The sequence below is a fragment of the Microbacterium sp. MYb45 genome (assembly GCF_002979655.1).
Lineage (GTDB): Bacteria > Actinomycetota > Actinomycetes > Actinomycetales > Microbacteriaceae > Microbacterium.
In genome coordinates this window covers 55,973-101,124 of sequence record NZ_PCPG01000012.1, presented here as the reverse complement: position 1 = coordinate 101,124, position 45,152 = coordinate 55,973, and the positions used below count along the sequence as shown (strand labels likewise).

Sequence of the window (45,152 nt, the reverse complement as noted above, 5' to 3'; positions counted from 1 at the left end):
CTGCCCGTCGTACGCTCGACCCATGGCCCCACTCACCCAGCCCACCGGCGACGAAGAGGCGCTGCGCGCCCTCCCCCGAGACGACGGGTCGGCGCCGCGCGCGCTCGTGCTCGGCGCGACCGGATACGTCGGCGGGCGACTCACCCCGCGGCTGCTCAACGCCGGATATCGCGTGCGGGTGCTGGCACGCGATGCCGCGCGCGCGGCATCCTTCCCCTGGGGTCCCGACTGCGAGATCGTCGAAGGGTCGGCCGACGACGCGGATGCTGTCGCCGCAGCCATGGACGACGTCGACGTCGTGTACTACCTGATCCACTCGATGACCGCCGGCAAGGGGTTCGAGGAGAGCGACGAGCGCGCGGCGACGACGGTGGCCGAGGCCGCGGCCCACGCGGGTGTGCGGCGCATCGTGTACCTCGGCGGGCTGCATCCGGACGACGTGAAGCTGTCACCCCATCTGCGCTCGCGCGTGCGGGTGGGCGAGATCTTCCTGCAGTCGGGCGTGCCGACGCTCGTGCTGCAGGCGGGCGTCGTGATCGGGTCGGGGTCGGCGTCGTTCGAGATGATCCGGCACCTCACCGACGTGCTGCCGTACATGCCGGCGCCGAAGTGGGTGCGCAACCGCATCCAGCCGATCGCCGTACGCGACGTGCTGCACTATCTGCTCGGCGCCGCCCGGGTCGACGCCGACGTGAACCGCGCGGTCGACATCGGCGGACCCGACGTGCTGCGCTACGGACAGATGATGAACGGCTACGCGGTCGAGGCCGGTCTGCCCCAGCGTGCGATCGCCGCGCTGCCCGTGCTGACTCCCGGTCTCGCCTCGCACTGGGTCAACCTCGTGACGCCGGTTCCCCGCTCGATCGCCCGCCCGCTCGTGGCGTCGCTGCAGAACGAGTGCATCATGAAGGACCACGCGGTCGACGAGCTGATCCCGCAGCCGGAGGGCGGCCTGACGCCGTATCGACGAGCCGTCGACCTCGCTCTCGGCCGGGTCGACGCCGACGCGATCGAGACGAGCTGGCAGGATTCCGAGGTCTCGGGCGCCCCCAGCGATCCGCTGCCGAGCGACCCGGACTGGGCGGGCCGTACCGTCTTCACCGACGCGCGCACGCTCGTCACGTCGGCCTCCGTCGACCGGCTGTGGTCGGTGGTGCTGGGCATCGGTGGAACGAACGGGTGGTACTCCTCGCGGTTCCTCTGGGCGGTGCGCGGGCTGATGGACCGTGTGGTCGGCGGGGTCGGTCTGCGCCGCGGTCGCCGCAGTCAGACGGTCGCCCGCGTGGGGGATGCGATCGACTTCTGGCGCGTCGAGGCCGTCGAGGAGCCGGGCGCGGCGACCGAGTCGTCGGCGGCGAGCGGTGGACTGCTGCGCCTGCGCGCCGAGATGAAGGTGCCCGGCGAGGCCTGGCTCGAGCTGCGCGCGGTCCCCGATGTCGCCGGCGCCCGCTACGAGCAGCGAGCGATCTTCTTCCCGCGCGGGCTCAGCGGGCGCCTGTACTGGCTCGCGGTGCTGCCCTTCCACGGGCTGATCTTCGCCAGCATGGCCTCGCGGATCACCGCCGCGGCCGAGAACTCCTAGCGCCGGGGATGCCGGGGAATCACGACTCCCGCGGTCGCTCCCCGTCCGGCGCTGCATCCGCCGCCGCATCCGGCGCCGCATCGTTCGCCGCATCGTCGAGCGCGGCGTCGACCACGGCATCCACCTCGGCGGGCGGGATGATGTCGATGGCCTCGGTCGCTGCCTCGTATACCTCGGCCAGCGTCTCGTCGACGGTCGACTCGTCGATCCAGGCGAGATCGTCCTCCGAGTGGTCGTACTCGACGGGGACGAGCGCGAAGTCGTCGCCGTACTCCTCCAGCCCGGCCATGACGCTGTGCCGCACGGCAGCACGGGCGTAGCGCTCGCGCAGGATCAGCGGATCGCGCCGCAGATCCTTCATGAACGCGATCATCATGAACGCCATGATGATCGCGAAGGGCAGGGCGGCGATGATCGTCACGTTCTGCAGCGACTTCAGCCCGCTCCCCTCCTCACCGGAGACGAGGAGCACGGCGGCGATGACGCCGACGAGCGAACCCCAGACGATCGTCACCCAGCGGGTCGGCTCCGGCCGTCCCTGCTGCGACAGCGTGCCCATCACCAGCGACGAGGAGTCGGCACCCGTGATGAAGAAGATCGAGATCAGCAGGATGAGCAGGACGCTGGTGATCAGCGGGAACGGCAGGTTCTCCAGGACGCCGAAGAGAACGTCCTCCGGTGGATTCACCACGAGCCCCGCACCGTCCATCTGCTGCTGGATCGCCGTGGAGCCGAAGATCGCGAACCAGACGAGGGAGATCGCCGACGGGACCAGGATGACGACCGACACGAACTGACGCAGCGTCCGGCCGCGCGAGATCTTCGCGATGAACATGCCCACGAACGGGGACCACGAGATCCACCACGCCCAGTAGAAGATCGTCCAGCCCGAAAGGAATGCCTGAGCTTCTTCGCCCTGTGAGGCCGAGCGCGCGACCATCTCCGGCAGGTCGCCGACGAACTGCACGGCCACGGAGGGGATCACGTTGAGGATCAGGAGCGTCGGTCCGACGAAGAACACGAAGAAGGCGAGCACGAGGGCCATGACAGCGTTGATGTTCGACAGCGCCCGGATGCCCTTGGAGACGCCCGAGACCGCCGAGGCGATGAAGCACGCGGTGAGCACGGCGATGACCGCGATGAGCACGCCGTTGCCGAGCGGGCCTGCGCCGCTGACGATCTCGACGCCGTGCCCGATCTGCAGGGCGCCCAGGCCGAGGGATGCCGCGGTTCCGAAGAGCGTGACGATGATGGCGAACACGTCGATGGTGCGGCCGAGCGGTCCGGCCGTGCGCCCCTCGCCGAGCAGCGGGGCGAAGATCGAGGAGATCAGCGGCGTGCGTCCGCGGCGGAAGGCGCCGTAGGCGATGGCCCCGCCGACGAGTGCGTAGAACGACCACGCCTGTGGGCCCCAGTGGTAGAGCACCTGAGCCTGCGCGGTGTGCATCGCCTCGAGCGTGTTCGCCTCGACGGTTCCGGGCGGCGGGCTCTCGAAGAACGTCAGCGGTTCGGCGGCGCCCCAGAACACGAGCCCGATGCCCATGCCGGCGGCGAACAGCATCGAGATCCAGGAGAACATCGAGAACTGCGGCTCTTCGTCATCGCGGCCGAGCGGGATGCGCCCGTAGCGGCTGAAGCCGACGAACAGCATGAACACCAGGACGATCGTGGCGATGGTCGTGAAGAAGAATCCGAAGTACTCCACCACCCAGCCGAGCACGGCCGTGGTCGTTCCGGAGAGATTGTCTCCGGCGAAGACGCCCCACGCGATGAAGGCGACGACCAGCGTCAGCGCGACGCCGAACACGAGCGGGTCGGTGCGGTAGGTGCGTCCGGTCTCCTCGACCGAGACGCCGGGCACGAGGGCCGGATGCACGCTGCGCGGCGGGACGGCCGCGATGTCGCGGACGATCTTCTTCGCGGCCTCGGTGGCCTTGGCCGGGAGGCGGTTCACGCCCGTGCCGACGGCATCCGTGCGGGGGCGCTGCGGGGTGCTTCCTGCGGAGCGTGCGGGCGGCTTCTCGTCAGGGGTCTCCATGGCACACCATCCTGTCACGCGATATGCCGATGCGTGGATGCGAAAACCCAGGCCAGCTGTACGATCCGCGGCGCGTCGGGGCTCGACGCGCCGCGCGGATACCGGATGGTCCGGGTTTCCCGGGCGTGCCGCGGCTACCGCGGGCCGCGGCGACCGCGGGCCCCGGCTACCTCGGGCCGCGACGACCGACGCCGGCGAACACCGAGTGCAGCAGCGGGAGGGCCGAGACGCAGATCAGGGTGATGCCCAGCGGAGGCAGCGAGGGGACGAGCAGGGCACCGCCCACGAGCAGCGCCGCGAACAGCACACCCGAGGCGATGCGGCGCGCAATGCCCTCGAGCCGATCGAGGCGACGCTCGAGCCGCGAGGTGTCGAACGACACGTTGCCGTCGTCGATGCGGGTGATGATCCGGTCGATGCGGCCGGGCAGCTGCCAGGTCGTCGCCATCGTGTCCATCGCCTGGCCCGCGAAAGCCTGCACGATGTTGCCGCTCTCGTCGCGCAGCAGGCGTGCGGCGTAGGGCTCGGCGGCATCCCACACGTTGAACGCCGGATCGAGTCCGCTGCACATGCCCGACGTCAGCGAGACCGCGCGGATGAGCAGCAGCATGTTCTCGGGGAGCTGCAGCGGGAGCGAGCGCACCATGTCGCCGAACTCCTCCGCGAAGTCGCGGAACTCCCGGGGGTCGACCTTGCTGAGCTCGGCGAAACCCATGCCGCCGAAGCGGGCGAACAGCGCGCTCAGAGCACGTTCGAGCTCGTTGGTGTCGGCCGACGGCAGCAGGACGCCGATCTCCTGGGCGGCGGCGACGAGGCCGCGGCTGTCACGCCCGGCGACCGCGATGAGGAGCGTGCGCAGCCCGTCGCGGAGACTGTCGGGAACCTCGGCCATCATCCCGAAGTCGATGAACGTGAGCTGGAAGTTCCGCCCCGACTCGTCTGCGCCCGCGTGGACCGGCGTCACGAAGATGTTGCCGGGGTGCGGGTCGGCGTGCACGAAGCTGTGCGTGAACACCTGGTCGAACATGACCTCGGCGAACACCGCGGCGACCGCGGACGGGTCGATGCCGGCGGCACGCAGCGCATCCGTGTCGTTGATCTTGATCGCGGTGACGTCGGACAGCGTGAGCACGCGACGGGTCGACCGCTCCCACACGATCTCGGGAGCGGCGACGCGCGGGTCGTCGGCGAAGTTCTCGCGGAACCGCTCGGCGCTCGCGGCTTCGTGCAGGTAGTCGATCTCCTCGAGGCTGGTCGCGGCGAACTCCTCGACCAACGCGGGAGCATCGACCCGGTCGGCGACGAGGCGCACGCGGGTCAACCAGCGCGCGACCCGGCGGAGCGCGGCGAGGTCGACCGCGACGATGCCGTCGATGCCCGGCCGCTGCACCTTGACGACGACGTGGCCGAGTCCGGTGTCGGCCGCGTCGAGTGCCGAGAGCCGGGCCCGGTGCACCTGACCGAGGGAGGCCGCCGCGAGCGGAGTGTCGTCGAACCACGCGTAGGCACGCTCGAGCGGGACGCCGAGTTCGGCCTCGGCGAGCGCGCGGATGGCCGCGGTGGGCACGGCCGGCACCTCGTCCTGCAGCCCCTCGAGCTCTTTCGTGATCTCGGGCGGCAGCACGTCGAGGCGCGACGACATGAACTGTCCGACCTTGATCATGAGACCGCCGAGTTCGACCGCGAGCACATGGAAGCGACGCGCGAACGTCTGCATCCGCTGCCCTCGTGTGCGCTCGGCGACCCGGCTCATGCCGAGGCGCGGGAGCACCAGCTCGAACCACCAGATCTTCAGGAACTCCCGGCCCGCGAACGACACGATGCGGCGGTACCTGGCGCGGTGGGCGCCCTGTGCCGCGGCATCCGTCATCGCGTAGTCCTCTCGCAGGCCCTCACCCGATGCCGCACTGCGCGGTCAGTCCTGCGCGAGGATCGAGTACAGCCTACGGCGGGCTTCGTCGAGGATCTCGATGGTCTGCTGCACCTGCTCGGGCGAACCGCTGCGACCGACCTGCGCTGCGGCGGCGGCGAGGTCGACGCCCGCCTTGGGCAGTGCACTGAAGCGGGCGCTGTCACGGTGGCCGTCCTTGCCGGACGACTCCCACGGGGCCGGAGTCTCGGAGCTCTCGTCTGCGACGGCGCGGCCGGCCTCGGTGAGCGAGTAGGTCTTGCGGCCGTTCTGCTCCTCAGCCTCGATGAGTCCTTCATCGGCGAGCAGCTGCAGCGTGGGGTACACGGAGCCGGCACTCGGCTTCCAGGTGCCGCCGCTGCGCTCGGCGATCTCGTTGATGATCTGGTAGCCGTGCATCGGCTTCTCGGCGAGCAGGGAGAGCACAGCCGTGCGGACATCACCGCGGGCCATGCGCGAGCCGCCGGACGGGCGGGGCTCGAACGACTTGCGGAGCTGGTCCATCGCCTCGAAGATCGCGGATGCCGGACCGCCGGGGCCCGTGCCGAAGCCGGCGCCGCCGAAGAGGCCGCCGGGGCCGCCGTTGTTCCCGGAGCCGCTGGTGCCGCCGAACGGGTTGGAGGGGAATGCGTTGTTCATGATGACCTCCTGATGGGGTGAACGATACTCAACGATATGTCGTTCACCCTGAGGATGGGGTGGGAGTTTCAGGAGGGAGGGCGGCGCTCCCGATTCAGTCCGAGCCCTCGACCAGGCGCGCCCCGAGGAGCGCGGCACCGGTGAGAGCCGCATCGACTCCGAGCTCCGCCGGGACCACACGAGCCTCAGAGGGTCCGGCCATCGCCGCCGCGCGATAGGCCCGTCGCACCTCGGTCAGATAGGTCTCGCCGATCTCGGCGACCCCGCCGCCGACGACCACCACCTCGACGTCGAGGGCCGCGTTGGCGCTCGCGAGGGCGCGCCCGAGATGGTGCGCACCGTCGCGGATCACCCGTTCCGCCCGGGCGTCTCCGCGCAGAGCCGACGCGTGCACCTCGCGCAGGGGAAGGCGCACCCCGGTCTCCTCGAAGAACGTCTGCTCCAGAGCGGGGCCGGAGGCCACGGCCTCCACGTGGCCGAAGCCACCGCAGGGGCAGCGGCGCTCGGCGAGGTTCGGGGGCAGCGAGATCTCCATGTGTCCGATCGACCCCGCGGTGCCGGTGACCCCGCGACGCAGTCCGTCCGCGAGAACGACGGCGCCCCCGATCCCGGTGCCGACCGCGACCATCAGCATCGCGTCCGCGCCCGCTCCGGCGCCCCGCTCGGCCTCGGCCACCGCGGCGGCATGCACGTCGTTGACCACCGCGACCGGGGCGCCGACCGCATCTGCGAGGGCACTCCGCAGCGGGAATCCGACCCAGCCGCTGATCGCATCCGTGGCCGAGGTGATCGTGCCGTCCGGCCCGACCACACCCGCGGTGCCGACTCCGACCGCCTCCACCGGATCGCCACCGCGCACCGCGCGCACGGCATCCGCCACCGCCTGCACGATGGCCGGACCACCCGCGCGAGACGGTGTCGCGAGGGTGCGCACCTCGGTGGCCCTCTCGAGCCGATCGCCGTCGCGCGCGAACCCGGCGACCGCGATCTTCGTGCCGCCGATGTCGACGCCGATGATCATGCCGGGCTCCGCACCGCCGGCGTCACCGCGACGAAGCGCCGAGTGATCGCGATCGGGTCGGTGATCGCCCCGCCGACCACCACGGCGAGTGCGCCGGCATCGAACGCCTGGCGCACCTGCTCGGTCGTCTGGTACCGCCCCTCGGCGATGGTGGGGATGCCGGCGGCGACGAGATCCGCGACCAGCTGCAGATCCGGCCCCTCGCCCCGCGCCGAGTGCGGCGTGTATCCCGAGAGGGTCGTACCGACCACGGCCGCTCCGGCTTCCCGGGCGCGCATCCCCTCGTCGAGGGTGGAGACGTCGGCCATCACCGGACGCCCGGTCGCCTCCGTGATCTCGCGCAGCAGGTCGAACCTGTCGCCCAGCTGCTCCACGGTGGCATCCACCGCGATGATGTCGGCTCCCGCCTCCGCGAGGCCGAGCGCCAGCGCGACGTCGGGGGTGATCACGTTCCGGACCCCGTTGTGCACCTTGTGCAGGCCGATGATCGGAGCATCCGTCGCCGCCCGCATCCGGCGGATGTCGTCGGGGCCGTTCAGGCGCAGGCCGCTCGCGCCTCCGAGCAGCGCGGATTCGGCGAGCGCGGCGATCACCTCCGTGTCGCGCACCGGGCTTCCCGACTGCGCCTGCACCGAGGCGATCAGGCGTCCGGTGAGGAGTTCGAGGGGGTCGTTGGTCATTTGAGAGCTCCTGCGCTGGCGCCACCGATGAAGAACTTCTGACCGATGAGGAAGATCACCACGGCCGGAAGGGTGAACATGACGCAGGCGGCCATCAGCGGCCCCCACGCCACGTCGTTCTCACCGAAGAAGGCGTACAGACCGATCGAAAGCGTATAGGTGGACTCGTCGTTCAGATAGATGAGCGGGTTGAGGAAGTCGGTCCACGCCCACACGAACTGGAAGATCGCCGCCGTCACGATGGCGGGCCGCGCCAACGGCAGCACGATCGTCGCGTAGGTGCGGAACTCGGAGGCGCCGTCCAAGCGGGCGGCCTCGATCAGCTCGTCCGGCACCGCGAGCAGGAACTGCCGGATCATGAAGATGAAGAACGGCGTGCCGAGGAACGCGGGGACGATCAGCGGCAGATACGTGTTGGTCGCCTCGAGCCCGTTCCACACCAGGAACAGGGGGATGAGGGTCACCTGCGGCGGGAGCATCATGGTGGCCAGCACCAGGATGAGCAGTGGGCGGGAGCCGCGCCAGCGCACCTTGGCCAGCGCGTAGGCCACGAGCGGGCATGAGATGACCGTGCCGAGGATGCTCATCCCCGACACGAACAGGGTGTTCCCGAGATAGCGCCACACCGGGATCTGCTCGAACGCCTCGGCGAAGTTGTCCATCGTCCAGTCGGTCGGCAGCAACGACGGCGGCGAGGAGAACACGTCGCCCGGCGTCTTGAACGCGGTCGACAGCATCACGAGCAGCGGAAAAAGGAACAGCAGCGCGAGCAGCGCGACCGAGACCTGCTGCCGGACACGGCGCATCGTCCGGCGTACCCGCCGGGGACGCTTGCGGATGACGGCGACGTCAGCGTGTGCCATCGTGCACCCACTTCCTCGAGGTCGCGAGCACGATCAGGCTCACGACCAGCGTGATGATGAACAGGGTCCAGGCCATGGCCGACGCGTAGCCCATCTTCAGGAACACGAACGCGTTCTGATACAGGTACATCGCGTACGACAGCATCGACTGTCCCGGCCCGGAGCCGGCCTGGTTCAGCCGTTCCTGGGAGAGGATGTACGGCTGCGTGAAGATCTGCAGGAATCCGATGATGCTCACGATCACCTGGAACAAGGTCACCGGCGAGACGGTGGGCCAGGTCACACTGGTGAAGCGGCGCCACATGCCCGCGCCATCCAGTTCGGCCGCCTCGTACAGCTCCTTCGGGACCTCCTGGAGGGCGGCGAGGTAGATGATCATCGTTCCGCCGACGGTCCACAGCGACATCAGGATGATGGCGGGCTTGGTCCATTCGGGCTCCTGCAACCAGGCCGGCCCCTCGATGCCGAACCAGGACAGGAAGTAGTTCACGAAGCCGTACTGGGCGTTGAGCAGCCAGCGCCACAGGTAGCCGCCGACGACGACGGGCACGATCGAGGGCAGGTAGACGAGCGCGCGGTAGAGCGGCTGACCCCGCACCGGGGTGTTCAGCAGGTGCGCACCCGCGAGGGCGATGCCGATCGCGAGCGGAACACCGAAGACGGTGAGGACGGCGGTGTTCGCGAGCGACTTCCAGAAGACGCCGTCGTTGAACATCTGCACGTAGTTCGCCAGCCCCACCCACTCCGGGGACTGGAACAGGTTGAAGTCGGTGAAGCTGTAGTACGCGGACGCGGCGATCGGGTAGGCGAAGAGGAACAGGAATCCGACGATGAACGGCGACGCGAACGCGAGGCCGATCAGGGTCGACCGGCGGGTGCGACGCCGCCGCGGGGCACGCCCGCCGGGCCCGGCAGGGGCATTCTCCTGCCGGACCCGGCGTGCTGTTGCAGTGGTCACGGAGCCTCGATCACTTCGTGGAGTAGTTGGCCATGCGCTCCTCGACCGTCGCGATCGCCTCTTCGGGGGTCGCCGTGAGACGGACGACCTCATCGAAGGCGGTGGCGAGGTCGGTGGCGTACTCGGCGCTGTACGGAAGGCTCGCGAGCGCCTTCGCGTTCGGAGAGGATGCAGCATCGGCCCACACGCCGAAGTCCTGCAGGCTGTCGAAGGCGGCGCTGCCGGCGAGCGACGTGCGTCCGGGCAGGTTGCCGAGCGCGACGGCGAACTTCTCCATCGGCTCCTCGCTGACGAGGTAGGCGAGGAACGTGGCCGCTTCCTCCTTGTGCTTCGAGTTCGCGGGGATGAAGAGCGTGCTGGCGGTCACCTGCGTGCTGTTCTCGAGCTCGGGCGAGGCGGCCGGGATCGCCGTGACACCCCACTCGAAGTCCGGGGCGATCTTGGCCGCGGAGGCCGAGCGCCATTCACCGTCGATGATCATCGCGACCTTGCCGCTGAAGAACGGGTCCTGCGCCGAGAGGTACTCTCCCTGGCCCGAGACGAAGGTCGCCATGGCCTGGGCGCCGACCGGCTCGATCACGTTGTCCTGGTACCACTGCAGGGCTTCGAGGTTGCCGTCTTCGGCGGGGGTGGGGCCGTCCTCGCCGTCCCAGCTGCCGCCGAACGCGTAGCCGAGGGTGGTCAGGGTCGTGCTGTCGTTGGCCGAACCGAGGCCGAGCTGCGTGATCTTCCCGGATCCGTCGACCACGGTGAGCTTCTCGATCGCGGCCGCGAGCTCGTCCATGGTGGTCGGCGGGGTGACGCCGGCTTCCTCCAGCAGCTGCGTGTTGTAGAGCAGCTGGAAGCTGTGGGTGGCGATCGGCAGCGAGTAGATCTTGCCGTCGTAGGTCATCTGCTCCATGGCGCTGGGGATGAAGTCGTCGATCTCGATGCCCTCGGCCGCGATCGCGTCGTCCAGAGGGGCGAGGATGCCCTTCGAGGCCCAGGCGCCGACCGTGTTGCCGAAGTTGTCGGAGATGTCGAACGATCCGTTCGATGACGACATCGAGGTCAACTGCTTCTGGGTGTCGGGGCTGGAGACGCCCTTGACCACGATCTCGTCCTGGCTGCCGTTGAAGTCGGCGATGATCTCTTCGAGCGCCTTCGCCTCTTCACCGCCCCAGAGGTACGAGAACGTGATCTCGGTCGGGCCGTCGGCGCCGCCGCCTCCCGCACCGCATCCGGCGAGGGCGACGACCGTGGCTGTGGTCAGGGCACCGGCGATCAGGGCGCGCCGGCGCATGTGCTGCTTCGTGTGCATGGGAGTTCTCCGCTCATCATTGACCTTACAAAAGGATTGGAATAGACCAATTCGGAACCGCTGAGAACAGACATTGACACATCCAGGGGTGATCGTCAAGATTGGGTTAGTCCAAATGGGCAGACCGGAGGGGTGGCATGTCGTCGATCGAAGGCGTGACGAAGCACGAGCGGGTGCGACGGCATCTGGAAGAGGTCATCCAGCAGGGGCTCGCCCCGCACGAGAAGCTGCCGACCGAGCGCGACCTCGCCGAGTCGCTCGAGGTGAACCGGCAGACCGTGCGGCGCGCCCTCGACGAGTTGGAGCGCGACGGGCTGGTCTACCGCCTGCAGGGGGCAGGCACGTTCGTGAGCGCCTCGCGCATCAGCAAGACCTTCGAGCTCACCTCGTTCTCGGAAGACATGCACACGCGCAACATGCGGCCCGGTTCGCTGTCGGTCGACGTCGGCACGGCATCCGCAGGGCAGACCGCCGGGTACGCGCTGAACCTCAGCCCTCAGTCACCCGTCGTCCGCATCCGCCGGGTGCGCACGGCCGACGACATCCCGATCTGCCTCGAGGTCTGCTCGATCGCCGCCGACGCGGTGCCGGGCCTCGAAGACGGCATCGTCGGAGACTCGCTGTACGAGGATCTGCGCTCGCGGTTCGGTATCTCCGCGGTCCGCGCCGACCAGGAGATCCATGCGGTCGTGCTCGACGAGGAGCAGGCCGACGCGCTGCAGACGCCGCCGTTCTCGCCCGCCTTCCTGGTCAAGCGCACCACCTACGACGCGCGCAGCCGCCCGATCGAGTACGCCGAATCGGTGTACCGGGGCGACCGCTACTCGTACCTGGTCTCGATCTCGCGCCCCTGACCCCCGTTTCCGAATCGCCACCCGAACTCCCCGAAGTCCCCTGACGAAAGGCACTCCCCCGTGTCCGACACGACTCTGCGCCCGCGCATCGCTCTGCTCCCGCTCGACGACCGGCCGGTGAACGTGCGGCTTCCCGGCGACGTCGCCGCGGTGGCCGGAGTGATCCTCGACGTGCCACCGGCCGAGATCCTGCCCTCATACCGTGTCGCCGGAGACGCGATCGCGCTCGGCGCCTGGCTGCTCGACCGCGTCGCCGACCCGGCCACGGTTCATGTGGTGGTGTCGGTCGACATGCTGCTCTACGGCGGGCTGATCGCCAGCCGCACGAGCGCCGACACGACGCGCGAGGTGCTGGAGCGGCTCGACGTGCTGCGCGAGGTGCGCCGCCGTCGGCCGGAGCTGCCCATCTCGGCCGTCTCGCTCGTGACACGGGCGAGCAACTCGTACTCGGCGGCCGAGGAGCCGGAGTACTGGCGGGAGCACGGCAAGGAGATCCATGCGCTCGGCGGCGACGCGCACCGGCTGCTCGACGAGGCCGACGTGCTTCCCCTGTCGGAGCTGACCCCGGTGCCGGCCGAGATCGTGTCCGACTATTCGGCACGGCGGCTGCGCAATCACATCGTGAACCTGTCGACGCTCGCGCTCGTCGAGGATGCGACGCTCGACTTCCTGGCGATCACCGCCGATGACACCGCGCCGTTCGCCGCGGGCAGCGCCGAACAGGTGTGGCTGCGGCACTGGATGCGGATGCTGCCGTCGGGCCGCGATGTGCTGATGTACCCGGGTGCCGACGAGGTGGGCGCGGCGCTGGTCGCCAGGGCGCTGGCCGCGAACGCCGGTGTGACCGCTTCGTTCTCGGTCGCGTGTGCGGACGCCGAGGGCATGACCCGCATCCCGCCGTACGAGAACATGTCGCTCGCGGCATCCGCGAGTCGGCAGATCCGCGCGGCCGGGGCCGTGGAGGTCTCCGAAGGCGGCGACGTGACCCTGGTGCTGCACGCCCCCGACCCCGACCGGCACGACATGTTCCGCGGCCGGCCGGATCGGGTGGATGCGGATGCCGTGGCCGGCACGGTCGCGCTGATCACGGAGCGGCTGGACGCGGGCGAGCACGTGGCCCTCGCCGACGTCCGCTACCCGAACGGCGCCGACGAGGCGCTCGTGCGGGCGCTCGCCGAGGCGGGGCTGCTCGGGCGACTCGAGGCTTTCGGCGGGTGGAACACGGCCGGCAACACGCTCGGCAGCGTGGTCGCGGTCGCGGCGGCCGGAGTGGTCGGCCGGGCGACGGGCACGTTCGATGCCCGCGCCGCCCGCATCGCCCTGCTCACGCGACTGCTCGACGACTTCGCGTACCAGGCGGTCGTGCGCACCGACTCCGGGCCCGCGCTGTTCCCCGACGTCTACCCGATGGCCGACGACGGCCGGGTCGCGACGGCGGAGCGGGTCATCCGTGAGGAGTTGACGGCGCTGCTGGAGTCGACGCTCCCCGCGGAGGACGTGCGCATCCAGGAACTGACCCTGCCGTGGCGGCGATCGTTCGAGATCGGGCTCGTACTGAGCTAGCCCGGCGGGTCATGCGGCGCGATCCTTCGGCAACGTCACGATCTCGGCAGGGTCAGGATCTCCGCCCCGTCCGCGGTGATCGCGATGGTGTGCTCGGTGTGCGCGGTGCGGCATCCGGTCGCGCTCCGCAGAGTCCAGCCGTCGTCGTCGGTGCGCAGCACGTCGGTGTCGGCCATGACCCAGGGCTCGAGCGCGAGCAGCAGTCCGGGGCGCAGCGTGTAGCCGCGGCCGGGCCGCCCGTCGTTCGCGATATGAGGATCCTGGTGCATGGTCGAGCCGATGCCGTGGCCGCCGAATTCGAGGTTGATGGGGTAGCCGGCGTCGTGCAGCACCGTGCCGATCGCGTGCGACAGGTCGCCGATGCGGGCCCCGGGGCGAGCGGCGGCGATGCCCGCGGCGAGCGCCCGCTCGGTCGCCTCGATCATGGCGAGGTCTTCCGCCGCCGGGGTGCCGCCGACCACGAAACTGATGGCCGCATCGGCCGAGATGCCGCGCAGGGTGACGGCCAGGTCGAGCGTGAGCAGGTCTCCCGGCCGGAGCGCATAGTCGTGGGGCATGCCGTGCAGCACGGCATCGTTCACGGCTGTGCAGACGTAGTGGCCGAACGGGCCGCGGCCGAACGAGGGGGCGTAGTCGACGTAGCAGGACTCGGCCCCGGCATCCTCGATCAGCTGCTTCGCCCACCGGTCGAGGTCGAGCAGATTCACACCGACCGCGGCGCGGGCTTTCAACGCCTGCAGGATGTCGCCGACGAGCGCGCCGGTCGCCCGCGCCCGCGCGAGCTCGTCGGCGTTCAGGATCTCGATCATGGGTCCTCTTCCGTCGTGACCAATAACTATCCCGGTAATACTATCCCGGTATTAGTATGGGCATCATGATGGTCCGGCTGCCGCTCACCCCCGCCGAGGTAGAACGCGGCGAGCGCCTCGGCGCCCTGCTGCGTCGCGCGCGCGGGGAACGGTCGATGCTGAGCGTCGCGCTGGACGCCGGCATCTCCCCCGAGACCCTGCGCAAGATCGAGTCGGGACGCGTCGCCACCCCCGCGTTCTCGACGATCGCGGCGATCGCCGGCGTGCTCGAGCTCTCGCTGGACGCGGTGTGGGCCGAGGTCGACCCGCGAACGGCCGAGACCACGGCTCGACGCATCGCCTCCTGAATTCGAGGAGTCTCTCGCCCCGCTCTGCCTGCGCGCCGTGCGAACTTCTGCACACGCCCGGCCGAAACGCAAGCCTGGTGACCCCCACAGGAAGGCGTGTTTAGCTCGAGGAACAGTCGACGTGGGGGAGACGTTTTGTCGCAGAGCATTCAGCCGGAGAGCAGCAGCAGCGGGAACAGCATCCGCGTGAGCGTGGTGGTTCCGGTGTTCCGGCCGGGCGCATCGTTCGATGACCTCATCGCATCGCTCGATCGCCAGACCCTCGACCCCGCCGCGTTCGAGGTGCTGCTGTGCGACGACGGCTCGGGAGAGCCGACCGGTGAGCGCCTGGCCGCCATCGCCCGCGAGCGCCCGAACGTGCGGGTGCTGTCGCTGGAGCACTCCGGATGGCCGGGCATGCCGCGCAACCACGGCGTCGACGCTGCCCGAGGCACGTACGTACAGTTCGTCGACCAGGACGACTACCTGTTCGACGGCGCGCTCGAGAAGCTGTGCGACTACGCGGATGCGAACGCGTCCGACGTCGTCGTCGGCAAGGAAGTGGGGATCGGTCGCCCGCTTCCGAGCAAGATCTTCCGCCGCGACATCCCCCGGGCGACGCTGGGCACCGATCCGCTGCTCGAGATGCTCACGCCGCACAAGATGTTCCGCACGGCGTTCCTGCGGGCGAACGGCATCCGCTTCCCGGAGGGGCGCGTGCGGCTGGAGGATCACCTGTTCGTGATGCAGGCGTACTTCGCCGCGTCGACCATCTCGGTCCTCGCGAGCGAGCCCTGCTACGCGTGGGTGAAGCAGCCGGGCAGCGCCAGCTCTGCGCGGATCGAGCCGGAGACGTACTTCCCGCATCTGGAGACCGTCCTCGACGTCGTCGAGGCGCACACCGACCCGGGACGACTGCGCGACCGGCTCCTGCGGCACTGGTTCCGCGGCAAGATCCTCAAGCGCATCGCGGGGCCGCGCATGGTCAAGTACCCCGACGAGTATCGCGACCGCCTGCTGGACGTGGTGGTCCCCCTGACGCAGAGACGGTTCGGTCCTGGCGTGGATGCCGGCCTCAGCTTCGCGCACCGCATCCGCGCGGCGCTTCTCCGCGCCGATCGCCGTGACGACCTGGTGCGTCTGGCCGCGTTCGAGTCGGGGTTGCAGTGCCGCGCCACGGTCACCGCCGCGCAGTGGTCGCGGGGCGGCGGGCTGCACCTCACCGTTCGCGTCGACATCACGCACGACGGGAAGGATGCGCTGGTGTTCGAGACGTTCGCAGCGGATCCGCCGGCCCCCGCCGCGCAGGATGCCGCCGGGCCTGCGACCGGCGCGAAGTCCTCCGGCGCCAAGAAGTCGATTCGGCTGACGTCACTGCCGCTGTCGTCTCTCGACGGGTTGCCGGCGAATCTCCTGGCGGTGGATCGCGAGCTGCGCAACGATCGCATCGAGCTGATCCTCCGCGACGGCACCGACACCGGCACCGGCACCGACACCGGCACCGGCACGGACACCGGGACCGAGCGCATCCTCTCCGGCCGCCGACCACGTGACCTCTCCGCCGTCGCCGTCTCGATCGATCCGGTTCGTTCGTTCGAGCGGACGGACGATTCCCGAGGCGGCCCGCTCAGCGTCAAGGTCCGCCGGGCGGGGTGGACATTCGACGTTCCCCTGGAGGCCGATGCCGCGGTGCTCGCTCGCATCGGCCGTTCGCCGATCCTCGCGGGGCGCGCCTGCACGCTCACGGCAGGCGAGGGCGGCACGGTGGAGCTGCATCGCGAGTGGCCGGGCGGCGGACTCAAGGACGCCGCGGGCCGCACGGTGCGCAGCATCCGTCGCACCCTCCGGCGACATTGACCGCGCCGCGACACCGACCTCTCCGCACGACAGCACCGACCGCCGTCGCACTCTGACCGCCCCTCACTTGCTCCATCGAACGAATAACGATAGATTCCTGTTGTTCTTCGATGAAGGAGTGGGTATGGGGAAGACGACGATCGTCGTTCTGCGCATCGTGATCGCGGTGGCGCTGCTGGGTTCACTGGCGGTGCAGGCGCTCATCGTGCCGCTGCTGTGGCTCGACCTCGCCGAGGATGAGCTGTGGGGCCGGATCGTGCTGGTGTCGATCGTGGTGCTGGGCGTGGGAACACTGCAGGTGTTCGGGGTGTGCGTGTGGATGCTGCTCACGCGGGTGCGGCGCGGATCGATCTTCGCGGAGTCGTCGTTCCGGTACGTGAACGTCATCATCGGGGCGATCCTGGTGGCCGCCGCCCTCACGTGGATCCTGGCCGCGCTGCTCGCGCCGGGGTCGACGGCGCCGGGCGTCGTGGCGTTGATCGGCGGCGCCGGAGTCGTGCTCGCCGGGATGGCGCTGCTCGTGGTCGTCATGAAGGCGCTGCTGCGGCAGGCGATCGATAGTGAGGCCGAGGCGCGAGCGCTGCGCTCCGAACTCGACGACGAGGTGATCTGATGCCCGTGGTGGTCGACATCGACGTGATGATGGCGCGGAGGAAGATGAGCGTCGGCGAGCTGGCCGAGCGCATCGGCATCACGCCGACCAACCTCGCCGTCTTGAAGAACGGTCGCGCGAAGGCGGTGCGCTTCACGACGCTGGATGCCCTCTGCGCGGTGCTGGAGTGCCAGCCCGGCGATCTGCTGCGCTGGGAGCCCGACGCCGGCTGACGCACGAAGCCCCGCGGTACGCCGCGGGGCTTCGCGTCGGTGGATCAGCGCAGCACGAACTCGACCGTCGTGACGTTGCCGGCGACGTCGTGGACGAGGAGCCTGTTCTCGCCCGCGACTCCGCCGAACGTTCCCGGTTTCACGAAGTTGAGGTCGGACCAGACGTTGTTCGAGAGGTCTTTCCCGACGCCGTTGAGCTCGATCCGGTCGATCTTGCCGGCGTCGTGGAGCTTGAAGCTGACCTTGTCGTAGCCCGCCGCATCGCCGACGGTGAACGAGGCACCGGTCTTGACGGTCACAGTGGGGGCGGTGGCGTCGACCGTGAGATCGAACGTCGAGGTCTTCGAGATGTTGCCCGCGGCATCCTGCGCGTTGTACTTGATCGTGTACGCCCCGTCGGGGAGCGTCACGGTCGCGACGTGCGAGCCGCTCGTGCCCGTGGCCGTAGACTGCGTGCTCTTCACGAGCGTGCCACCCTGGTAGATGTTCGCGACGATGCGGGCGAGACCCACCTCGTCGGTCGCGTCGACGCGGATGTCGATGGCCTTCGACGGGCCTGCCGTGGTCGGGCTGACGAGCGTCACCTGCGGGCGGGTCTTGTCCGGGACGCGACCCGCGACGAACGACACCGTGGTCTTCTCGGAGCGGTTGCCGTACATGTCGACGGCGGTGACCTCGGCGATGTAGCTCGTCCCCTTGGTGAGGGTGATCAGCGGGGCGTCGGCCTGGCGTCCGTTCCGGATCGCGAGCGGGATCTCGAGGATGCTCGGACGCGGTGCGATCTGGAAGTCGGCGAGAACCTTCGCACCGGCACGGATCGGCAGCGCCTCGACGCCGGTGGCCGCGTCGCGGACCCGCACGTCGTAGCCGTAGACGGACTCGTCGTCGGTCGCCGCGGGAACCCGGAGGATGTCGGCGCCGTCTGCGGTCACGGTGTGCTCGGGCGCACCCTGCTGCACCGGTGCGACGTTGTCGCGCGCCGCCGACGTGTAGTCGAAGTTGGCGCGCACCTCTTCGGGCGTCGTGCCGTCGAGGCGGACCGTCCAGGTGGGGCCTGCGAGCGTGCCGGCGCTGGCGAAGGGGTAGCCGGACTGGTAGCCCCAGGCGCCGTTGTCGTAGGTGCGCTCGTCTTCGGCGGCGAAGTTGATGCGGTCGATCTCGGTGCGGTCGGCGTAGACCTCGACGTACAGGGCCTGCGCGGTCGGGATCGTGAACTCGTCCCAGAGCGCGTTGCCGTAGATCTGGTACGCGTCGTGCGGGGTCTCGGTGTACGACATGGATCCGTCGTTCACGGCCGTGAAGCCGCCCTGCCAGATCGAACGCTCGTCGTTCAGGTGCAGGTGCGAGTGACCCGAGAAGTAGACGGCCTGCGGGTAGCCGGAGAGGTCGGCGGTGAGGGTGGCGTTGGAGGCCTGGGCTCCGTCGTAGACCGTGTTGGCGGTGGGGCGGTGGCCGACGACGAAGATCGGGGTGTTGAGGGCATCGGGTTCGGCGGAGAGGGCGGCGAGGCGTCCCTGCAGCCAGGTGCGCTGCGCGCCCGAGTAGCGCTCGGTGTCGATCACGAGGAACGTCTGGTCGTCGATCGTCTTCTCGTAGTAGCCGCCGGATGCGTTGGGGAACCAGTCGCCGTAGTACTTCGCCATGTCGGCGTTGCCCACGTCGTGGTTGCCGTGCGACATCAGGATCGGGGTGTCGTCGAGGCCGAGGCGGTCGATGTTCTCGTCGAAGATCGTCTTCACGACCTGGTGGTCGGGCGCGGTGTTGTTGTTGTTGTCGTTGATCTGGTCGCCGTTGGAGATGATCAGGTCGGGGTCGGGGTTGATCGACGCGAGGGTGTCGAAGTGGCTCTTCCAGATGCCCCGGTTCTTCTCGGTGAGGGCCGACGTGTGCACGTCGCTCATCACGAAGAACGACGTGAGCGGCTCTTCGTCCGTCTTGATGATGTAACCCTCGATCTCGGCGGGTGAAGTCGCTCCGCCCTTGATCGAGACCGCGGCGAGGTTGGTCGTCTCGTCGATGACCAGCGGCTTCTTGTAGAGCGGGCTCTTCGCGGTCGGCGTCGATCCGTCGAGCGTGTACCTGATCTGGGCGCCCTGCGGCGCGGTGAGCGTGACGGTGGTCGACTCCGTGAATCGGCCGCCGTCCTGGCTGAATGTCGGTGCCGCGAGCTCCTCGGCGGCGTTCGCCGCCGTGAGGGGGAATGCGACGGCGGCGGCCACGGCCGCGAGCGTGCACACTCCTGCGATCTGTCTCTTCACTTCATCCTCTTCCACGTGTGTATCTACGACGCACCGGACCGGCGCTGAGACGACGCTAGGGAGCCGTTCCAGACGGGGAACGGCGAAAGCAGGAACGTTAGGTAAACAACTTTGCGGCCAGCGGCCCGGATGCTCGGAAAAGAAGTGAATACAAGATCACGGTGCCGTGGGGGCGCGGCGCGCGGGGCGGGCGCGTGGCGCGGGGGCGCGGGCGAAAACGGAGACGTACCGCGCTACGTGCGGCGCGCCGCGGGCCGACACGCCGCCGGGTGCCGTGAGCGTCTCCGTTTCGGCCTTCAGCGCCCCGCGAGCAACTTCCCGAGCCGCGCCGCCTCACCCTCCGGCATCGCATACCCGTGCTCGACCGCGGGATACGCACCCCCGCGCACGTCCGCCGCATACGCCTCCACGCCGCCGATCGCAGCCGTCCGCAACTCCGCGTACCGCTTCACGAACTTGGCCACCCCGCCGTCGTACAGCCCGAGCAGGTCGTGGAACACGAGCACCTGCCCGTCGGCATCCGCTCCGGCTCCGATGCCGATCACGGGGATGTCGAGCAGCGGCACCAGGGCGGCGGTGACCTCGGAGGGCACCGCCTCGACCACGAGCATCGAGCAGCCGGCGGCCTGCAGGGCGAGGGCGTCGTCGATCACGGCGAGCGCCGCTTCGGCGGTGCGGCCCTGTGCGCGGTAGCCGCCGAGCGCCGTGGCCGTCTGCGGGGTGAGCCCGACGTGCCCGACCACGGGGATGCCGGCCTGCACGAGCGCCCGCGCGCGGTCGACGGTCGTGCCGCCGCGCTCGATCTTCACCAGGTCGCAGCCGGCTTCCTTGACGAAGCGCTGCGCGGTGGCGATGGCGAGCTCGTCCGAGGCCTCGTACGAGCCGAACGGCAGATCGCCGACCAGCAGCGGCACGGTCAGCCCGCGGCGCACGGCCTTCGTCAGCATCAGCATCTCGTCGACCGTGACCGGCACGGTGCTGTCGTAGCCGAGCACGGTCATCGCGGCCGAGTCGCCCACGAGCACGATGTCGACACCGGCAGCCTCGACGATCTGCGCACTCGGGTGGTCGTAGGCGGTGACCATGACGATCGGCTCGCCGGCATCCTTCTTCGCGGCGAGAGCGGCGAGCGTGACACGTGTGCGCGGGGCGGCGTGGGCGCTCATGCGCGGGCCTCCGTCAGCAGGCGGTCGACGTCGTCGTCGACCTGGATGATCGCGTTGTCCCGGTCGACGTGCACGACGACCGGTTCGTAGCTCGCGAGGTCTTCGCGCGAATAGTCGGCATAGGAGATGACGATGATGGTGTCGCCGGTGTGCACGAGGCGGGCCGCGGCGCCGTTGACCTGGATGACGCCGGATCCGCGCTCCCCCACCAACGTGTACGTCTCGAAGCGCGCGCCGTTGTCGACGTCGACGACGTGCACCTGCTCGTGCGGCAGGATGTCGGCAGCTTCGAGCAGGATGGGATCGATCGTGATCGAGCCGACGTAGTGCAGATCGCTGGCGGTGACGGTCGCGCGGTGGATCTTCGACTTCAGCATCGTGCGTCGCATCAGGCGTCGCCCTTCGGGTCGGTGGTCTGCGGGTCGGCGGCATCCGGGAGGGCGGGATCCGGTTCAGCGACGTCGGCGGCGGACAGCACATGGTTGTCGATCAGCCGGGCGGCGCCGACGCGTGCGGCGACCGCGAGCAGCGCGTCCCGCTCGACGCGGACGACCGGGTCCAGCGTCTCGGCATCGCGGAGCTCCAGGTACTCCACAGAGATCCGGGCGTCTTCGAGCACGCGCCGTGCCGCCGACAGGATGCCCGCACCCTCGCGCTCCCCCGCCGCGAACACCTCGGCCGCCGCATCCAGCGCCCGGTTCAACGCCGTCGCCTGCAGCCGCGCGGCATCGTCGAGGTAGACGTTACGCGAGCTCATGGCGAGTCCGTCGGCCTCTCGCACGATCGGGCACGCGACGATCCTCACGTCGAGGTCGAGGTCGCGTACGACGCGGCGGACGACGAGCACCTGCTGCGCATCCTTCTGTCCGAAGTACGCGGAATCCGGCCGGACGATCCCGAACAGCTTCGTGACGACCGTGGCGACGCCGTCGAAGTGGTGCGCGCCGCGGCTCGCGCCGTCGAGCACATCGGTGAGGCCGGCGACGTGGATGTTCGTCGCGAACCCGTCGGGGTAGATCTCGGATGCCGCCGGGGCGAAGAGGATGTCGACGCCCTCGGCCTCGGCGAGCGCCGCGTCGCGGGCCTCATCGCGCGGGTAGGAGCTGAGGTCTTCGTTCGCGCCGAACTGGGTCGGGTTGACGAAGAGCGAGACGACGACGAGATCGGATGCCGCGCGCGCGGCCCGCATGAGAGAGAGGTGTCCGTCGTGGAAGGCGCCCATCGTGGGGACGAGGCCGACCGAGCCGTTCGCGAGCCGAGCCTCGCGGACGGCCGCGCGCACCTCGGGGATGGTGCGGAGGATTCTCATGCGGACGGTTCCTTCGGCTCGCCGGTCACTTCGCCGGCCATCTCGCCGGTCACTTCGCCAGTCGCTTCGCCGTCCACCTGTCGGGAGAAGGGACGGATGTCGGGCGGATCGGCCGCGTTTCTCCCGGCATCCGTGCGTTCTCCCGACATCCGTACCGGGGCTTCGGCGCGAGACGCGATCGCCCGCGTGGCGGCAGCGAGAGCGTCGAACAGGTCCTGAAGGTCGAGCTCTGCGGCGGCGGACCTCTGCCGGGCGACCGTCTCCCCGTCGCCGCGGGCGATCGGTCCGGTGAGGGCTTCCTGCGCGCCGGCATCCGCCCAGTTCTCGACCGATCGGCGGACGAGCGGGGCGAGCAGTTGGCGAACGTCATCCGAGGGGATGCCGGCGGCCGCAGCCAGCTGCTCCGCCGCATCGACCACCGTCAGCACGAAGTTCGAGGCGAAGGACGCCGCCGCGTGATAGCTCGCGCGGTCGTCGACCGTGAACGGTCGGGCACCGAGGGCCCGGGCCAGCTGCTCGGCCACGGCGCGGGCGTCGTCGGTGCGGCCGGCGACCGCGGCACCGATGCCGTGGAACACATCGGGAGTCTCCGCCCCCGTGAACGTCTGCAGGGGGTGGATGCTGAAGTCGACGTCGTCGAGCGGCGTGGCACCCGAGACGTGACCGACGAGCCGCACATGCGGTCGAGCGACGAACGCGACGGCCGGGATGGCGGAGTCCGGAACGCAGAGTAGGGCGACGTCGGCGTTCGGCATCGACTGATCGCGGCGGAGGGGGCCGAGGACGTCGAACCCCGCCGTGCGCAGGGAGCGCGCGAGCACGCGTCCGAGACGACCGGCGCCGACGATGGCGATGGTCGTTCCTGGCGCGAGTGAAGAGGAGGTCTGCATGTCGATTCCCCGGCCGAGTTGGGGGCGGTCCGGATGCGAGAAGTATCCGCCTCTCACGGCATCCGCTCCAAATCTGAGAGCAATATGACAATCACGAGACCCCAGATGGATGTCATTATCGTAGCTCCCAGCGGTCAGCAGATGTCATATCGCTCTCACACCAAAAGGAGAGGCCCGGGGAGCGCATCGAGACGCGCTCCACGGGCCCACCCTGAAACGACCTCAGTCGCGACGCCAGACCGCGACGATCCCCGCGCCGACGACCGCCAGTCCCGCTGCTCCGAGGAACAGCCAGGAGAATCCGCCGGTGAGCGCCTCGGCAGACGACGCCCCCTCTGCCGACAGCGCTGCCGTGCGCAGACCGGCGACCGTGCCGAGCACGGCCAGTCCGATCGCGCCGCCGATCTGCTGGCTGGTGTTGACGAGTCCGCCGGCGAGTCCGGCCTCTCCGCCCTCGACGCCGTCGACCGCGAGCTGGGTCGTCGCGACGACCGCGCCGCCGAGCCCGACCCCGATCAGGATGGTCGGGCCGAGCAGGTGCGTGAGGAACACGGCATCCGCCGGGGATGCGGCGAGCCAGAGGAGCCCCACGGCCAGGACGAGCAGCGCCCCGATCAGCACCGGCCGCGTGCCGACGCGGGCGATCACGGCGGGCACACCGCCGGCGACGATCACGAGCACACCGGCGAGGGGCAGCTGCGTGAGGCCTGCGGTGAGGGCGTCGTAGCCGAGCACGGCCTGCATGTACACCGAGAGGGCGAAGAAGAGGGCGACCATGGTGGCGCCGCCGAGCAGCATGACGATGTTGCCGAGGGCGAGGTTGCGGTTGCGGAACACGCGGAGCGGGACGAGGGGCTCGGCAGCGCGGCGCTCGATCGCCACGAAGGCGACGCCGAGGATCAGCGCGAGGGCGAGCAGGCCCAGTGGGAGCGGGTGCACGAAGCCGACCTGCTCGACTGCGCTGAGAGCGCCGACGAGCGCGACCAGTGCGGCGGTGACGGTCACGGCGCCGGCGGCATCCAGGCGCCCGGGGGTTCGGATGCCGTCACGGGTGATGAGCAGCGGGATGGCGATGAGCACGAGCGCACCGACCGGCACGTTCACGAAGAACACCGACTGCCAGCCGAGGCTCGCCGTGAGCACTCCACCGAGCAGAACGCCCGCAGCCGATCCGATACCGGCGACGGCTCCCCACACGCCCAGCGCCTTGGTGCGCTCGGCGTCGTCCGGGAACAGCTGGGTGAGCAGCGCGAGGGCGGCGGGGGCGAGGAGCGCAGCCGAGACGCCCTGCAGGGCGCGGGCGGCGAGGAGCATCTCGCTCGACACCGAGAGCCCGGCGAGGGCGGATGCCGCCACGAATCCGGCCGTTCCGATCAGGAACACGCGGCGGTGTCCGTAGCGGTCGGCGAGGCGTCCGCCGAGGAGGAGCAGTCCGCCGAACGCGAGCACGTAAGCGGTGATGACCCAGGCGAGGGCGGCGGTATCCATGCCGAGTTGCCGGCCGAGGACGGGGAGGGCGATGTTCACGATCGAGGCGTCGAGCACCACGAGGAACTGCGCGAGCGCGAGGACGCTGAGGGCGAGCCACCGGCGCGTACTGCGCGGTGCAGCGAGCGTCGGGAGGGAGGTGAGGGTGGTCATGACGTGCTCCTGTTCTGGTTTCTTGTCCGTGCTGTTTCGAGGCCGGTTGGATGAGTGACTACTCACTCACTCTTGCGGGCGTGAAGAAGGGCTGACGCCCCGGGGGTGGATCAATCGGGGTGCGTGATCCCCTTGGTCAGCAGGGCGACCCAGTCCCCCGGGCGTCCGTCGAGCTGCGTGGTGACGATCAGGTGGCACAGCTGCCCGTAGGCGATGAAGCGCTGCACGTCGTCGTCGCTCGCCCGGGAGCGGGTCTTCGCGAACGTGGTGACGCGTTCGAGTCCCGCGCGCAGCGCCTCCCCGATCGCGGGGATCTCGGCGACCGACTGCGCGTGCACCTGCAGCATCAGCAGCTTCCGGTCGGAGATGAGGTGCGCGTAGGCGTCGCCCATCGCGTCGAGCACGCCTTCGGGTGAGGTGTCGGCGGCAGCATCCGCCCCTTCTTCGAGGGCGGAGACGATCGCGTCGAAGCACGCCTCGAGCGCCACGACGAACAGCGCCTCCTTGCCGGAGTAGAGCTTGAAGACGTAGGCCGGGGAGATCTTGGCCTCGCGGGCCACGTCGGCGACGGTCGTGCCGTGATAGCCGCTGCGCGCGAACGCCGCCAGCGCCGCCGCGGCCACGACAGGCCGGCGGGCATCGGCCGTCGAGAGGATGGAACTGCGGGTCGTGGACATATGAGTGACTGTACACTCACTCTGCCGAGAGTCGCAAGGGGGAGCCGTAAGTTCGGCGTGAACGGCCCCGGGGAAGTCGGGCGCGGAACACGGGGGGCCGGATGCCGCCAGGAGGGCGGTCGCCGCCGTGCCCGCCTCGTCCGCCGCACACCTGTCGGACCGATGCACACCTGTCGGACCGATGCACGGCGTGTCATCCGACATCCGTGCATCCTCCCGACATCCGCACCAGACCCGACATCCGCACCAGACCCCCACCCCGGCGTCACGGCACGACGATGACCTTGCCGGCGATCCGGCCGGCGGCCGCCTCGGCATGCAGGACCGGAAGCTCGACCAACGGGATGCGCCGCGTGACCTCGAGATGCATCTCCCCCGAATCGACGAGACCGACGAGCTCCGCCAGTCGTGCGGCATCGCTGCGGACGAACACGACGACCGAGCGCACGTTGCGGTCGGCGTCGTCGGGCGCCGGCATCCAGGCGGTCGTGCTCACGACGACGCCTCCATCTCGAACCAGTGCCACCAGGTTGGTGAACTCCTCCGGCTCGATCGGGGCGAGGTTTAGGAGCATGTCGACCGGCTCGGAGACCGCATCGAGCACCGACGTGTCGGTGTGGTCGATGATCTCGTGCGCACCGGCGGCTCGCACCGCGTCCGCGCTCCGCGGGCTCGCGGTCGCGATGACGTGCGCTCCCGCTCGGGCGGCCAGGGCGATCGCGTACTTCCCGACGACTCCCCCGGCGCCGACGATGAGCACCCGCTGGTCCGCCTGCAGGTCGCCGTCGTCGAAGAGTGCCTGCCGTGCGGTGAGCGCGACCGAAGGGAATGCGGCGGCGTCGGCGAGCGGAACACCCGTCGGGGCCGACACCAGGGCATCCGCCGGCGCGATCGCGTACTCCGCCGCGCCGCCGTCTTCGCCCATCGGCAGGAAGCCGATCACGGGGTCGCCGATCGCGAAGCCCGTGACACCCTCGCCGACGGCATCCACCGTTCCGGAGACGTCGTAGCCGGGAATGTGCGGCAGCGTCAGCGGGATCGGTAGGAAGCCCGCCCGCATGCCGTTGTCCGCCGCACTGAATGCCGAGGCGGCGACGCGCAGCCGCACCTGACCGGCGCCGGGGTTCGGCTGCTCGACCTCGCCGTACTGCAGGACTTCGGGGCCGCCCACTTCGTGGAACCGTACTGCCTTCATGATTCTCTCCTTCATCGGATGCTTCGAATTCGAAGCACTAAGGCGACCGTAGCACTGCTTCGAATTCGAAGCAACACGTATACTGGACAGATGAGCCCCTCTCCTCCCCAGCTCTCGCCGAAAGAGCTCTCGGCATACTTCGCGTTCACCGAGGTGAGCAGTCTGCTGCGGCACTCGGTCGAGAAGCAGTTGAAGGATGCCGGGCAGCTCAGCTACGTGCAGTTCCAGCTGCTCGCGCGGCTCGGAGACGCTCCGGGCGGGAGCCAGCGCATGACCGACCTCGCCGACGGGGTGGTCTACAGCCGGAGCGGACTGACCTATCAGGTGCAGCTGCTCGAGCAGCGCGGTCTGGTCACGCGCGCTCCCTCACCGGAAGACGAACGGAGCACGATCGTCACGATCACCGAAGACGGTCGCGGCGTGCTGGCGACGGTGTTCCCGGGTCACATCGCGACGGTCAAGGACCTGCTGTTCGACTCACTCACGGCCGACGATGTCGACGGCCTCGAGCGCGTGCTCACGCAGGTCAGTGCGCATCTGCGGGCGAATCCGCCGCGGTCAGCGGGGAGCCGGAAGAAGAGCTGAGCCGACAGATCTCGTCTCAGCTGCGCAGCACGGAGTCCAACAGCCCGGGGAAGAGCGCGTCGAGGTCGTCGCGGCGCAGCGTCAGCATCCGTCGGCGGCCGTTGGGCTCGTTGCGGATGATGCCGGCTTCGCGCAGCACCTTCATGAAGTGCGACTTGGTCGACTTCGGGAGGTTCGGGTCGGTGGCGTGGCAGGTGGCCATGTCGAGGGGGCCGTCGGCGAGCTGGCGCGTGATGGCGAGGCGCTCGGGGTCGCTGAGCGCGAAGAGCACGTCGGTGAGTTGGATCTCGGAGCGCTCCGGGTGCGGAAGATCGCCAGGCATGGTTCGAGAATAGTTGAACAATCGATGGATGGCGAGTACGCTCCGATAGTTCGATGATTCTCGAACCTTACGAGGAGTCGCTTATGACCAGCACCGAGCCGATCATCCGTCCGTCGATCACTGAGCGTGCGTCGTCGGGCGCCATCCCCCGCGCCCGCTTCGGGTTCGTGCTCGCGATCGTCGCGCAGATCCTGATGATGGCCGGGGCGAGTGCGCCGTCGCCGTTCTACCCGGTGCTCGCGCACGACATCGGGTTCGAGGCGATCGTGATCAGTGCCGTGTTCGCTGTCTACGCGGTGGCACTGCTGCTGACGCTCCTCACCGCCGGTTCGCTGTCGGATCACGTCGGCCGTCGTCCGGTCGCGATCGTCGGGCTCGTGCTGCTGGCGGGGAGCATGTTCCTGTTCTGGCACGCGGATGCCGTCGCCACGCTGTTCGTCGCGCGCATCCTGCAGGGTGTGGCGAGCGGTCTGCTGATCTCGGCGCTGTCGGCGACGGTGCTCGACTTCGCGCCGGGTGGGCGCGCGGGGGTCGCGGCGCTGTGGAACGCGCTGAGCCCCGGGATCGGACTCGCGCTCGGGGCGCTCGTGTCGGCCGTGGTGCTCGACCTCAGCGGCGAGGCGCTGCTCGACGTGTTCGCGCCGTTGAGCTCGGCGTACATCCTGCTCGCGGCGCTGTTCTTCCTCGTGCCCGAGACGGCTCCGCGCAAGCCGGGGGTGTGGGCATCTTTGAGCTTCCGGCTGTCGATCCCGCCGGCGATCCGCGCGGACTTCTGGCGCGGGGCGCCGGCCGTGATCGCCGGGTGGGCGACGGGCGGATTGTTCCTGTCGCTGGGCGCGAACATCGTGCACGGTGAGCTCGGCGGCGAGGCGCACGTGTGGCAAGGGCTCGGAGTCGTGCTGCTCGCCGGGGTCGGCGCGGTGACGGCGTTCGTGCTGCGGAAGATCGCGGCGCGGTCGATGGTGCTGTTCGGCACGTCGGCGCTCGCGGTCGGGACTCTACTGTCACTGATCGCGTTGGGCGTCGGGTCGCTGCCGTTCTACCTCGTCGCGGCCGCCGTCACCGGAATGGGCTTCGGCACCGCATTCTCGGGAGTGGTCGCGTCACTCGCGCCGCGGATCCCGGCGACGCAGCGCGCCGACACCTTCGCCGTGATCTATCTGCTGGCGTATCTGGCGTTCGGGGTGCCGGCCGTGATCGCCGGAGCGCTGGTCGGTGTGGTCGGGCTCGAGGCCGTGTGCGTCGGGTACGGGATCGTGGTGATCGCGCTGGCGGCGGTCGCGTTCGGGCTGCGGGTGAGGGCGGGGCGGTAGGCGTCAGGGATTGAGGCGGCCCAGCGGGAGTCAGACCCCGCGGTCAGGCCAGCCGTCACGACGCTTCCGCTCGGCACGGGCGCGCGCTTCTTCCGCTTCTCGACGACTCTTCAACTGGAACCGGTAGGCGCTCGCGATCTGGCGCGCATCCCGAGAGGTGTTCCCCGCCAGGTGAATGGCCGCGGAGGCAGCGGTGCTCGTCAACGCGTCCAGTTCGTCTGCCTGGCCGTCTCCGCGCGTCTTCAAAGCGTTGACAACCTCCTTGTTGAGTTCCTCGGCGGGCTCGTAGGGCAGGTTCGTGCGGAAGCTGACGACGAGCTGCCCGGCGAGCAGGAACGGAGCGAAAGCAGGTGAGAGGAACAGCAGGACGATCCTGGTGATGTAGTCGCTCACGATGCCGCGGCCGAAGTAGTACTCGTACTCGCTGAACTTGCTCTCCTCGCGGCGGCTGTCGACGAATCCGATGCCCCAGGCGAACGCGGCAGGGATCGCGGCCGCCAAGAGAATCCACACCACCGGCCAGAAACTCCCCTGAATCTCGCACACGACCGCCGTCGACAGCAGCGCCAGAGTCCGCAGTCCAGAGAGACCGTAGCTCCGCACGGCGGTCACGCACGCAACCACAGCAACGACGACGAGAGTCGTCGACAGCCACTCGCGCGACGGGTCGAGGAGCCAGTCAATCGTCGCCGTCAGCCACGACGGCGGTGTGATGTCGAGTGATCGCAGGAAGTTCTCGATACCGGTCACTGGCCCGTCGGTCCAGCCGAAGAAGTTCCCGGAGATGCTCGGATCAGCCCGGGAGGACCAGAACCAGATGCTCAGCCAAGAGATGACCGTCCACTCCACGAGCGTGTCCCATCGGACTCCGAACAGCGCATTCACTTCTTCCCGAAGCGTCTTCGCGTCCGGGTGCTTCTGATCCGACATCCTGCCTCCGTTCCTCAGCACGAAGACGTGCTGGGTTGATCACTGTCGCCAGCACCCTATGCGCGTGCGAGCAGACCCTCAGTGTCGCGAACCCAGGCGACGTTCGAACTGTCGCGGAACGACATCCCGACTACGCGGCGCTTCCTCGACTTCGTCACGGGACGGATCTCCTCGTCGAACGAGCGCAATCGTGAGGCGAACGTCCAGCCATAGGCCTGCGGGCTCTCCTCGAGGTAGTAAGCACCGGGCGGCAGAATCGTGAGCCGCACCGGAGTCCGTTCCACCTCGTCGGCGCCCGTCACGCGGACGACGACGTCATAGATCGCCTGCTCGGATGAGTTCACGATGACGACACCGTAGAACTCTCGTTTACTGATCCGGGTCGCCACCCACGCGAACGCCTTCCTGGCCTGCGATTGCACCTCGCGCGCTGCCGCGGCGGCGTCCCGCTTCGCTTCGATACCGAACAGACGGGCCGCATTCTTCGCGCCGAAGACGGCGGCGATGAGGGCTCCGATGGCGGTGAGTGCGGTGACGACGTCTGCGACGGATCCAAGCTGCATGCCGTCACTGTATGGACAGCTTCCGGCGACGGAACGGAGACGGGCGGATGCCCTCCAGGGAATACCGGTGTACTCGTCCGGCCGTCGGCGGACAGGCCGAGAGGTGCTGGATGCCGCCGTCAGGGCCCCGTCATCGGGTCGGTCGAGACGTCGATGACCCCGAGCGGGAACGGACTGAAGTAAGACCACGAGCCGGAGGAGAAGTGCTCGAGCGGGGTCAGCTGGAACCACACGTGCGACACGACCAGGGCGATGGCGACGAGCAGGCCGGCTCCTTGGATCGCGCGCTCCATCGTCCGCAGGGCCGCGCGCGCGTCGACTGCCTTGGTGACGCGGCCGAGCGCGATCAGGACGATCAGTGCGATGCCGACGTAGACGAACACACTGGGGCGGATCGTCAGCGTGACGCAGAGCGGAGCCTGCTCGACCGACCGGCCGTCGGCGTCGATGAACCCACCGTTGGCGTCGATGCCGCCCGGGCAGATGCCCTTGCTGCCGCTCATGAAGACCGAGTACACGACTCCGGCGACGACGGTCCAGATGAGCATCTTGCGGATGCCCGCGATCACTACGGCGCCGGGCAGCCCGGTGACGGCGGTGTCGGCCAGCGGAGCCGGAGGCGGTGTGAGTGACACGGAGGGCTCCTTCGAGGTCGGTCCTCTTCATCATGTCGGAGGAGTCCGCGGGACGGAAGGGCGGAGGAGCCCCGCATCCGCAGCATCCGCTCTACGCTGGAACGTCTGCCTCATCTCGAGGCGCCTTCCTCTGGAGCATCCATGTCTGCAACGACGATCGACGATCGTGCCCGGTACCGGGCGAACCCCTCGGTGCTGACCGCGCTGAAGAATCCGCGGATGCTGACCCGCGAGGTGCTGGCCGGGCTCGTCGTCGGGCTCGCGCTGATCCCCGAGGCGATCGCGTTCTCGGTGATCGCGGGCGTCGACCCGAAGGTCGGGCTGTTCTCGTCGTTCATCATGGCGGTGTCGATCGCGTTCCTCGGTGGGCGTCCGGCGATGGTGACCGCGGCGACCGGGGCCGTGGCTCTCGTGATCGCACCCGTCGCGCCGACGTACGGGCTCGACTACTTCATCGCGACGGTCATCCTCGCCGGCATCTTCCAGGTGATCCTCGGGGTGATCGGCGTCGCGAAGCTGATGCGGTTCATCCCCCGCAGCGTCATGGTGGGGTTCGTGAACGCGCTGGCGATCTTCGTGTTCAGCTCGCAGTTCCCGCAGCTGATCGACGTGCCGTGGCTGGTGTATCCGCTGGTCGCGCTCGGGATCGTCGTGATGATCCTGATGCCGAAGATCACCAAGATCGTGCCGGCACCGCTCGTGTCGGTCGTGATCGTGACGGGCGTCGTGCTCGCGTTCGGCATCACCGTGCCTACCGTCGGCGACCAGGGCGAGCTGCCGAAGAGCCTGCCCGAGCTGTTCATCCCGAACGTTCCGCTCACGTGGGAGACGTTCACGATCATCGCGCCGTTCGCGCTCGGGGTCGCGCTGGTCGGGCTGATGGAGTCGCTTCTCACCGCAAAGCTCGTCGACGAGATCACCGACACCCACTCGCGCAAGAGTCGCGAGGCGTGGGGGCAGGGCGTCTCGAACGTGCTGTCGGGGATCTTCGGCGGCATGGGCGGCTGCGCCGTGATCGGTCAGACCATGATCAACGTGAAAGCCTCCGGCGCGCGGACACGCATCTCGACGTTCTGCGCCGGCATCTTCCTGTTCCTGCTGGTGGTCGTGTTCGGCGACTTCGTCGGGACGATCCCCATGGCCGCGCTGGTGGCCGTGATGATCATGGTCGCGATCGGGGCGTTCGACTGGCACAGCGTGCGTCCGTCGACGTTGAAGCGGATGCCGAAGAGCGAGACCTTCGTGATGGTGGCGACAGTTGTTCTCGTGCTGATCACGCACAATCTTGCGGTCGGCGTCGTGGGCGGGGTGCTGGTCGCTTCGGTGCTGTTCGTGCGGCGGGTGGCGCACTTCGTGTCGGTTACGCGCGTTCTCGGTGAGGCGGGAGACGTTGTGACATACGTCGTGGAGGGGGAGCTGTTCTTCGCGTCGAGCAATGACTTGACGACGTTGTTCTCTTACTCATCGGATCCCGAGCGCGTGATCGTGGATCTGTCGGGGTCGCATATCTGGGATGCGTCGACCGTCGCCGCGTTGGACGCGATCGAGACGAAGTATCAGGCGTTGGGGAAGGCGGTGGAGATCGTCGGGATGAACGAGAGCAGTTCGCGGATGCGCGGGCGGTTGACGGGTGGGTTTGAGTAGGGCTGTGTTCGCAGTCTCGGGCGAGGCCGACGGCACTTGAGCTGCCCTCACGTCTGGCATCGTCCAGCCGATCTCCGCCGAGTTGGACACGGCCGCAAGTCGAACGCCCGAGGTTCACAGCCTCGGTCTCCACAGAGTCGCGTCAGTCTCAGTGTCGCGTCAGTCTCAGTGTCGCGGATGACAGGCTCGCGACAGTTGGGCCACCAGATCGGGCATTGCACCGCGGGGGGCCACGTTCACCGAAACCGACTCCCCCTCGTGTCGCTTGAGGCGGCCAACGCCTCGTCAGTGGCGCCGAGCGAGGGCTCAATCGACGCATTGTGACGCGTCAGCGCCCCTGTGACCACGAGTTTTTGATTTCGACGCCGGTCAACGGTACGGGATGGACGTGGAGCGGACGTGAACATCGCCATAGCCTGAAACGTGGAGCAGGCTTTCGAGAGCGCGCCTTGCAGTTACCGCGTCTGCGCTAGGTCCAATCCAAATTTCCCGGATCGGCAACTTCCTATCTGCCGCAGCGGAGATGAAGCGACCTCGCTCATCGGAGGATGATAGTTCGACGTAAGGTACCGCTCCGAAACGGTCACCTCGGAACTGAAGAAACTTCCACGATGGATTTGCCTCGACGACCAGCCGCACTTCGTCTTCATCCTCGAAACTGGCGTCCTTTTCGAGGTAGACCGGGCTGTCCGCGAAATCCGGAAGGCTCACAAGGAATGATCCACGCTCCTGTCCGTCCATTCGGTCTTTCGCGAGAGCTCGGAGCGACTGTTCGTGCGATTGAGTGCCCTTGCGATTCACATACATAACGTCATTCCACTGTCCGCCGAAGACCCATACCTCGTCGGGGTCGTATATGCGCACAGGCCCATCAGCCGACTCTTCCCAACCCACCGAATCCCAACCCTCTGGTGGTCGCGGGTGCCGGCGACCCTCGACGACCTCCAGCGGACGCAGCAAAACCGACCGATCGAGCCCGATAGCGTATGGCGTCGTCGCGCCCCCGTAGTTTCGCCATAACGTGAGTCGGTCGGGACCTCTCGACGCCGACAACAAGAACAAGTGGTCCACAGACCGCTCATTCAAAGCACCAGACTCTTCAATCGCCTTCCGCTCTGCCGGCGAGAACGATTCCCTCATCCGCTCGTAGGTCCGTTTAAGGGCTCGCACACCCGTCTTCATCTCATTTGCGTCATTCATAAACGCTGCCGAAGTCGCTCGGAGGGCGTCCGTGTGCAAGATCGAAATCAGCGCTTCTGCCGAGGTGTAGTGCCAGGCAAGCTGCTGCCGGTCGCGTTCCAAAGCCATACGAGGGGTCACGTCACCAGTATGGCGGGCTCGGTGACGGACTGAGCGGCCTAACTAACGGTAGCCAGCCCTTTACTGCCGTGGGAGGAGGTCCTAGGCGATACCTAGCCATGCACGGCCTCTATCCATACGTGCCGACGGCTGGCGATTTGGTCTCGCTGTTCATCCCGAACGTTCCGCTCACGTGGGAGACGTTCACGATCATCGCGCCGTTCGCGCTCGGGGTCGCGCTGGTCGGACTGATGGAGTCGCTGCTCACCGCAAAGCTCGTCGACGAAATCACCGACACCCACTCGCGCAAGAGTCGTGAGGCGTGGGGGCAGGGCGTCTCGAACGTGCTGTCGGGGATCTTCGGCGGCATGGGCGGCTGCGCCGTGATCGGTCAGACCATGATCAACGTGAAAGCCTCCGGCGCGCGGACACGCATCTCGACGTTCTGCGCCGGGATCTTCCTGTTCCTGCTGGTCGTCGTGTTCGGCGACTTCGTCGGGACGATCCCGATGGCCGCGCTCGTCGCCGTGATGATCATGGTCGCGATCGGGGCGTTCGACTGGCACAGCGTGCGTCCGTCGACGTTGAAGCGGATGCCGAAGAGCGAGACCTTCGTGATGATGGTGGTGACGGTGGTGCTGGTGTTGATCACGCACAATCTGGCGGTCGGGGTCGTCGGCGGGGTGCTGGTCGCGTCGGTGCTCTTCGTGCGGCGGGTGGCGCACTTCGTTTCAGTTACGCGAGTTCTCGGTGAGGCGGGTGACGTTGTGACGTACGTCGTGGAAGGGGAGCTGTTCTTCGCGTCGAGCAACGATCTGACGACGTTGTTCTCGTACTCGGACGATCCCGAGCGGGTTCTCGTTGACCTGTCGGGGTCGCATGTGTGGGATGCGTCGACCGTTGCGGCGTTGGACGCGATCGAGACGAAGTACGCGGCTCTGGGGAAGTCGGTGGAGATCGTCGGGATGAATGAGAGCAGCGAGCGCATGCGGGGAAGGCTCACGGGTGGGTTCGAGTAAATAGACACCCTAAGTTCACGGGAACCCGCGCCGCGCTTGGAACCAGCGCGGCTATTCACGCGGCGACTGCTCGGCTCACTCCACTCAACCGAGACACTGAGACTCGCTCGGTTTGAATCGCGGTGCTTTCACCGTTCGTTGACGCGAGGGCCTGAGGTGCTGAGCCCCTTGAGGTCCGCGATCCTGATCAACTCTGAAGCAGCACCGCGGATTATTCGCCGCTGATCCGACTTCGCCATCTTGCGAACCAACGGAATCCATGGAGTCACCGCTTGAGACCCCGCGGCGGCGAGCGACTGAAGCCCGTGAAGGATGCGAAGCGCGCAACGGATTCCGTCCGATTGCAGCAACGCCGTCGCGCGCTGAGTGATCATCTCCGAAACAAACGACTCGGACGAAAGCAACTGAATCATGGCAAAGCCCGCTTCCGCCCGGACGTCGGGATTGTCGTCATCAGCTAGTTGCAGCAACAGCACATGAGCCCACGTGGCCTCGTCCCGGTCGACAATGAGCGGGATCGAGCGCGCTGCCTCGACTCGGCCGACGTTGCCGGACGCGCTGAGCCGCAGTACTGCCTCGAGCCCCTCAGTTGAGGTGAGTGCTCCGAAGGCCGCAGCCATGCGAAGCGCTTCGGGAGTGAGAGGCAAATTATCCCCACCGAACCATGAATCTCGACGCGACTCCGCGATCTTGCGCCAGTTGCCTGCCAAGCGCTCCTGAACACTCGCAGGCACCCTCGTCGCATTAGATGCGAGGCGCTCGAGCGCCGACTCCTTGAAGTCAGACAACACGTTCGGATCGACGAGATGCTCAGTTACCGCTTCCCAAACGAGCGGATCATTGAAGCGAAGTGCGAACGCTACGCCAACGTTCGCGGGCTCGATCCCGCCGAACGCGAAGCTACCAGCAGCCGCCGCTGTTGCTTCCGCGGCGAGTGCCGAGGTGATCGCTTCCCTCGCGTCACTAAGTTGCGATTTGGGCGCGTCGGCTGGAAGCCCGTCGTCCGCGAGTATCGCAGCCGCTTCTATACCTGACGAATGTTCAAGCCCGTTATCAGGGAGGTGCAGCGCCTCCCGGAGCTGGAACACCAATGCCTCAGTCTCCGGATCGGTCGCGGACTGATGTTCCAACCACTGCGACCACCTGTCGCGTACTTGACCTTGAACGCGGCTCCAGTCGATCACGCCAACCACGCGAGAGAGCGTGTTTGACAAAGGTCGCACAAGCGCCTTTGGCTCGCGAAGGAGTTCGCTCGCGCTCCCTGCGACTTCGTCGTCTTGTTCGCTACCGGGCAGGAAGCGAGCAATCGCCTTCCACGCATTGTCAAGATGCGTCCATGCGTATCGATTCGTGCGCTTCATCGTTTCAAGGTGAATCCGCGCGACGTCAATGCTCTGCGCAAGCTCAGCCTGCTCAAGAACGTCTGCGGCGCCCTCAAGTACCATCAAATCCGATTCCGAGGCGTAACGATCGCGTACAGCACGAGCGAGCACCCTGAGGGCGTCATCCTTCAAAGCAGTGAGGGGCCCTTCGGCCCGCACCCACGCGAGCGCGGGTTTGAGAGAAGCCGTGTCATTGGATTGACGAAGTAGACGCAGTGCCTCGCGCACGTGAAACTCCACGTCGTCGCGCTCAAGAAGATGGATCTTGGCCATCTCGGCCCGGTTTGCACGGGCCACTCCCACATCGCCCGAGAGCTCGGCTATGAGCAAAGCGTTATAAGCAACGTCCGCAACTGTCTCGCGCCCAAAGACTCGCTTCCCTGACGTGGATTCGAGCCTGGCTTCGAACGCTTCGCGCACGACGGCGGTTCCGCGGTTTCTCTCGAGTACGTGTTGCCGCAGATCGATCCAGCCACTTCGAGCGCGAACGACTCGAACCCATCCGCGGCCGCCGAACCTCTCGATGGTCGCTTTGGCCGCCAAAGCGTTGTTCCTCGTCGCAGTCAGCATGTCTCGCTGCACCCGCACGGAACTCCAGCTGATGCCCTTCGACACGGGGAATTTCTCTAGTCCCGCTACCGAAGCGCTCGGCAACCATCGGTTGACCTCCGCGATGCTCGCCTGAGCATCCTCGAACCGGAACGAGTCGCACGCGCGCGCTACCCGTTGCTGCTGAAGAACGGCAACCGCAAGTCGGTATGACGGCGCCAGATCCTGTGGAGCAGCGACGTTGGATAGCTCCATTGCGATCGCCGCGAGTAGGTCGACCGCACGGGATGCGTCCTCGAGTTCCAACGACCCCAGGGCGGCGAATGTGGCTGCTGCGATGCGTGCGCCGACCTCTACGTCGCCTCGCTGCGCGATTATCCAAAGTGATTCGGTCGCATCGGCTTGAGTTGCGGCCACGAGCGACGCCTGAGCTGCAGTTACGAGCTCACCCGCCCAGCCAGGCCAAGACGAACTCATGTCAGACTGCTCACTTTCAACGTGAGCATTGCGACGTTCCGTCACGAGTGCGAGCGCCTGCGCAGCTGTGATCTCGCCTGCGCCGAAGTTCGGGTGAGGTGAAACAGTCCACGGTGCGAGCACCGCCGCGATCCAGGCCATGCCAACGGGCTGGGTGTTCATATGGCCTCGTACCTCCTTCTACGTGGACTAACAAGTGGGGCGCGCACTATGGCTCCATCCTCGATCTGTGTCGGTGGTAGCTCCATCAGATGTCGCTCTTGCAAGCATTGGAGAAGCACACGGCGGCAATCCATCGTTAGCGCGTCGGGAATATTGGTTCGCAGGTGACGCGCACCCCGCAACCCGGGGCCCTGGCCGATAAGAAGCTCTCGAACCTCGGGCAGTCGAAGCGCAGGCTTCCTCTGCGCACATGCCACCAGTAGGACGTTGGTAGATCCCAGGTCAGAACGGGATCGAAGAAACGCAGCGAATGTCTCCCCCTGAACTATACGGTCGTGGTCTCCGGCCATGTACCCGACCACAAGCAAGTCAGAGCGATCGTCCGCGGGTGCGCGAAACCGAATAGGTGACTCGCTTCGCAGCATGCCAACAGCAAGCTGGAGCGCAGATTGCCATTCCATGTCGTCGAACGGCAATAGTTCGTGCCACTCGACTACGAACTCGGCGCTCATCCAGCGACCGGCCGAATCACGAGAACGTCCGTCCGCGCGACCGTGAACTCAATCAGCCCCTCCGAAGCCCCGAGTCCGCAAAGGTCACTCGTAACCTGCAAGGTCAGAGCATCGTCCAGCGACCGAAGCTCGACGGTCTTCGTGGTCGCCTCAAACATCTCTGGCAGCGAGGGGCAGAGTGCCCTGGCCGGTGAGGTGTCGGAGAGACTAAAGACCAGCACCTCGCGTTGCTCGTTTATCAGAAGCATCGAGATAAGCGCGGCAATGATAGTCAGGATGGCACCTGCGGCGAGCCACATCCCAACGTCGGTTGCCCGCATGATCTGACGCTGCACGGACTCGATTGAACGTCGATATTCCTCCGCGTCAGGCCCGCTTTCCTTACGTTCGAAAAGGGCTTCCCACGGGCGGAGGAACTTATTGGCGGCACGTCCGGCCTTCGTTGCTGCCGTCGCTCGCGCATGGAGAACTGACCCGACCACGAAGGCCCCCGTAGCGACCACTAGAAAGACCACCGAGGTCATAGCCAGGACTCGCGTGGCGAACGGGAAGGCGACCAACGCCGGATTCAGCGCCAGGGCTGCCGCGAGCGCCCCCGCCGCGGCGGCGGTGAGGGCAGCAACCGAGTTGGAACGGGCCCGATACTTGTCTGTCGTGGCTATCTCGACCAGCAAGTCTTCGTCGTCGCCATCCGCCATAGGGAAATGCTACCGAAGAAGTTCGACACACAGCGAGGGACGCGTCAGGGCAACGACGAGAGACGAAAGCCCGGTATCACGAAGCGTCTGACAGCACCTCGGGCCATTGCCTGCACAGGCCGCTTTCACTCGAGGTGCGCGCGTTCCCGCTGTCCCACTGGATCGCACTCGATTCGAACTCCGAGAGATACTCGGGATACGCGACCTTTCGCTTCGTCCACTTCGCGCAGGCCCAATATCGGTACGCAGCTTCCGCTCCGGTGACCGCTCCTGCCACCGACCCACCGACCCACCGACGGCACCTTCTCCGGAAGGCGTCAGGGGCTCGCACCCGCATCTCGACGTTCTGCGCCGGCATCTTCCTGTTCGTGTTGGTCGTGGTTTTTGGGGACTTCGCCGGGACCATCCCGATGGCAGCTCTGGTGGCCGTGATGATCATGGTCGCGATCGGGGCGTTCGACTGGCACAGCGTGCGTCCTTCGACGTTGAAGCGGATGCCGAAGAGCGAGACGTTCGTGATGGTCGCGACGGTGGTGCTGGTGTTGATCACGCACAACCTCGCGGTCGGGGTGGTCGGTGGGGTGCTGGTCGCGTCGGTGCTGTTCGTGCGGCGGGTGGCGCACTTCGTGACGGTTACTCGGGTTTTGGGAGAGGCGGGGGATGTTGTGACGTCCGTCGTGGAGGGGGAGCTGTTCTTCGCGTCGAGCAACGATCTGACGACGTTGTTCTCGTACTCGGACGATCCATCTCGGGTTCTCGTTGACCTGTCGGGGTCGCATGTGTGGGATGCGTCGACCGTTGCCGCGTTGGATGCGATCGAGACGAAGTATCAGGCGTTGGGGAAGACGGTGGAGATCGTCGGGATGAATGACAGCAGTTCGCGGATGCGCGGGCGGTTGACGGGCGGGTTCGAGTAGGAGTCCGCAGGCCCTACGTCGTTTGGGCGGCCGAGAGTCGTTGCGCAGCAAGCTCGTTCTCACCACCGACTCGAACGGGCGTTTCGCGGCCTCTTTCGTCGCGCTGCGATGAACGCGGTGCCAATCTACGACATGAACCCCCCGACCGTATTTCTATTCCTCAAACGACGATCCGGACGATCGGCGCGAAGAGAATTGCCGATGGTCGAAGGTGGTGTGGTCGTGGTCAATCGCCGGCTTTTACGGCGCGTTTGCGGCCATCGGTATGATCATCGCGTTCATAGGTGTCGCCCTACTAGCGCTTGAGTACCTTCGCGCAGCTCTTCCTCTTCTCCTCGTTTGACCGTACGGTGGCCGCACGCGCGAATGCGAACACCGCGGGCTGATCTCGCTGAAAGAAATTGGTCGCCCGATGTCGGGTCGATTCGTTCACCCTCATCCACCAGCGGCAACCTCCGCCTGCCTCAGGATCAGCTCGGTCGCGGCGACCTCCTGGTCCGGCGGATAGCCGTGCTTGAGCAGGAGCCTCTTGATCCGAGTCCGAAGTTTCGCCCGGACGGTCTCTTTGAGGTTCCAGTCCGTCTTCGCATCGTTGCGCACGATCTCGGTCAGCTCATGCGCGATCTGCTTCATGAGCGAGTCCTCCATCACGAGCTTCGCGGCCTCATTCGAGGACAATGCGTCGTAGAAGGCCAGTTCGTCCTCCGTCAGCCCGGTTCGCTCACCGCGTTCACGCTGAGCCTTGATCTGCTTTGCGATCTCGACGATCTCCGCCACAACCTGCGCCGCGTCGATGGCGCGATTCTGGTATCGGTTTAGCGCCTCCGCGAGCATCTCCGAGAATTGACGGCCTGCGACGACATTGCGCCGCGCAATGATCTTCACTTCCCGGTGGATCAGGCGGCGGACCACCTCGAGCTGGAGGTTCTGGTTCTCGGCGCTCGCGAACTGCTTCGCGAAAGCGTCGTCAATCAGCGAGATGTCCGGCTTGCCGAGCCCAGCCTCCTCGTAGATGTCGATCACACCGGATCCGGCCATGTGGCGGCTGACGATCTGGCGGACTGCAATGTCAAGCGCAGCGTCGTCGTCGGCCGAAGGTCGATCAGCGCCCTCGATCTTCGCGATCGACTGGCGGACGGCATCGAAGAACGCAACGTCGTCGCGGATCGCCTCGGCCTCCACGGATGTCGGCACCAGCGTGTAAAGCTGCTTGAGGCGGCGCATGTGAGCCATGAAGCGCTGCTTGAGCGAGTGCCCCTCCTCCCCATCGAACTCGCCGACATCGCCGTGGGAGGTGTCGAGTTGCTCACGCTCGGACTCGAGCAGGTGGTCGACGACGGCAGCCACCGCATGCAGGAAGGCTTTGTCGCTGCCAGAGCCCAGAATGGTCACCCAGTCGACGTCGTGGAGCATGTCGGAGACGATGCTGTGCTCGACGAGCATCTCGGGGATCGCTGCCCGGCGCACGTCGTCGCCGACCGCGCGGCCGTCCTTGTCGCGACTAGTGTACGTCTGCAGAGCATCCCGAAGGTTCTCAGCAATGCCGATGTAGTCCACGACGAGGCCGGAAGGCTTGTCCTTGAACGTTCGGTTCACGCGGGTGATCGCCTGCATCAGTGAAGCGCCGCGCATCGGCTTGTCGACATACATCGTGTGCATGGGGGGCGAGTCGAAGCCGGTGAGCCACATGTCGCGCACGATCACGACTTCGAGCGGGTCTGCTGCGTCGCTGGCACGGGCCTTCATGGCATTGCGCATCTTCTTGTTGCGTATGTGAGGCTGAAGCTCAGCGGGATCGGTCGCGTTGCCGGTGATGACGGTTTTGATGACACCCTTATCATCGTCTTCGTGGTGCCAGTCGGGCCGGATCTCAACAATCGCGTCGTACAGGTCCACCGCGATCCGCCTTGACATGGTCACAACCATGGACTTGCCCGCAAGCACGTCGCGCCGGGCCTCCCAGTGCTCGACGATGTCGGCGGCGAGCTCCGCGATGCGCTTCTCGGAACCGACGATCGCCTCGACCTTCGCCCATCTCGACTTGAGCTTCTCGTCGACGCCCTCGTCTGCCTCTTCGACGATGTCCTCGAACTCCGCATCAATCTCCTCCCGGGCGGTCTCGGGAAGGTCGATCCGGGCCAAGCGAGGCTCGTAGTAGACCTTGACCGTCGCGCCGTCCTCCTGTGCGTCGGTCATATCGTAGGTGTCGATCGTCGTGCCGAAGATCTCGGTCGTGGAGCGGTCGCGCTCGTCGATGGGGGTACCGGTGAAGCCGATGAACGACGCGCGCGGCAACGCGTCGCGCAAGTGCCGCGCGAAGCCGTCAATGATGTCGTAGTTCGAGCGGTGCGCCTCGTCAACCATCACCACGATGTTGCGACGGCCCGAAAGCAGCGGGAACTTTCGGCCTGCGTCACGGTCGGCCTTCGAGAGCCCGAACTTCTGGATAGTCGTGAAGACGATGCCACCGGACTCGCGGCCGGCCAGTAGCTCCTTGAGATGAGTCCGTGAGTCGGCCTGGACTGGCGCTTCCGGCAGCGGCGAGCCAATCTTCGACGATGCGAAGGTGTCGTCGAGCAGCTGGTCGTCGAGGTCGTTGCGATCGGTGAGCACGACAATCGTCGGGTTCTGCATGCCTGGGTCGCGCATGACCTTGCCTGCGTAGTAGGCCATCTCTAGCGACTTGCCGGAACCTTGGGTGTGCCAGATGACGCCGATGCGCCCGTCACCGGAGACAGCGCGCAAGGTCTCGTCGACGGCCTTCTTAACCGCCCAGTACTGGTGGTACTTCGCTACGGCCTTGCGCGTTTTCTCGCCGTCGCCGTAGGTTGCGATGTAGTTGCGGCACAGGTCGAAGAAGACGTCCGGGCGGAACAAACCTTTGGTCAGGACCTCAATCTCCGGCAGCTTGTAGCCAGCAGGGTGGCGGGGGTCTTTCATGACACCGTCGATGGTCTTCCATGGTGCCCAGTGGTGCCACGGGGCCGAGAACGAACCGGCTCTGGCCGAGAGGCCATCGGAGACGACCGTGACCTGGTTCCACTTGAAGACGTCGGGGATCTGTGCGCGGTAAGTCTGCGTCTGTCGATACGCGCCCTTGACGCTGGCATACTCTTTGCCTGGACGCTTGAGCTCGAACAGAGCCATCGGCAGTCCGTTGACGAACAGGATCACGTCCGGCCGGCGTTCGTGCTTCGGTCCCTTGATGGTGAACTGGTTGACCGCGATCAGATCGTTGTTCTCGACGTCGTCCCAGTCGACGAGCCAGGCGCGGACTGTGCGGAGTGTGCCCTCCTCATCGCGGTAGTCGACCGGCACACCCTCGATGAGATGCTTATACGCTCGCCAATTCTCGGTCTCGACAAGGGGCGACTCGACTCGCTTGATCGTGCTGACGACGTCCTGAACCGCCGCCTCGGAGAGGTCGGGATTGAGTCGCCGGACGGCAGCCGCGACCTTCCCATCGAGTATCGTGTCCCGGTAGTCGGAGCGCTCAGCACGGGGCTCCCCGGGTGCGATGTCGGGGCCGTGGAACGTCTCCCACCCGAGTTCGGCGAGATCGCTCAGGACGATCTGCTCGAGATGGTCCTCAGTCATCCCAGCCATCATGCCACCTCGAAACTCTCTTCGACACGAACTTTGCCTGACATCAGCAGAGGCAGGAGCTCATCTCGGGCACGGGTGAGCTCGGCAACTTCGTTGTGGAGGTTGACCGATATTGTCCACAGTTCCTCGAGTACAGCGTCCAACTCATCGCGCTCGCCATGGGACGGTAATGCAACGGGCATCGTCGCAACATGGTTCCAGTTCGCGCGCGGCATCCGTGTGCCGCCGCTGCCCGCCATCGCGAACTCAGTGAACGCCGGCTGCGACACGATCGCTTCCAGGGTGGCGGCTCCTACAGTCGCGCGCGGGCGCAGCACCCAGATCTCGGTTGAGCACACGCCCTCATATCCAGGACGGTCGTACTTTCGGAAGTAGGGGCGGAGTCTTCCGTAGAGCACGTCGCCCGCATGGAATCGTAACTTGCTGCTGTCGATGCCGGCGGCTGTCCCGACCGATTGAATGCCACCACCGTCTGTAGCAAAGTTGTCGAGCGCAAGGTAGACGGCGTTAGGCGCGATGTCGGCAGCTTTGACACCGTCTCGCACGAGAGTTGCGATGTCTCCAAACGGAATCTTGGGTTGATCGGTCGCAGCTCGGGCAAACAACTCGTGTGCCAGCTCGCGCGAAGATGCGATCTGGGTGAGGTTCGTCTCGATCAGGTCGTCGAATGTGCCGAGAACCGAAGCAATGCGCCGCTGCTCATCGACCCGCGGCAATTTTGCGACGAACGACTCGATGCGAGCTGGGCTGGTGTGTTTTACGGTCGACCCACTAGCCCCGGCGACCACATGGTGGCGATATTCTCGTCCGCGTAGCAGATATGAAACGAACCCCAGATCCGCCCGCTCATCGTCAATGATGACGACCTTGCCGATTCGCTGGTTATGTAGGTAGTTTCGCCCATTATTGGGGATCGTCGCGGAGTAACCCAGGGTGTCTGCCGAACGGCTCAAATCGGTCATGGTGACCACCACATCGCCCGGCGTCAGTAGGTACTCGGGGCTGAACTCTCCAACAAAGGTCTTCGGTTTTGCCTCTTTGAATCCACCGCCGACAGAGAAGTTCCCAGGCGTCATCAGGGTCGGGAAGCCGAGGTCATCGGAGAAGGCTGCACCGGCGAACGCAAATCCGTGCTTGATAGACAGGACTTCGCTGAGTCGAGTTGGTGCCCAGCTAGTCATCAGCAACCACCAGAGCCTCAAGGGCAACGCGCATGCGTTCTTCCAGTCCACTACGCGCGGCAAAGCCATCGCGGATCGCCGCGCTAAGCCGGGCGATCTTCTCGTCGAGGGGCACCCCGTCGTCCTCGACCTCCTCTGCACCTACGTAACGGCCCGGTGTGAGGATGTAATCATGCTCGGCGATCTCGCTCGTTGGCACGCTACGACAGAACCCGGCGACATCTTCGTATGGCATGCCGTCGCTCGTCTCGGTGCCACGCCAGGCGTGGTAGGCGTCGGCAATCGTATTGATGTCGTCGTCATTGAAGGCTCGCACGGTGCGCGTCTCCATGTAACCGAGGTTCTTGCGGGCGTCGATGAAAAGGGTCTCCCCCACGCGCTTACGCGTCTTCGCCCCGTTCGGTATGCCCGCCTTATTCTTCGTCATGAACCACAAGCAAACCGGGATCTGCGTACCGAAGAAGAGTTGCGGCGGCAAAGCGACGATGCACTCGACGAGCTCGGCCTCGACCAAATTCTTGCGGATCTCGCCCTCGCCGCTCTGCTGGCTCGACAGCGAACCATTGGCGAGAACGGTGACCATCGTGCCGGTCGGTGAGAGGTGGTACAGCATGTGCTGGATCCACCCAAAGTTCGCATTGCCCGTTGGCGGCATCCCATACTTCCAGCGAGAGTCATTTGCGAGACGTTGCCCGCCCCAGTCATCCTGGTTGAACGGTGGGTTCGCGATGACAAAGTCGGCGCGCAGGTCAGGGTGCTTGTCTGCGTGGAAGGAATCGCCCCACTCTGGACCAAGGTTCGCTTCAATGCCTCGCAGAGCGAGATTCATCTTGGCCAAACGCCAGGTGGTCGGCACCGATTCCTGTCCGTAAACGGAGATGTCAGCATGGGTACCGCCGTGCGCCCGGACGAACTTGTCCGCCTGGACGAACATGCCTCCGGAGCCGCAGGCGGGATCGTAGACACGGCCGTGGTACGGCTGAAGCATCTCGACAAGC

General features: G+C 67.1%; 37 protein-coding genes and 2 pseudogenes (1 of these 39 cut by a window edge). 12 read left to right on the top strand and 27 right to left on the bottom strand.

All coding sequences use genetic code 11. The features are described from left to right. The first annotated feature begins 22 nt into the window (after positions 1-22). Positions 23-1,582 carry an SDR family oxidoreductase gene (locus CQ034_RS15945; RefSeq protein WP_105711819.1) on the top strand — a complete coding sequence of 520 codons (1,560 nt, stop codon included), beginning with the start codon at positions 23-25 and terminating at the stop codon, positions 1,580-1,582. A gap of 19 nt (positions 1,583-1,601) precedes the next feature. Here CQ034_RS15945 and CQ034_RS15940 read toward each other — a convergent pair whose 3' ends face one another. The 8 genes from CQ034_RS15940 to CQ034_RS15905 all read right to left on the bottom strand — a co-directional run bounded on the left by CQ034_RS15940 (position 1,602) and on the right by CQ034_RS15905 (position 10,990). Next, positions 1,602-3,620 (bottom strand): BCCT family transporter, encoded by a 2,019-nt coding sequence (locus tag CQ034_RS15940; protein WP_105711818.1) that lies wholly within the window; start codon positions 3,618-3,620, stop codon positions 1,602-1,604. Between the two features lie 166 nt (positions 3,621-3,786). Further along, the gene (locus tag CQ034_RS15935; RefSeq protein WP_105711817.1) at positions 3,787-5,490 is read right to left on the bottom strand and encodes an AarF/ABC1/UbiB kinase family protein; all 1,704 of its coding nucleotides are present in this window, start codon (positions 5,488-5,490) and stop codon (positions 3,787-3,789) included. 45 nt (positions 5,491-5,535) lie between these two features. Next, the gene (locus CQ034_RS15930; RefSeq protein ID WP_029264018.1) at positions 5,536-6,168 is read right to left on the bottom strand and encodes a PadR family transcriptional regulator; all 633 of its coding nucleotides are present in this window, start codon (positions 6,166-6,168) and stop codon (positions 5,536-5,538) included. 94 nt (positions 6,169-6,262) lie between these two features. Further along, positions 6,263-7,189: an ROK family protein gene (locus tag CQ034_RS15925; RefSeq protein WP_105711816.1), complete on the bottom strand. Its 927-nt coding sequence runs from the start codon at positions 7,187-7,189 to the stop codon at positions 6,263-6,265. After that, a complete protein-coding gene (locus CQ034_RS15920; RefSeq protein ID WP_105711815.1) occupies positions 7,186-7,869 on the bottom strand; it encodes an N-acetylmannosamine-6-phosphate 2-epimerase in 684 nt (227 codons plus the stop codon). Before CQ034_RS15920 ends, CQ034_RS15925 begins: the two co-directional genes overlap by 4 nt. Beyond that, positions 7,866-8,732, bottom strand: coding sequence for a carbohydrate ABC transporter permease (locus CQ034_RS15915; protein WP_051662473.1), 867 nt, complete (start codon positions 8,730-8,732; stop codon positions 7,866-7,868). Before CQ034_RS15915 ends, CQ034_RS15920 begins: the two co-directional genes overlap by 4 nt. Continuing rightward, the gene (locus CQ034_RS15910) at positions 8,719-9,690 is read right to left on the bottom strand and encodes a carbohydrate ABC transporter permease (protein ID WP_231481774.1); all 972 of its coding nucleotides are present in this window, start codon (positions 9,688-9,690) and stop codon (positions 8,719-8,721) included. The genes CQ034_RS15915 and CQ034_RS15910 overlap by 14 nt, the downstream gene beginning before the upstream one ends. Before the next feature lie 10 nt (positions 9,691-9,700). Further along, the gene (locus CQ034_RS15905; RefSeq protein WP_105711814.1) at positions 9,701-10,990 is read right to left on the bottom strand and encodes an ABC transporter substrate-binding protein; all 1,290 of its coding nucleotides are present in this window, start codon (positions 10,988-10,990) and stop codon (positions 9,701-9,703) included. Positions 10,991-11,127: 137 nt separating this feature from the next. Here CQ034_RS15905 and CQ034_RS15900 point away from each other — a divergent pair, with 137 nt between their 5' ends. Next, a complete protein-coding gene (locus CQ034_RS15900; protein WP_029273885.1) occupies positions 11,128-11,844 on the top strand; it encodes a GntR family transcriptional regulator in 717 nt (238 codons plus the stop codon). A 60-nt stretch (positions 11,845-11,904) separates the two neighbouring features. Next, positions 11,905-13,407: a DUF4127 family protein gene (locus CQ034_RS15895; RefSeq protein ID WP_105711813.1), complete on the top strand. Its 1,503-nt coding sequence runs from the start codon at positions 11,905-11,907 to the stop codon at positions 13,405-13,407. A 35-nt stretch (positions 13,408-13,442) separates the two neighbouring features. On the opposite strand, the gene map is transcribed toward CQ034_RS15895, so the two are convergent. Next, positions 13,443-14,216: a type I methionyl aminopeptidase gene (gene map, locus CQ034_RS15890; protein WP_105711812.1), complete on the bottom strand. Its 774-nt coding sequence runs from the start codon at positions 14,214-14,216 to the stop codon at positions 13,443-13,445. A gap of 68 nt (positions 14,217-14,284) precedes the next feature. Between map and CQ034_RS15885 the strand changes: the two genes are divergently transcribed. The 4 genes from CQ034_RS15885 (at position 14,285) to CQ034_RS15870 (ending at position 17,224) form a co-directional block, all read left to right on the top strand. Beyond that, positions 14,285-14,563: a helix-turn-helix domain-containing protein gene (locus CQ034_RS15885; protein WP_105711826.1), complete on the top strand. Its 279-nt coding sequence runs from the start codon at positions 14,285-14,287 to the stop codon at positions 14,561-14,563. Between the two features lie 135 nt (positions 14,564-14,698). Further along, the gene (locus tag CQ034_RS15880; RefSeq protein WP_181156351.1) at positions 14,699-16,399 is read left to right on the top strand and encodes a glycosyltransferase family A protein; all 1,701 of its coding nucleotides are present in this window, start codon (positions 14,699-14,701) and stop codon (positions 16,397-16,399) included. A 124-nt stretch (positions 16,400-16,523) separates the two neighbouring features. Continuing rightward, positions 16,524-17,012, top strand: a complete 489-nt coding sequence (locus tag CQ034_RS15875; RefSeq protein WP_091033068.1) for a DUF2975 domain-containing protein — start codon at positions 16,524-16,526, stop codon at positions 17,010-17,012. Then, positions 17,012-17,224, top strand: a complete 213-nt coding sequence (locus tag CQ034_RS15870; RefSeq protein WP_029264006.1) for a helix-turn-helix transcriptional regulator — start codon at positions 17,012-17,014, stop codon at positions 17,222-17,224. The genes CQ034_RS15875 and CQ034_RS15870 overlap by 1 nt, the downstream gene beginning before the upstream one ends. A gap of 44 nt (positions 17,225-17,268) precedes the next feature. Here the strand turns inward: CQ034_RS15870 and CQ034_RS15865 are convergent, their stop codons facing one another. From CQ034_RS15865 to CQ034_RS15830, 8 genes are all read right to left on the bottom strand, one after another. Beyond that, complete coding sequence (locus CQ034_RS15865; protein ID WP_146114862.1) at positions 17,269-19,482, bottom strand: chitobiase/beta-hexosaminidase C-terminal domain-containing protein; 2,214 nt, start codon at positions 19,480-19,482, stop codon at positions 17,269-17,271. Between the two features lie 296 nt (positions 19,483-19,778). Beyond that, a complete protein-coding gene (gene panB, locus CQ034_RS15860; RefSeq protein ID WP_105711809.1) occupies positions 19,779-20,648 on the bottom strand; it encodes a 3-methyl-2-oxobutanoate hydroxymethyltransferase in 870 nt (289 codons plus the stop codon). Beyond that, complete coding sequence (gene panD, locus CQ034_RS15855; RefSeq protein WP_105711808.1) at positions 20,645-21,037, bottom strand: aspartate 1-decarboxylase; 393 nt, start codon at positions 21,035-21,037, stop codon at positions 20,645-20,647. The genes panB and panD overlap by 4 nt, the downstream gene beginning before the upstream one ends. After that, positions 21,037-21,957 (bottom strand): pantoate--beta-alanine ligase, encoded by a 921-nt coding sequence (panC, locus tag CQ034_RS15850; RefSeq protein ID WP_105711807.1) that lies wholly within the window; start codon positions 21,955-21,957, stop codon positions 21,037-21,039. Before panC ends, panD begins: the two co-directional genes overlap by 1 nt. Beyond that, positions 21,954-22,847 (bottom strand): DUF2520 domain-containing protein, encoded by an 894-nt coding sequence (locus tag CQ034_RS15845; RefSeq protein ID WP_105711806.1) that lies wholly within the window; start codon positions 22,845-22,847, stop codon positions 21,954-21,956. Before CQ034_RS15845 ends, panC begins: the two co-directional genes overlap by 4 nt. Before the next feature lie 222 nt (positions 22,848-23,069). Next, positions 23,070-24,488 (bottom strand): MFS transporter, encoded by a 1,419-nt coding sequence (locus CQ034_RS15840; RefSeq protein ID WP_105711805.1) that lies wholly within the window; start codon positions 24,486-24,488, stop codon positions 23,070-23,072. A gap of 110 nt (positions 24,489-24,598) precedes the next feature. Further along, complete coding sequence (locus CQ034_RS15835) at positions 24,599-25,165, bottom strand: TetR/AcrR family transcriptional regulator (protein ID WP_105711804.1); 567 nt, start codon at positions 25,163-25,165, stop codon at positions 24,599-24,601. Positions 25,166-25,430: 265 nt separating this feature from the next. Further along, positions 25,431-26,360, bottom strand: coding sequence for an NADP-dependent oxidoreductase (locus CQ034_RS15830; RefSeq protein WP_105711803.1), 930 nt, complete (start codon positions 26,358-26,360; stop codon positions 25,431-25,433). A 90-nt stretch (positions 26,361-26,450) separates the two neighbouring features. Here CQ034_RS15830 and CQ034_RS15825 point away from each other — a divergent pair, with 90 nt between their 5' ends. Further along, positions 26,451-26,945 carry a MarR family winged helix-turn-helix transcriptional regulator gene (locus CQ034_RS15825; protein ID WP_105711802.1) on the top strand — a complete coding sequence of 165 codons (495 nt, stop codon included), beginning with the start codon at positions 26,451-26,453 and terminating at the stop codon, positions 26,943-26,945. 16 nt (positions 26,946-26,961) lie between these two features. On the opposite strand, the gene CQ034_RS15820 is transcribed toward CQ034_RS15825, so the two are convergent. Next, positions 26,962-27,267 carry a helix-turn-helix transcriptional regulator gene (locus CQ034_RS15820; protein ID WP_105711801.1) on the bottom strand — a complete coding sequence of 102 codons (306 nt, stop codon included), beginning with the start codon at positions 27,265-27,267 and terminating at the stop codon, positions 26,962-26,964. 83 nt (positions 27,268-27,350) lie between these two features. Here CQ034_RS15820 and CQ034_RS15815 point away from each other — a divergent pair, with 83 nt between their 5' ends. Next, positions 27,351-28,580, top strand: coding sequence for an MFS transporter (locus CQ034_RS15815; RefSeq protein WP_105711800.1), 1,230 nt, complete (start codon positions 27,351-27,353; stop codon positions 28,578-28,580). A 30-nt stretch (positions 28,581-28,610) separates the two neighbouring features. Here the strand turns inward: CQ034_RS15815 and CQ034_RS15810 are convergent, their stop codons facing one another. The 3 genes from CQ034_RS15810 to CQ034_RS15800 all read right to left on the bottom strand — a co-directional run bounded on the left by CQ034_RS15810 (position 28,611) and on the right by CQ034_RS15800 (position 30,708). Beyond that, the gene (locus CQ034_RS15810; RefSeq protein WP_105711799.1) at positions 28,611-29,510 is read right to left on the bottom strand and encodes a hypothetical protein; all 900 of its coding nucleotides are present in this window, start codon (positions 29,508-29,510) and stop codon (positions 28,611-28,613) included. 56 nt (positions 29,511-29,566) lie between these two features. Next, a complete protein-coding gene (locus tag CQ034_RS15805) occupies positions 29,567-30,073 on the bottom strand; it encodes a hypothetical protein (protein ID WP_105711798.1) in 507 nt (168 codons plus the stop codon). A 119-nt stretch (positions 30,074-30,192) separates the two neighbouring features. Further along, a complete protein-coding gene (locus CQ034_RS15800) occupies positions 30,193-30,708 on the bottom strand; it encodes a hypothetical protein (protein ID WP_105711797.1) in 516 nt (171 codons plus the stop codon). Between the two features lie 141 nt (positions 30,709-30,849). Here CQ034_RS15800 and CQ034_RS15795 point away from each other — a divergent pair, with 141 nt between their 5' ends. Further along, positions 30,850-32,352, top strand: coding sequence for a SulP family inorganic anion transporter (locus tag CQ034_RS15795; RefSeq protein ID WP_105711796.1), 1,503 nt, complete (start codon positions 30,850-30,852; stop codon positions 32,350-32,352). A 369-nt stretch (positions 32,353-32,721) separates the two neighbouring features. On the opposite strand, the gene CQ034_RS19485 is transcribed toward CQ034_RS15795, so the two are convergent. Continuing rightward, the gene (locus CQ034_RS19485; RefSeq protein WP_146114861.1) at positions 32,722-33,672 is read right to left on the bottom strand and encodes a hypothetical protein; all 951 of its coding nucleotides are present in this window, start codon (positions 33,670-33,672) and stop codon (positions 32,722-32,724) included. A gap of 119 nt (positions 33,673-33,791) precedes the next feature. On the opposite strand from CQ034_RS19485, the pseudogene CQ034_RS15790 reads away from it, so the two are divergent. Beyond that, positions 33,792-34,670: pseudogene (locus CQ034_RS15790) on the top strand (SulP family inorganic anion transporter); the annotation flags it as partial. A gap of 128 nt (positions 34,671-34,798) precedes the next feature. On the opposite strand, the gene CQ034_RS15785 reads toward CQ034_RS15790, so the two are convergent. Both CQ034_RS15785 and CQ034_RS15780 read right to left on the bottom strand, forming a co-directional pair. Further along, positions 34,799-37,240: a hypothetical protein gene (locus tag CQ034_RS15785; RefSeq protein WP_146114860.1), complete on the bottom strand. Its 2,442-nt coding sequence runs from the start codon at positions 37,238-37,240 to the stop codon at positions 34,799-34,801. Positions 37,241-37,748: 508 nt separating this feature from the next. Beyond that, a complete protein-coding gene (locus CQ034_RS15780) occupies positions 37,749-38,450 on the bottom strand; it encodes a hypothetical protein (protein WP_105711794.1) in 702 nt (233 codons plus the stop codon). Positions 38,451-38,761: 311 nt separating this feature from the next. Here CQ034_RS15780 and CQ034_RS15775 point away from each other — a divergent pair. Further along, positions 38,762-39,367, top strand: a pseudogene (locus CQ034_RS15775) (SulP family inorganic anion transporter); the annotation flags it as partial. A gap of 435 nt (positions 39,368-39,802) precedes the next feature. Here the strand turns inward: CQ034_RS15775 and CQ034_RS15770 are convergent. The 3 genes in view from CQ034_RS15770 to CQ034_RS15760 are tightly spaced (at most 8 nt apart) and all read right to left on the bottom strand, a layout consistent with a single transcriptional unit that may run on beyond the window. Beyond that, positions 39,803-42,964 (bottom strand): type I restriction endonuclease subunit R, encoded by a 3,162-nt coding sequence (locus CQ034_RS15770; RefSeq protein WP_105711793.1) that lies wholly within the window; start codon positions 42,962-42,964, stop codon positions 39,803-39,805. An 8-nt stretch (positions 42,965-42,972) separates the two neighbouring features. Then, positions 42,973-44,154, bottom strand: a complete 1,182-nt coding sequence (locus CQ034_RS15765) for a restriction endonuclease subunit S (protein ID WP_181156350.1) — start codon at positions 44,152-44,154, stop codon at positions 42,973-42,975. After that, positions 44,147-45,152, bottom strand: partial view of a class I SAM-dependent DNA methyltransferase gene (locus tag CQ034_RS15760; protein ID WP_105711791.1) — the 3' portion only. Its footprint extends 599 nt past the window's final position; only the last 1,006 of its 1,605 coding nucleotides appear in the window; the start codon falls outside the window, past its right edge; the stop codon is at positions 44,147-44,149. Before CQ034_RS15760 ends, CQ034_RS15765 begins: the two co-directional genes overlap by 8 nt.

Bases quoted from the DNA above. Each gene is read 5' to 3' on its own strand.
- CQ034_RS15945 (WP_105711819.1), top strand. From the start codon at position 23: ATGGCCCCACTCACCCAGCCCACCGGCGACGAAGAGGCGCTGCGCGCC.
- CQ034_RS15940 (WP_105711818.1), bottom strand. From the start codon at position 3,620: ATGGAGACCCCTGACGAGAAGCCGCCCGCACGCTCCGCAGGAAGCACC.
- CQ034_RS15935 (WP_105711817.1), bottom strand. From the start codon at position 5,490: ATGACGGATGCCGCGGCACAGGGCGCCCACCGCGCCAGGTACCGCCGC.
- CQ034_RS15930 (WP_029264018.1), bottom strand. From the start codon at position 6,168: ATGAACAACGCATTCCCCTCCAACCCGTTCGGCGGCACCAGCGGCTCC.
- CQ034_RS15925 (WP_105711816.1), bottom strand. From the start codon at position 7,189: ATGATCATCGGCGTCGACATCGGCGGCACGAAGATCGCGGTCGCCGGG.
- CQ034_RS15920 (WP_105711815.1), bottom strand. From the start codon at position 7,869: ATGACCAACGACCCCCTCGAACTCCTCACCGGACGCCTGATCGCCTCG.
- CQ034_RS15915 (WP_051662473.1), bottom strand. From the start codon at position 8,732: ATGGCACACGCTGACGTCGCCGTCATCCGCAAGCGTCCCCGGCGGGTA.
- CQ034_RS15905 (WP_105711814.1), bottom strand. From the start codon at position 10,990: ATGCACACGAAGCAGCACATGCGCCGGCGCGCCCTGATCGCCGGTGCC.
- CQ034_RS15900 (WP_029273885.1), top strand. From the start codon at position 11,128: ATGTCGTCGATCGAAGGCGTGACGAAGCACGAGCGGGTGCGACGGCAT.
- map (WP_105711812.1), bottom strand. From the start codon at position 14,216: ATGATCGAGATCCTGAACGCCGACGAGCTCGCGCGGGCGCGGGCGACC.
- CQ034_RS15885 (WP_105711826.1), top strand. From the start codon at position 14,285: ATGGTCCGGCTGCCGCTCACCCCCGCCGAGGTAGAACGCGGCGAGCGC.
- CQ034_RS15875 (WP_091033068.1), top strand. From the start codon at position 16,524: ATGGGGAAGACGACGATCGTCGTTCTGCGCATCGTGATCGCGGTGGCG.
- CQ034_RS15870 (WP_029264006.1), top strand. From the start codon at position 17,012: ATGCCCGTGGTGGTCGACATCGACGTGATGATGGCGCGGAGGAAGATG.
- panB (WP_105711809.1), bottom strand. From the start codon at position 20,648: ATGAGCGCCCACGCCGCCCCGCGCACACGTGTCACGCTCGCCGCTCTC.
- panD (WP_105711808.1), bottom strand. From the start codon at position 21,037: ATGCGACGCACGATGCTGAAGTCGAAGATCCACCGCGCGACCGTCACC.
- panC (WP_105711807.1), bottom strand. From the start codon at position 21,957: ATGAGAATCCTCCGCACCATCCCCGAGGTGCGCGCGGCCGTCCGCGAG.
- CQ034_RS15845 (WP_105711806.1), bottom strand. From the start codon at position 22,847: ATGCAGACCTCCTCTTCACTCGCGCCAGGAACGACCATCGCCATCGTC.
- CQ034_RS15840 (WP_105711805.1), bottom strand. From the start codon at position 24,488: ATGACCACCCTCACCTCCCTCCCGACGCTCGCTGCACCGCGCAGTACG.
- CQ034_RS15835 (WP_105711804.1), bottom strand. From the start codon at position 25,165: ATGTCCACGACCCGCAGTTCCATCCTCTCGACGGCCGATGCCCGCCGG.
- CQ034_RS15830 (WP_105711803.1), bottom strand. From the start codon at position 26,360: ATGAAGGCAGTACGGTTCCACGAAGTGGGCGGCCCCGAAGTCCTGCAG.
- CQ034_RS15825 (WP_105711802.1), top strand. From the start codon at position 26,451: ATGAGCCCCTCTCCTCCCCAGCTCTCGCCGAAAGAGCTCTCGGCATAC.
- CQ034_RS15820 (WP_105711801.1), bottom strand. From the start codon at position 27,267: ATGCCTGGCGATCTTCCGCACCCGGAGCGCTCCGAGATCCAACTCACC.
- CQ034_RS15815 (WP_105711800.1), top strand. From the start codon at position 27,351: ATGACCAGCACCGAGCCGATCATCCGTCCGTCGATCACTGAGCGTGCG.
- CQ034_RS15810 (WP_105711799.1), bottom strand. From the start codon at position 29,510: ATGTCGGATCAGAAGCACCCGGACGCGAAGACGCTTCGGGAAGAAGTG.
- CQ034_RS15805 (WP_105711798.1), bottom strand. From the start codon at position 30,073: ATGCAGCTTGGATCCGTCGCAGACGTCGTCACCGCACTCACCGCCATC.
- CQ034_RS15795 (WP_105711796.1), top strand. From the start codon at position 30,850: ATGTCTGCAACGACGATCGACGATCGTGCCCGGTACCGGGCGAACCCC.
- CQ034_RS15785 (WP_146114860.1), bottom strand. From the start codon at position 37,240: ATGAACACCCAGCCCGTTGGCATGGCCTGGATCGCGGCGGTGCTCGCA.
- CQ034_RS15780 (WP_105711794.1), bottom strand. From the start codon at position 38,450: ATGGCGGATGGCGACGACGAAGACTTGCTGGTCGAGATAGCCACGACA.
- CQ034_RS15770 (WP_105711793.1), bottom strand. From the start codon at position 42,964: ATGACTGAGGACCATCTCGAGCAGATCGTCCTGAGCGATCTCGCCGAA.
- CQ034_RS15765 (WP_181156350.1), bottom strand. From the start codon at position 44,154: ATGACTAGCTGGGCACCAACTCGACTCAGCGAAGTCCTGTCTATCAAG.